This window comes from Hespellia stercorisuis DSM 15480 (assembly GCF_900142165.1).
In the GTDB taxonomy this organism is placed as follows: Bacteria; Bacillota; Clostridia; order Lachnospirales; family Lachnospiraceae; genus Hespellia; species Hespellia stercorisuis.
On record NZ_FQZY01000012.1, the window covers coordinates 57,672 to 99,760 of the forward strand.

Annotated in this window: 36 protein-coding genes and 1 pseudogene (1 of these 37 only partly in view); 30 read left to right on the forward strand and 7 right to left on the reverse strand. The window is 47.7% G+C overall.

The genetic code is table 11. The annotated features are described in order from the left end of the window. Window positions 1–1,455, forward strand: partial view of a pyruvate:ferredoxin (flavodoxin) oxidoreductase gene (gene nifJ / locus BUB85_RS04710; protein WP_073106077.1) — the 3' end only. The gene continues 2,103 nt to the left of window position 1, outside the view; the window shows 1,455 of its 3,558 coding nt (coding positions 2,104–3,558); its start codon lies beyond the left edge, outside the window; the stop codon is at window positions 1,453–1,455. Window positions 1,456–1,647: 192 nt separating this feature from the next. Here the strand turns inward: nifJ and BUB85_RS04715 are convergent, their stop codons facing one another. Next, window positions 1,648–2,667, reverse strand: a complete 1,020-nt coding sequence (locus BUB85_RS04715) for a M42 family metallopeptidase (protein WP_073106082.1) — start codon at window positions 2,665–2,667, stop codon at window positions 1,648–1,650. Between the two features lie 139 nt (window positions 2,668–2,806). On the opposite strand from BUB85_RS04715, the gene BUB85_RS04720 reads away from it, so the two are divergent. From BUB85_RS04720 to BUB85_RS04790, 15 genes are all read left to right on the forward strand, one after another. Beyond that, complete coding sequence (locus tag BUB85_RS04720) at window positions 2,807–3,655, forward strand: MurR/RpiR family transcriptional regulator (RefSeq protein WP_073106089.1); 849 nt, start codon at window positions 2,807–2,809, stop codon at window positions 3,653–3,655. Window positions 3,656–3,879: 224 nt separating this feature from the next. Beyond that, the gene (locus tag BUB85_RS04725) at window positions 3,880–5,574 is read left to right on the forward strand and encodes a peptide ABC transporter substrate-binding protein (RefSeq protein WP_073106094.1); all 1,695 of its coding nucleotides are present in this window, start codon (window positions 3,880–3,882) and stop codon (window positions 5,572–5,574) included. A gap of 18 nt (window positions 5,575–5,592) precedes the next feature. Then, the gene (locus tag BUB85_RS04730) at window positions 5,593–6,522 is read left to right on the forward strand and encodes an ABC transporter permease (RefSeq protein WP_073106099.1); all 930 of its coding nucleotides are present in this window, start codon (window positions 5,593–5,595) and stop codon (window positions 6,520–6,522) included. 10 nt (window positions 6,523–6,532) lie between these two features. Continuing rightward, complete coding sequence (locus BUB85_RS04735; protein WP_073106107.1) at window positions 6,533–7,453, forward strand: ABC transporter permease; 921 nt, start codon at window positions 6,533–6,535, stop codon at window positions 7,451–7,453. Between the two features lie 10 nt (window positions 7,454–7,463). Beyond that, complete coding sequence (locus tag BUB85_RS04740; RefSeq protein WP_073106112.1) at window positions 7,464–8,492, forward strand: ABC transporter ATP-binding protein; 1,029 nt, start codon at window positions 7,464–7,466, stop codon at window positions 8,490–8,492. Next, the gene (locus tag BUB85_RS04745) at window positions 8,485–9,468 is read left to right on the forward strand and encodes an ABC transporter ATP-binding protein (protein WP_073106118.1); all 984 of its coding nucleotides are present in this window, start codon (window positions 8,485–8,487) and stop codon (window positions 9,466–9,468) included. The genes BUB85_RS04740 and BUB85_RS04745 overlap by 8 nt, the downstream gene beginning before the upstream one ends. A 9-nt stretch (window positions 9,469–9,477) precedes the next feature. Further along, on the forward strand, window positions 9,478–10,902 hold the full coding sequence (locus BUB85_RS04750) for a TldD/PmbA family protein (protein WP_073106123.1): 1,425 nt from the start codon (window positions 9,478–9,480) through the stop codon (window positions 10,900–10,902). 1 nt (window position 10,903) lies between these two features. After that, window positions 10,904–12,232 (forward strand): TldD/PmbA family protein, encoded by a 1,329-nt coding sequence (locus tag BUB85_RS04755; RefSeq protein WP_073106128.1) that lies wholly within the window; start codon window positions 10,904–10,906, stop codon window positions 12,230–12,232. A 219-nt stretch (window positions 12,233–12,451) separates the two neighbouring features. Beyond that, window positions 12,452–13,021 carry a glycerol-3-phosphate responsive antiterminator gene (locus tag BUB85_RS04760; RefSeq protein ID WP_073106134.1) on the forward strand — a complete coding sequence of 190 codons (570 nt, stop codon included), beginning with the start codon at window positions 12,452–12,454 and terminating at the stop codon, window positions 13,019–13,021. Window positions 13,022–13,075: 54 nt separating this feature from the next. Beyond that, on the forward strand, window positions 13,076–14,575 hold the full coding sequence (glpK, locus tag BUB85_RS04765) for a glycerol kinase GlpK (RefSeq protein WP_073106141.1): 1,500 nt from the start codon (window positions 13,076–13,078) through the stop codon (window positions 14,573–14,575). A 192-nt stretch (window positions 14,576–14,767) separates the two neighbouring features. Beyond that, window positions 14,768–16,207, forward strand: coding sequence for an NAD(P)/FAD-dependent oxidoreductase (locus BUB85_RS04770; protein WP_073106147.1), 1,440 nt, complete (start codon window positions 14,768–14,770; stop codon window positions 16,205–16,207). Between the two features lie 103 nt (window positions 16,208–16,310). Beyond that, window positions 16,311–17,930 (forward strand): NAD(P)/FAD-dependent oxidoreductase, encoded by a 1,620-nt coding sequence (locus tag BUB85_RS04775; protein ID WP_242945349.1) that lies wholly within the window; start codon window positions 16,311–16,313, stop codon window positions 17,928–17,930. A gap of 2 nt (window positions 17,931–17,932) precedes the next feature. Continuing rightward, the gene (locus BUB85_RS04780) at window positions 17,933–18,313 is read left to right on the forward strand and encodes a DUF1667 domain-containing protein (RefSeq protein ID WP_073106150.1); all 381 of its coding nucleotides are present in this window, start codon (window positions 17,933–17,935) and stop codon (window positions 18,311–18,313) included. A gap of 125 nt (window positions 18,314–18,438) precedes the next feature. Continuing rightward, a complete protein-coding gene (locus tag BUB85_RS04785; RefSeq protein ID WP_073106153.1) occupies window positions 18,439–18,783 on the forward strand; it encodes a GIY-YIG nuclease family protein in 345 nt (114 codons plus the stop codon). A gap of 117 nt (window positions 18,784–18,900) precedes the next feature. Next, window positions 18,901–19,512 carry a helix-turn-helix domain-containing protein gene (locus BUB85_RS04790; RefSeq protein ID WP_073106156.1) on the forward strand — a complete coding sequence of 204 codons (612 nt, stop codon included), beginning with the start codon at window positions 18,901–18,903 and terminating at the stop codon, window positions 19,510–19,512. 242 nt (window positions 19,513–19,754) lie between these two features. Here the strand turns inward: BUB85_RS04790 and BUB85_RS04795 are convergent, their stop codons facing one another. Genes BUB85_RS04795 through BUB85_RS04810 form a run of 4 tightly spaced genes read right to left on the reverse strand, consistent with a single transcriptional unit; the run spans window position 19,755 to window position 21,957 of the window. After that, the gene (locus BUB85_RS04795; protein ID WP_073106158.1) at window positions 19,755–19,949 is read right to left on the reverse strand and encodes a PspC domain-containing protein; all 195 of its coding nucleotides are present in this window, start codon (window positions 19,947–19,949) and stop codon (window positions 19,755–19,757) included. Window positions 19,950–19,995: 46 nt separating this feature from the next. Then, window positions 19,996–20,946, reverse strand: coding sequence for a DUF4097 family beta strand repeat-containing protein (locus BUB85_RS04800; protein WP_073106160.1), 951 nt, complete (start codon window positions 20,944–20,946; stop codon window positions 19,996–19,998). A gap of 1 nt (window position 20,947) precedes the next feature. Beyond that, on the reverse strand, window positions 20,948–21,637 hold the full coding sequence (locus BUB85_RS04805; RefSeq protein WP_073106163.1) for a DUF1700 domain-containing protein: 690 nt from the start codon (window positions 21,635–21,637) through the stop codon (window positions 20,948–20,950). Then, window positions 21,634–21,957 carry a PadR family transcriptional regulator gene (locus BUB85_RS04810; RefSeq protein ID WP_073106165.1) on the reverse strand — a complete coding sequence of 108 codons (324 nt, stop codon included), beginning with the start codon at window positions 21,955–21,957 and terminating at the stop codon, window positions 21,634–21,636. The genes BUB85_RS04805 and BUB85_RS04810 overlap by 4 nt, the downstream gene beginning before the upstream one ends. 480 nt (window positions 21,958–22,437) lie before the next feature. On the opposite strand from BUB85_RS04810, the gene BUB85_RS04820 reads away from it, so the two are divergent. The 13 genes and pseudogenes from BUB85_RS04820 (at window position 22,438) to BUB85_RS04880 (ending at window position 39,313) form a co-directional block, all read left to right on the forward strand. Then, the gene (locus BUB85_RS04820) at window positions 22,438–25,365 is read left to right on the forward strand and encodes an insulinase family protein (RefSeq protein WP_073106170.1); all 2,928 of its coding nucleotides are present in this window, start codon (window positions 22,438–22,440) and stop codon (window positions 25,363–25,365) included. Between the two features lie 78 nt (window positions 25,366–25,443). Continuing rightward, window positions 25,444–26,376, forward strand: a complete 933-nt coding sequence (gene era, locus BUB85_RS04825) for a GTPase Era (protein WP_242945350.1) — start codon at window positions 25,444–25,446, stop codon at window positions 26,374–26,376. 3 nt (window positions 26,377–26,379) lie between these two features. Next, window positions 26,380–27,123, forward strand: a complete 744-nt coding sequence (recO, locus tag BUB85_RS04830; RefSeq protein ID WP_242945351.1) for a DNA repair protein RecO — start codon at window positions 26,380–26,382, stop codon at window positions 27,121–27,123. A gap of 142 nt (window positions 27,124–27,265) precedes the next feature. Further along, window positions 27,266–28,657: a glycine--tRNA ligase gene (locus tag BUB85_RS04835; RefSeq protein ID WP_073106173.1), complete on the forward strand. Its 1,392-nt coding sequence runs from the start codon at window positions 27,266–27,268 to the stop codon at window positions 28,655–28,657. A gap of 393 nt (window positions 28,658–29,050) precedes the next feature. Next, window positions 29,051–30,451: pseudogene (locus BUB85_RS04840) on the forward strand (aminopeptidase); the annotation flags it as partial. A 179-nt stretch (window positions 30,452–30,630) separates the two neighbouring features. Further along, window positions 30,631–33,255 (forward strand): pyruvate, phosphate dikinase, encoded by a 2,625-nt coding sequence (ppdK, locus tag BUB85_RS04845; RefSeq protein ID WP_073106177.1) that lies wholly within the window; start codon window positions 30,631–30,633, stop codon window positions 33,253–33,255. A gap of 881 nt (window positions 33,256–34,136) precedes the next feature. Further along, window positions 34,137–35,441: a bifunctional folylpolyglutamate synthase/dihydrofolate synthase gene (locus tag BUB85_RS04850; protein ID WP_073106181.1), complete on the forward strand. Its 1,305-nt coding sequence runs from the start codon at window positions 34,137–34,139 to the stop codon at window positions 35,439–35,441. Beyond that, window positions 35,428–35,979: a GTP cyclohydrolase I FolE gene (folE, locus tag BUB85_RS04855; protein WP_073106183.1), complete on the forward strand. Its 552-nt coding sequence runs from the start codon at window positions 35,428–35,430 to the stop codon at window positions 35,977–35,979. Before BUB85_RS04850 ends, folE begins: the two co-directional genes overlap by 14 nt. Window positions 35,980–35,996: 17 nt before the next feature. Beyond that, the gene (locus BUB85_RS04860; protein WP_242945354.1) at window positions 35,997–36,617 is read left to right on the forward strand and encodes an HD domain-containing protein; all 621 of its coding nucleotides are present in this window, start codon (window positions 35,997–35,999) and stop codon (window positions 36,615–36,617) included. Next, window positions 36,617–37,450 carry a dihydropteroate synthase gene (folP, locus tag BUB85_RS04865; RefSeq protein ID WP_073106185.1) on the forward strand — a complete coding sequence of 278 codons (834 nt, stop codon included), beginning with the start codon at window positions 36,617–36,619 and terminating at the stop codon, window positions 37,448–37,450. Before BUB85_RS04860 ends, folP begins: the two co-directional genes overlap by 1 nt. Window positions 37,451–37,550: 100 nt before the next feature. After that, the gene (folK, locus tag BUB85_RS04870) at window positions 37,551–38,363 is read left to right on the forward strand and encodes a 2-amino-4-hydroxy-6-hydroxymethyldihydropteridine diphosphokinase (RefSeq protein ID WP_073106188.1); all 813 of its coding nucleotides are present in this window, start codon (window positions 37,551–37,553) and stop codon (window positions 38,361–38,363) included. Window positions 38,364–38,476: 113 nt separating this feature from the next. Continuing rightward, a complete protein-coding gene (locus BUB85_RS04875) occupies window positions 38,477–38,842 on the forward strand; it encodes a DUF6465 family protein (protein ID WP_084533916.1) in 366 nt (121 codons plus the stop codon). Between the two features lie 96 nt (window positions 38,843–38,938). Beyond that, a complete protein-coding gene (locus BUB85_RS04880; protein WP_073106191.1) occupies window positions 38,939–39,313 on the forward strand; it encodes a RidA family protein in 375 nt (124 codons plus the stop codon). Between the two features lie 117 nt (window positions 39,314–39,430). Here the strand turns inward: BUB85_RS04880 and BUB85_RS04885 are convergent, their stop codons facing one another. Continuing rightward, entirely contained in the window at window positions 39,431–40,639 is a 1,209-nt protein-coding gene (locus tag BUB85_RS04885; RefSeq protein ID WP_073106194.1) for a MalY/PatB family protein, read from the reverse strand. Window positions 40,640–40,990: 351 nt separating this feature from the next. Here BUB85_RS04885 and BUB85_RS04890 point away from each other — a divergent pair, with 351 nt between their 5' ends. Further along, window positions 40,991–41,473, forward strand: coding sequence for a MarR family transcriptional regulator (locus BUB85_RS04890; RefSeq protein WP_073106199.1), 483 nt, complete (start codon window positions 40,991–40,993; stop codon window positions 41,471–41,473). Window positions 41,474–41,787: 314 nt separating this feature from the next. Here BUB85_RS04890 and BUB85_RS04895 read toward each other — a convergent pair. Beyond that, a partial coding sequence (locus BUB85_RS04895; RefSeq protein ID WP_143160660.1) for an IS66 family transposase occupies window positions 41,788–42,089 on the reverse strand: 302 nt, incomplete at its 5' end.

Sequence of the window (42,089 nt, forward strand, 5' to 3'; positions counted from 1 at the left end):
TATGTCTGCCCACACGCAGTCATCCGTCCAGTAGCACTGACAGAGGATGAGGCGGCAAAGGTTCCAGAGGGAACACAGCTGAGCGATATGATTGGAATGCCGGGAATGAAGTTTACAATGACAATCTCAGCACTTGACTGTACAGGCTGTGGATCTTGTGCAAATGTCTGCCCAGGCAAAAAAGGCGCTACCGCACTTACAATGCAAAATGCAGCAGCAAACGAAGCAGTTCAGGCAGCTGAGCAGGCTACATTTGACTTCGGAACAGAGATTCCTGTAAAACCTGAAGTTGTTGCTAAATTCAAAGAGGCTACAGTCAAAGGTTCTCAGTTTAAACAGCCACTCCTTGAATTCTCAGGAGCATGTGCAGGTTGTGGTGAGACACCTTACGCAAAATTAATTACACAGTTATTCGGTGACAGAATGTACATTGCCAACGCAACAGGTTGTTCATCAATCTGGGGTAACTCTTCACCGTCTACACCATACACAGTAAATACAAGAGGACAGGGACCGGCATGGGCAAACTCACTGTTCGAAGATAACGCAGAGTTCGGTTATGGTATGTTACTTGCTCAGAAAGCAATCAGAAACAGACTGAAAGCAAAAGTTGAAAAGCTTGCAGATGCGAAGAATGCAGATGTTGCAGCAGCAGCAAAAGAATACCTTGACACATTTAACAGTGGTGTTACAAACGGAGCAGCTACAGACAAATTGGTTGCAGCTGTAGAAGCTTGTGACTGTGACTGCGCAGAAAAGAAAGAACTTCTTTCTCAGAAAGACTTCCTCGCTAAGAAATCCCAGTGGATCTTCGGTGGTGATGGATGGGCTTACGATATCGGATTCGGCGGTGTTGACCACGTTCTCGCAAGTGGACAGGACATCAACATCATGGTTTACGATACAGAAGTTTACTCTAACACAGGCGGACAGTCTTCAAAGGCTACACCGACAGGTGCTACCGCTCAGTTTGCGGCAGCTGGTAAAGAAGTGAAGAAGAAAGACCTTGCAAGCATCGCAATGAGCTACGGTTACGTATACGTTGCACAGATCGCTATGGGTGCTGACTACAATCAGACAGTCAAAGCAATCGCAGAGGCAGAGGCTTATCCGGGACCATCATTGATCATCGCTTACGCTCCATGTATCAACCATGGTATCAAGAAGGGTATGGCAAAAGCCCAGACAGAAGAGCAGTTAGCAGTTGCTTCAGGATACTGGTTCAACTTCCGTTACAATCCAACATTGAAGGCAGAAGGAAAAGCAGCATTCTCATTAGACAGCAAAGCTCCGACAGAGAGTTATCAGGATTTCCTCGACGGAGAAGTTCGTTACAACGCATTAAAGAGAGCGAACCCGGAGAGAGCAGCTCAGCTGTTTGCTAAATCAGAAGCAGAAGCAAAAGAGAGATATGCATATCTGAATAAATTAATCACACTTTACGGCGCTGAGTAATCAACACGTAACAGAGATGATACAGAAAGTGGACGGGATTTTATCCTGTCCACTTTTTTTAGAAGGCAATGCAATTGGGGACATAGCAAAAAGGCAATTGGGGACGTAGCAAAGTTGCAACTTTGCTACGTCCCCAATTAACTCTGGACCTGTCCCTTTTTGCACTTTCCGCCTGAGTTTTACCAAGGATTCTTACCGGGTAATGTACGTTCTCAGAAGACGGAAGGTATTCGCCACTCCGTCCATATGAGAGCGTTCGTAGTTGTGGGAGGCATATACGCCGGGGCCTACAAGGCCGTGGCGGATATCATAACCTGCACGCAGGGTTGCCTCTACGTCGGAAATGTAATGTGGGTAGATGTCGATGGCGAAGTCCAGATTTTGCGATTTAGCAATTTCTGTTAAGGCGGTGATCAGATCATAGTTATACGGGCCGCCGGAATCCTTTGCGCAGATGGAAACCATGTGCTCTGTGCAGCCAAGGTCAGCACCGACGCAGCCCATGTCAACGGAAATCATTTCTCTGGTATCGGCGGGAATCACACATCCGCCGTGTCCGACCTCCTCGTATACCGTAAACAGCAGGGAAACCCGGCGGTTTAGTGAGAGTCCCTCTTCTTTTACGGCTTTGGCGAGACCGAGCAGGATAGCGGCTGAGAGCTTATCATCCAGAAAACGGCTCTTGATATAGCCGCTCTTCGTGATCACGGTGCGTGGATCCATAGCAATGATATCTCCGGTCTGGATGCCGAGAGTCAAGGTCTCTTTTTTGGAAGAAACGTTTTCATCCAGAAGAATCTCCATGTGCTCTTCAGACTGCTCGATCTTCTCATCCGCCACGTGGGAAGACGGTTCGCTGTCTAAAACGACACCAGTGTAAACATGTCCGTCTCTGGTGTGAACGGTACAGTTTTCCCCGTCGGCGGTACGCCACTGGTGCCCGCCCAGAGTTGTCGGACGAAGCCGCCCGTTGTCTTTGATGGAGCGGACCATGGCGCCAAGCGTGTCGATGTGCGCGGCCAGTACCAGTGGATCACCGTCTCCCCCGATGGGGACCAGGACATTTCCTTTAATGGAGAGCTCCGGCTGGAATCCCATATCAGTGAATGTTTTTAACAAATAAGAAGCGGCCTCTTTCGTGAAACCGGACGGGCTTGGAATTGCGGTCAGTGCTCTTAACTGTTCCCCAATATAAGCAGTATAATTGTTCATGTGATGTTCCTCCTAATAAAATATAGTAAATACTATAGTTATTCTAATATGATACGAAGAAAAATACAATACACATTGCAGAAATAATAAAATAATAGTATAATTATAGTAAATGTTAAAGTTAGAGAGAGGAAATCGCATGCAGATATTGGAGAGAATTGAAGAAATATACCCTAAATTGACGAAAAAGCAGAAGCAGATTGCCGATTACATGAAAGACCATGCGGAGGACATGGCCTTTATCACGCTGAAAGAACTGAGTACAGAGGTGGGGATTACGGAAATTACGGTCCTGAATATGTGCAAGGCTCTTGGATATGAGAGCTTTAATGAAGTGAAATATGAATTTCGTAAGTACATCAATGCCAGCAGAGTCACATTTTATCAGGAAAATGACTATTACAATACCAAGGTTCCGGATTATGAGCTGACGGAAAAAGAAAAACTGCTGGTGGATATCTGCCGGGAGGAGCGGGGCCTGATCGAGGAACTGGCGAGAAATTTTGACAGCAGGAGGATGCTTGAAGTGGCACAGCTCTTTTTTGAATATCCGAAAATCGTGCTGTGCGGACGTGGCATTTCTTATCTGATCTGTGAATGCATTGCGACATATCTCTCAGAGGCACAGATTCCCACGATGAAAGTAAATACGGAACTCAATGAAAGTGTCTATTCTGCCTTGCCTATGCTGGATAAGAAGACACTGGTGGTTGCAATCTCTTTCCCGGATTATTACTTTGTGACACAGAAGATGGCAGAGTTTGCAAAAAAGAAAAAGGCGAAGGTCCTCTGTATTACGGATTCGAAGGAGAGCAACATCGCGTGGATCGCGGATGAAGTGCTGACGGTATCCAGCACCACCCGGATGGCGCTCAACACCTTGTCAGCACCCATGGCACTGGCCAATCTGCTGGCGTCGGCGGTGAAAATCGCGTCGGAGCAGAGGCAGAGAAAGGGACATGTGGAAGGGTTTGATAAGCTGTTTTAAAAGGTCTGCAGAGAGGCTTTTGTAGAATTGTCACAAAAATATGGAAAAAGAACTTGAAATTAAGTGAACACTATAAGAAAAAATATGCGTTTTTTACAAAGATGCATATTTTTTTTATATAATATAGCAATTTATTATAGTGCGTGCTATAATATCGATAGAAAATATAAAATACATGCACAAAGAGTCTTTAGGTATAGGGAAAGCGAAAAGGAGGACATATTATGAAAAAGAGAGTATTATCGATCCTGATGGCAGGCGCACTCGCATTGGCGCTGACAGCCTGCGGCGGAGGCGGCTCAGACAGCAAGAATGCGGAGAGCGGAGAGAAAGACAGTGAACAGTACATCAATACATACCTGTATGCAGAGCCCACCACGATGGATCCCAGTCTGCGATCAGATCAGTACTCCAGCGAAATCTTAATCAGCACCATGGAAGGTCTGATCCGTATGGAGCAGAGAGACGGAGAATACGAGGCAGAGCCGGGCGATGCAGAAAGCTGGGAGACAAGCGAGGACGGAAAGGTATGGACGTTTCACCTGGGCGAAGACAGAAAATGGAGCGACGGGGAGCCGGTAACGGCAGATCAGTATGTGTATTCCCTGCGAAGAAGCGCGGATCCGGCAACCGGATGCCCAAACTCCTACTTTGTCACTCCGATTCTCAACTACGATGCGGTCAGCACCGGGGAGATGGCACCGGATCAGCTGGGTGTCAAGGCAGTGGATGAACACACACTGGAGATCACATTGACGAACCCGATGCCAAGCTTCTTAGAGAGCACCGATGCCAGTGTGTTTTACCCGCAGAGAGAAGACATCGTAAAAGAGTATGGTGACCAATACGGAGCGGATGCAGAAAAATTTGTTTACAACGGACCATTTACCATAAGTGAGTGGGTACACAACAGTTCGATGAAGCTTGTGAAAAATGAGCAGTATTGGGACAGCGACAATGTGGATCTGGAGACGGTGAACTATCAGATCATGGCTGATGCAAGTACCATTGCCAATGCATACGACAGCGGTCAGATCGATACGATTGATATAAGCTCCGAGGAAGAACTCCAGAAATACGAGGCAGATGACAGCAACAAGTATACAAAGATTTCCGGCGGATCGATAGTCTTCCAATTCTACAATACGACGGACAAGACATTTTCCAACCAGAATATCCGCAAAGCATTCACACTTGCGATCGATCAGGAGGATATGAATGAGATGGGCTTCGGAAATCTGAGAGAGCCTCTGTACGGATGGATCGCACCGGCATTTTCGGTGGACGGGAAGAGCATGCGTGACGCGGCAGGAGATCCGCTCAAGGACAGGAAGGCTGAGCTTGAAAAAGAGGGAAAAACACCAAAAGATGTGCTGATTGAGGGGATGGAGGAACTGGGACTGGGAAGTGATCCGTCCAAGCTGGATGTGACCTATTCTCTGGCGGGAACGGATGACTGGTACCGTACATTTGGCGAATATCTGCAGCAGGTGTACAAGGATGAACTCGGTGTGAATCTGAAGATAGACTTCACTGAGTGGGGAATCTTCTCGGACAATCTGGCAAATGGAAATTATCAGATCGGTTTCATGTCCTGGGGGGCATACTTCAATGATCCTTACGATATGCTGAGCATCAATATGACAGATTTCAACCAGATTTCAACCAACTGGTCAAATCCAGAATACGACAGGCTCTGTGTGGCAGGTGCAACCGAGATGGATGCGGACAAACGAATGGATGATTATGTGCAGGCAGAAAAGATTCTGATGGAAAACGATGTAATCTGTCCGCTGGCGACAAGTGTTGAACACAAGTTTACGAAATCTTACGTGCATGACAAATATGAAGAATACGGCGAAGAACGTTTGTATTTCATCCATCCGGGCTGGAAGAACGTATATACATCTGGAAGATAATACTAGGAGGAGACCATTGTGGCAAAATATGTGGTAAAAAGAATCTGTTATATGCTGCTTACACTTTTTACAGTTGCATCCATCACATTTTTCCTGATGAGAAGCATTCCGGGAGATCCGCTTGCGAGTATGGCCAAGACCCTTCCGGAGCAGACGAAAGAGAACTTTTATGCAAAATACGGTCTGGATCAGCCGTTATATAAACAGTATTTCAAATATATGGAAGGTCTGGTGCATCTGGATCTCGGGGAGAGCATTCTCTATGCGGGGCGCTCTGTCACATCGGAAATCGCGAGGACATCACCCGTATCTGGAATGGTGGGAGGAACCGCGCTGATCATCGGTACTTTCATCGGCGTATGCCTTGGAATGGTGGCGGCGCTGAAGAAAAACAGGTGGCCCGACTATGTGGTCATGTTTATTGCGATCCTTGGGGCGACCATACCGGTTTTTGTGCTGGCATCGCTGATGCAGTATGTATTTGCGGTCCAGCTCGGATGGCTGCCCGCATCCGGATGGGGAAAGCCGGTACATATGGTCCTTCCGGTGATCGTGCTGGGTTTCGGGTCTGTGGCGACCTATGCCCGGTATATCAAATCCAGCATGCTGGATACCCTGGGGCAGGATTATGTACTGACCGCCCGCGCGAAGGGACTGAGTGAGCGTGCGGTCATTCTAAAGCATGTGCTTCGCAATTCGCTGCTCCCGGCGGTGACTATTTTCTCCAGCAGTATCGTCGGCGTGTTTACGGGGGCCTTTGTGACAGAGAAAATGTTCTCGATACCGGGGATCGGATTGTATTACGTATCCTCCATCAACAACAATGACTATACGATGGTGATGGGAACGACGGTATTCTATGCAGCGTTGTTCATCATCATGCAGCTGGTCGTAGATTTCGTGTATATGATACTGGATCCGCGTATTAGAATCGCATCGGACAGATAGGGAGGAAGATATGCAGAACATACCAATAGAAAAGTTTCAAATCACAGGTCTGAATGAGAATAGCATGGAAGCCGCGTCCAGACCACAGGTCGGATATCTGCGGGACGCATGGATGAGACTCCGTAAAAATAAAGTGGCGACCGCATCCCTGATTCTGCTGTTTGTGATCGTTCTGATGGTCATGATCGGGCCAAAGCTGAGCGGCTACGCCTTTGAACAGATTGACAAGACGGCCAGAAATGCAGCGCCTTGTGCAAAGCACTGGTTTGGGACAGATAAGCTGGGCAGAGACATTTTCGCCAGAGTCTGGATCAGCGGACGTGTATCGCTGACCATCGGCGTCCTCGGTGCATTGATCTGCGCCGTGATCGGGTGTATTTATGGCGGAATTGCCGCGTATTTTGGCGGTGCGGTAGATACGGTCATGATGCGCATCGTGGAGATCCTGATCAGCGTGCCGTATCTGATCGTTGTTATCGTATTTTCGCTTGTACTGCAGAGCAAGGGGATACTGACCTTGATTCTTGCCATGACAATCACCGGGTGGTGTACCATGGCAAGGTTTGTCAGGGCGCAGATGCTGGCGATTAAAAATGAAGAGTACATTCTGGCGGCACAGGCGCTGGGGGTCAGACCGTGGAAAGTCATTTTGCGCCACATGATTCCCAATACGCTGAGCACTGTGATCGTCTCTATCACCTTTGACATTCCGGGGTATATTTTCTCGGAAGCGTTCTTAAGCTATATCGGGCTTGGGATCCAGCCGCCGAACACGAGCTGGGGTGTGATGGCATCCTCCGCGCAGTCTGTGTTTACATTTTATCCGTACCAGTTGTTTTTTCCGGCAGTTATGATAGCACTGACTATGCTGTGCTTCACGCTCCTTGGGGACGGCCTGAGAGATGCGCTGGATCCAAAATTAAGAAAGTAGGTGCGGGAAGATGGAAAAAATATTAGAGGTCAATAATTTACAGGTTTCCTTTCATACATATGCGGGGGATGTGAAGGCGGTCCGTGGTGTGAGCTTTGAGCTGGAAAAGGGAGAGACGCTGGCATTTGTCGGGGAATCCGGATGTGGAAAAACAGTGACGGCGAAGGCGATTATGCGGCTTTTGCAGCCACCGTTTGCTGAGATAAAGAAAGAGTCCAAAATCATGTATCAGGATAAAGACGTTATGAAGATGTCCAAAAAAGAGCTGCAGGCCTATCGGGGAAATGATGTCGGTATGATCTTTCAGGATCCCATGACATCTCTGAACCCGACCATGACGATCGGAAAGCAGATCATGGAAAGTCTGATGCTTCATCGAAAGCTGGACAAAAAACAGGCGAGGGAGGAAGCAATTGAAATGCTCCGGGTGGTGAAGATCTCGGATGCAGAGAAGCGGGTGGACGATTACCCCCATCAGCTTTCCGGCGGGATGCGCCAGAGAGTGATGATTGCGATTGCCCTGTCCTGCAATCCTGCACTTCTGATTGCGGATGAACCGACAACGGCGCTGGACGTGACGATTCAGGCACAGATCATGCGGCTTCTGGGAGATCTGAAAAAAGAGAGAGATACGGCGATTATCCTGGTCACCCATGATCTGGGTGTGGTTGCCAATTTCGCGGACCGGATCCAGGTCATGTACGCGGGCCAGATCATCGAGCGGGGCACGGCGAAAGAAATATTCTACCATGCAAAGCATCCTTATACATGGGCACTGCTGGCTTCGGTACCGAAGCTGGATACGGAGAATAAGGGCGAACTTTACGCTTTAAAAGGGACACCGCCAGATCTGATTTTGGAAATGAACCACTGTCCGTTTGCGGACCGGTGTGAGTACTGTATGGGCATCTGCAGGGAAACGATGCCGGAGGAGACTTTGGTTGACGGAACCCATCGGGTATCCTGTTGGCTGCAGCATCCCAGTGCACCCAGAGTGCAATCCTATTATGAGAAATGCGGGGTGAGAGAACATGAATAATCAGTTAATCGAAGTGAAAGATCTGTGTAAATATTTTCCGGCAGGAAAAGGAAATACACTGAAAGCGGTGGATCATGTCAATCTCACGATCAACCGCGGCGAGACACTGGGGCTAGTGGGCGAGTCCGGGTGCGGGAAGACCACCTGCGGACGCACGATTCTGAAGCTTTACCAGCCCACGGCGGGGCAGGTGATATTTGACGGGAAGGACATCAGCGGGCTGAAAGGGAAAGAGCTGCTGAAGTTCAAGAAACGCGCCCAGATTATTTTTCAGGATCCCTATTCCTCGCTGGATCCACGCATGACGATCGGAGAGATTATTGCGGAGGGGATGGACGTGCACTGCAATTATAATAAGAAGGAAAGGGACGCGAAGGTGGCAGAACTCTTGAACAGCGTGGGAATGAAAGAGGATTATGCAAATCGATTTGCTCATGAGCTCTCGGGCGGGCAGCGGCAGAGAGTCGGAATTGCCCGCGCGCTGGCGGTGGATCCGGATTTTATTGTATGTGATGAACCGATCTCGGCGCTGGATGTGTCTATTCAGGCGCAGGTTGTCAATCTGCTGATCAAGCTTCAGCGGGAGCGTGGACTGACCTATCTGTTTATTTCCCATGACCTTTCCATGGTGCGCCACATATCGGATAGGGTGGGGGTTATGTACCTGGGCAGTCTGGTGGAAATGACGGGGAGCGGAGAGATATTTGCGCATCCGCTGCATCCTTACACAAAGGTACTCATGTCTGCAATCCCGGTGGCGGATCCGGAGGCAAATGGCTCGGAGGAAGAACTGGAGATCAAGGGTGAGGTGCCAAGTCCCGTTCATGCGCCGAGCGGATGCAAATTCCGGACCAGATGTTCTTACGCGACGGACATCTGTGCGCAGGAAGTACCGGAACTTCGGGAAGTGACAGAAGGACATTTTGTGGCGTGCCACCACTGCGGTGAGAGCGGGGAACAGCAAAAAAATGCTTAGGAGGAAAGAATGCTTTCAAAAAGTATGATTGAGGATGTGTTGGACGAAGCATGTCTGCGGGGAGCTGATTTTGCGGAGGTCTATGATGAGAATACATTTCTGCAGGAGACTCAGCTGAACCAGGAGGAGATTGAGCAGAGCCTGACGGGAAGGGAGTGCGGAGTGGGAATCCGGGTATTTAAGGGGGACAGCTGTTACTACGGGTATACCAATGAGAAGTCGGAGGGAGTTATCCAAAGACTTACAAGGGATCTGACAAAATCCATGAAGGATGGTTCCATGACGGGGGATTTTGTGAAAAGTGGTTCTGTACCGGGAAATTTTCGGATGAGGGACGGACTTTTCGAAAAAAAGAATTATACCATGGGGAAAGAGACCGCGCTCGCATCGGCGATGCCCCTTGGCCGGAGACTGGAGCCTGCAAAACTGGCGATTAGAGCCGGTATGGCATATGACGAAGAAATCGTCCGCATGCGGGTGAAGCTCACCGACATGGAGCAGCTGGTGCAGATTGCGAACACGGAAGGGATCTATGTGCAGGATCAGCGGGTCAAGACCAGACTGTATATGACCTCCTTTGCGCAGAGCGGGACAGATCTCCAGAGCGGGTATTATGGCCCGGGCGCAATGAGGGGACATGACTATTATGACCGGATCGATGTGGAGGCGGCGGCGAGAGAAGCCTCCCGGCAGGCAAAGACGATTCTGCATGCCAGGGAATGTCAGGGCGGACAGATGAGCGTCGTTGTGGATAACGGGTTCGGCGGACTTTTGTTTCATGAGGCCTGCGGCCACAGCCTGGAGGCAACCGTGATTGCGCGGGACTCCTCCGAATTTTGCGGGAAACTGGGAACACAGGTGGCCTCGGATGTAGTGACACTTGTGGACGATGGAAGTATCCCAAATGAATGGGGATCGCTCCATGTAGATGATGAGGGAATGCCGACACAGAGGAATGTGCTGATTGAGCAAGGTATTCTGAAAAGCTATCTGGTGGACCAGCTAAACGGGCAGCGTGCGAAGCTTGCTCCCACCGGTTCGGCGAGAAGGCAGAATTATAAATACATTCCGACCGCGCGGATGACTAACACGTACATTGCGCCGGGAGATCACGCGCCGGAGGAAATCATAGGTGCGACGGAGCATGGTCTGTATGTCCGGACGATCAACGGCGGTTCGGTCGATCCTGCGACGGGAGATTTTAACTTCAGCGCGGGAGAATGCTATATGATCGAGCATGGCAGAATCGGTATGCCAGTCCGTGGCGTGACCTTGATCGGAAACGGCGGCAGTGTCCTGAAGAAAGTGGATATGGTGGGAAATGATTTCGACCTGCGCCAGGGCTACTGTTTTGCATCCAGCGGGGCGCTCTTCATAGATGCCGGGCAGCCGACGGTTCGCATCAGCAGCATGACGGTAGGAGGAATTGGATAAGATGACAGGTACATTTATTCGCAGATTTTCAAAAGCGGCCTATGAAAAGGGAATCGAGAGGCTTGAATTTTACGTAGAAAAGGTGCAGCAGGTTTCTGTGGAGGTCTATCAGGGAACAGTACAGAGCAGCCAGCTGAGTGAGGTGACTGCATGCCTTGTGCGGGGGGCGTATCATGGGTTCGCAGGAACTGTCTCGGTGGAATCATTTTCGGAATCGCTTTTTGAGGAAGAACTGGAGACTATCAGAGAATTGGCAGAACTGTCACGCACGGAATTTGTGGCATCCACATTGGTGCCCTGTCAGAATAAAAAAATATATACGCTCACAGAACCTGAAGAGCTGATTCGGAAAATGACGGAAAGTGAGAAAAAGGTAATCGGGGCGTATCCGAAGCTGAAGAAGTTCGGACAATTGGTCTGCGCCGAACAGATCTGTACACGTTCCATTCTGAATGATGAGGGAGTCTGTATGGAGGACAGCAGCAGACATGCGGTTCTGGAGGTGCGGGCGGAGGCAGAAAAAAACGATGTCGTTCAGACCGTGGGCAGCACATATTATGCGGGAGAGGCCGGGCAGATCGACATGGAAGCCATTTTGTCAGAGACCGCCGCAGAGACCTGTGGGATACTGGGAGCAAAGCCGGTCAAAACGGGCCGGTATCCGGTCATCCTGAAAAATAAGATCCTCTGTGAGATGCTGAGTATATTTACCAGTGCGTTCGGGGCGGACAATGTCCATAAAAATCTAAGCAGACTGGCCGGAAAAAAAGGAGAACAGATTGCCGCGGCGATCGTGAATCTGATCGAAGAACCGGATCTTGCCGGAGGAATCAACAACCGTACCTTTGACGATGAAGGGACGGCCACCTCAAAAAAGGAACTTGTAAAAGACGGTGTGATGCAGATGTATCTCTACAACCAGAAGGAGGCCAGAAAAGACGGATGCGCCTCCACCGGAAACGGCTTCAAACTGAATTATAAAAGCGAGCCGGAAATCTATGTCTCCAATCTGAAGTTGGTGGGAGAAGAGAAGACACGAGCCGAACTGATCCGTGAAATGGGCACTGGACTTTTCATCACAGAGTGCGACGGGATGTTCGCGGGAGCAGATGCGGTGACCGGCGATTTCTCCCTGATTTCCAAAGGATATCGGATTGAAGGCGGTGAGATTGCAGGGGGCGTCAATCAGATTACAGTCGCGGGGAATTTCTTTGAGATGATCAAAGAAATCAGCGGCATTTCCAATGATTATCTGATCACCGGGACGGAGCGGGGAGCCTATGTAGCACCGTCGGTATTTGTGAAGCAACTTGTAGTGTCGGGGACATAGCAAAAAGGCAATTGGGGACGTAGCAAAGTTGCAACTTTGCTACGTCCCCAATTGCCCCTGAACCTGTCCCAAAATGAAACTTGTATATTGAACAAAGATGTGGTATCATCAAATCAACGAAATAATGATAGAGCCGGAGAGAGCAGATTATATACAGCAGACATGCTGTCTTATAGTTATGCTCTTTTCGCTTCGCAGGGGAAATAAGGAGAAAGCCGGATGGAACAGAGAATATATGACAGTGTGGCAGAAAACCCGATCATTGCTGCCGTGAAGGATATGGAGGGATTGAACAAATGCATAAAACTGGAAGACGTGAAGATGATCTTCATTCTCTTCGGTGATATCAACACCATCAACAGCATTGTTGAGATGGTCAAGGCATCGGGAAAGCTTGCCATGGTTCACATAGATCTGCTGGTGGGGCTCAGCGCGCAGGAAGTGTCGGTGGATTTTATAAAAATGAATACACAGGCGGACGGCATCATCACGACAAAGCAGAGGCTGGTCAGACGTGGAAAAGAACTGGGACTGTGCACGATTCTCAGAATGTTTATTCTGGATTCGCTTTCCCTGGAAAATGTAAAAAAGCAGGTAAACATTGAAAAGCCTGACATTATAGAGATTCTGCCGGGAGTGATGCCGAAAATCATCAGACGGATCTGCAGCTGTACGAAGATCCCGGTCATTGCGGGCGGTCTTATTGCGGATAAGGAAGACATTGTCGGTGCACTGAATGCCGGGGCAATCGCAGTATCATCCACAAATGAAAACGTATGGGAAATGTAAGGCTGCACTGCTGATTAAACGGGCGAGTCTTGAAATGAACAAGGAGGAAGAGACATGGGACAAAAGTATGTAATGGCATTTGATTCGGGAACCACAAGCAACCGATGCATCTTATTCAACGAGAAGGGTGAGATCTGCGGTCTGGCGCAGAAGGAGTTCACGCAGCATTTTCCGAAACCGGGCTGGGTGGAACACAATGCGGAGGCCATCTGGTCAACCCAGCTGAGCGTGGCCGTGGAGGCCATGGCAAAGATCGGGGTGACGGCCGAAGACATTGCGGCAATCGGAATCACGAACCAGCGTGAGACTACCATCGTCTGGGATAAGAATACAGGAGAGCCGGTCTACCGGGCCATCGTCTGGCAGTGCCGGAGAACCTCAGAGTACTGCGACTCGCTGAAGGAGCAGGGGCTGACCGAGAAATTCCGTGAGAAGACAGGACTCCTGATCGACGCCTATTTCTCAGGAACAAAGATCAAGTGGATCCTGGACAATGTGGAGGGCGCCAGAGAGCGGGCCGAGCGGGGAGAATTGCTGTTCGGAACGGTAGAGACCTGGCTGATCTGGAAACTGACTAAGGGCAGAGTGCATGTGACAGACTATTCCAACGCATCCCGAACGCTGATCTTCAACATAAATACACTGGACTGGGATCAGGAACTGTTGGATATTCTGGATATTCCGCGGTGTATGCTGCCGGAGGTGAAACCGTCAAGCTGTGTGTACGGTGAGGCGGATGCGTCTTATTTCGGAAGACCAATCCCCATCGCGGGAGCGGCTGGCGACCAGCAGGCAGCACTGTTTGGACAGACCTGTTTTAACGCCGGAGAGGCCAAGAATACATATGGAACCGGCTGTTTTCTTTTGATGAATACGGGAGAAAAACCGGTGTTCTCAAAAAATGGGCTGGTGACCACCATCGCCTGGGGTCTGGATGGAAAAGTGAACTATGCGCTGGAGGGCTCCATCTTCGTGGCAGGAGCGGCAATCCAATGGCTCCGTGATGAGATGCGGCTGGTGGATTCGGCGGCGGATACCGATTACATGGCACGCAAGGTTCCGGACACCAACGGATGTTATGTGGTACCTGCATTTACAGGGCTGGGCGCGCCCCACTGGGATCAATACGCGCGGGGGACCATCGTGGGAATCACCCGTGGCGTCAATAAGTATCATATCATCCGCGCTACGCTGGAGTCGCTGGCATTTCAGGTAAATGAAGTGCTGAGGGCTATGGAGACCGATTCCGGAATTCGGCTCAGTGCGTTGAAGGTTGACGGTGGAGCAAGTGCCAATGACTTCCTGATGCAGACGCAGGCTGACATCATCAACGCGCCGGTGAACAGGCCATCCTGTGTGGAGACCACAGCGATGGGTGCCGCTTATCTGGCAGGTCTGGCGGTGGGCTACTGGAATGGAAAAGAGGACGTAATCAAAAACTGGAGCATTGACCGGACATTTGAGCCGTCCATCACGGACGAGGAACGGAAAAAGAGAGTCAAAGGCTGGACAAAGGCAGTGAAATATGCCTATGGCTGGGCAAAAGAAGAATAGAGATTGCGGAGACAGAGAGTTGTGCAATGAGGAGTGTCGAAAGGCACTTTGATTTGTGTGACTCTTTTTCTTTACAAATGATCAGAAAAAAGCAACCCCTGATTTTTTACCTGTTATTTTCAAATAGGATTGCCTGATTTTAACAATAATAGTGTAACATTGAACAGCTATTATGGAAAAAGGAGATAAAATATGTATGATGTAATTATTATTGGAGCCGGTGTATCAGGAAGTGCAGTGGCGAGAGAATTGTCGAGATACAAGGTGAGAGCCTGTGTACTGGAAAAAAATGAGGATGTCTGTACCGGGACATCCAAGGCAAACAGCGGAATCGTTCACGCGGGATATGATGCGGCGGAAGGCAGCCTGATGGCGAAGCTGAATGTCCGCGGAAATGAGAGGATGGAGCAGTTGTCAAAGGATCTCGATTTTCCATTCAAACGGGAAGGATCACTCGTAATCTGCCTCCACGAGGAAGATCGCGAAAAGCTGGAAAAGCTCTATGAACGTGGAATGAAAAATCAGGTTCCGGGACTGCGGATTCTGGAGCGGGAGGAAGTGCTGGCTATGGAGCCGAATGTATCGGACAATGTGGCAGCGGCACTCTTTGCACCGACTGCGGGAATTGTGTGCCCTTTTGGACTGAACATTGCTCTGGCGGAAAATGCCAATGCCAACGGTGTAGAATTTTATTTTGATACTGAGGTGAAAGAAATCAGCCCCATTGAGGGCGGGTATGAGATTCGGACAAATGACAGAATTTATCAGACCAGATATGTGGTCAATGCAGCTGGTGTTTATGCAGATACATTTCACAATATGGTCAGCGAGCACAAGATTCACATTACACCGAGACGAGGGGACTACTGTCTGTTGGACAAGAGTGCCGGAAATCATGTGGGCAGAACGATCTTTGCACTGCCGAATGAGAAGTACGGAAAAGGTGTGCTGGTGACACCGACTACTCACGGGAATCTGCTGGTAGGGCCGACTGCGGTGGACATTGAGGACAGGGAAGGCGTCAACACTACAAGAGAGGGCCTGGATAATCTGATGGAAAAGGCGGGACTGAACGTGAAAAATCTTCCCATGCGTCAGGTAATCACGTCATTTGCGGGACTGCGCGCCCACGAGGATCATCATGAATTTATCATTGAAGAACTGGCAGATGCTCCGCAGTTTATCGACTGTGCGGGAATCGAGTCGCCGGGGCTGAGCAGCTGCCCGGCCATTGGTGAGATGGTGGCGGAAATCCTGCGGGAAAAGATGAAGCTTCAGCCGAATCCCGATTTTGTCGGAACGCGGAAAGGAATTTTAAATCCAGAGACTCTGACAAAAGAAGAGAGAGTACAGTTGATCAAAGAGCAGCCGGCGTATGGCAATATCGTATGCAGATGTGAGATGATCACAGAGGGGGAGATCATCGATGCCATCCGCCGTCCTCTGGGTGCAAAGTCACTGGATGGGGTAAAGCGGAGAACGAGAGCCGGTATGGGACGATGCCAGTCCGGATTCTGTTCCCCGAGGACCATGGAGATCCTTGCAAGAGAACTGTCCGAAAATATTGAGGATATTACCAAATCAGGCGGCAATTCAAAGATTGTGGTCGGCGTGAACAAAGATTCATTTTAGGAAATGATGGTGCCTGCGTAGCTGCAGGATGTTCATGAGCAAGTAGCAGAGCGGATTGCGAATGTCCGCTTTACTCTGCACAATAATCAAGGAGGAAATACAGATGAAAGCATATGATATAATGAGCGCAAGTGAGACACCGTGCTTGCACGAGTGGCGAACAGCGAATGGCGATCATGATAGCTGCAAAGCAGCGTCAAGCACTGAAAGTGCGAATCATGATATAATGAGCGCAAGTGAGACACCGTGCTTGCACGAGTGGCGAACGGCGAATGGCGATCATGATAGCTGCGAAGCAGCGTCAAGCACTGAAAGTGCGAATCATGATATAATGAGCGCAAGTGAGACACCGTGCTTGCACGAGTGGCGAACGGCGAATGGCGATCATGATAGCTGCAAAGCAGCGTCAAGCACTGAAAGTGCGAATTATGATATTGTGATAATCGGCGGAGGACCGGCCGGACTTGCGGCGGCTGTATCCGCGAAGAAAAACGGATGCGAGAGCATTTTAATCTTAGAGAGAGACAGAGAGCTGGGCGGAATCTTAAACCAGTGTATCCACAACGGATTCGGGCTCCATACTTTTAAGGAGGAACTGACGGGACCGGAATACGCAGCGAGATTTATCGAACAGGCGAGGGAACTGGGTATCGAATACAAGTTGAATACAATGGTCATGGACATTTCCCATGAGAAAACAGTCACCGCAATGAACCGTACCGATGGATTGTTTGAGATCCAGGCGAAGGCGGTCATTCTGGCCATGGGCTGCAGAGAGCGTTCCCGCGGGGCACTCAATATTCCGGGCTACAGACCTGCGGGGATCTTTTCCGCGGGAACGGCACAGCGTCTGGTGAACATGGAAGGGTACCTTCCGGGCAGAAAGGTTGTGATCCTGGGTTCCGGTGATATTGGGTTGATCATGGCGAGACGAATGACATTTGAGGGCGCAAAAGTACAGGTCGTAGCGGAGCTGATGCCATTTTCGGGCGGCCTGAAACGAAATATCGTGCAGTGTCTGGACGATTACGATATTCCGCTGAAGCTGAGCCACACCGTGGTGGACATCCGCGGCAGAGAACGTGTGGAGGGTGTGACCATCGCCCAGGTGGATCCTCACGGAAAGCCGATTGCAGGAACAGAAGAAGAGTACGAGTGCGACACGCTGCTGCTGTCCTGCGGACTGATTCCGGAAAATGAGCTGTCAAGCGGTATGGGAATCGATATGAATCCGGTGACTTCAGGACCGAATGTTAACGAAAGCCTGGAGACGAACATCGAGGGGGTGTTTGCCTGTGGAAATGTACTTCATGTACATGATCTGGTCGACTTTGTGTCTGAGGAGGCAACGGCAGCAGGGAAAAATGCGGCGCAGTATGTACAGACAGAAAGTGACCGGAATGCTTGTGCTGCCGAAAAGGCTGAGACGAATCAGAGGAATGCATCAGAACAAATTACCCTGAATCCAATTGACGGAGTGCGCTACACAGTGCCCCACACTATCCGTATAGATCGCATGAGCGATACGCTCACGGTCAGGTTCCGTGTGGGAAATGTTTACAAAAACTGTTACGTAAGTGCATATTTTAATGATGAGAGAGTCATTCACAAGAAACGTCCGGTGATGGCTCCCGGGGAGATGGAAGACATCAAGCTGTCAAGAGAAAAACTGGAGTCATTCCCGAATCTGAAGACGATCACAATTAAAGTGGAGGAGGCCTAGAGATGGAGACAAGAGAATTGATATGTATCGGCTGTCCTATGGGCTGCCAGCTTACGATAGAGATGAATGACACAGAAGTGGTCAGTGTGGCGGGAAACACCTGCCCGCGTGGCGAGACATACGCAAAAAAAGAAGTGACGAATCCAACCAGAATCGTGACCTCCACAGTGCGGGTGGAAGGCGGCGAGATGGACATGGTTTCCGTGAAGACCCGGGAGGATATCCCGAAGGGGAAGATCTTTGACTGCGTGCATGCGCTGAAGAACGTGACGGTGGCTGCACCGGTGAATATCGGGGATGTTGTTCTGAGAAATGCTGCGGGAACGGGAGTCGATATTGTGGCTACCAGAAATGTGGGAGTGCCGAATCAACACGGGAATTAACTGAGAAAGAGAGGCTTGGGCTGTCGGCCGAACCTCTCTTTCTCAGTTAATTCCCGTGCTGGTCTACGAAGCGTAGATTGCTTATTCGGAAAGAGAACGATATACTGCTTAATGAGGTGAAAAAAATGGATACAAAACGAAAAAAGGAGCTTTTACAAGAATGGAAAGACAGACGTCCCGAGATGGGAGTAATTTCGATTCACTGTAATGCAACGGGCGAAACATTTTTGGGGAGCTCGAAAGACACAAGAGCAGATTTTAACAGCAATCGTTTCAAGCTGACACTCGGTGGACACCCAAACAAACATCTGCAAGAACTCTGGAATGTATATGGGGAAAGCAGCTTCGATTTTTCCACTATAAAAATTCTTAAATATGAAAATCCGCAGAAGGATCATACGGAAGAACTGGAAAAAATAAGAGAACAATGTTTGACAGAGGATACGAAAGCGAGGAAAATATGGAAGTGAACAAAGATACCGTGATCGTGACAGAAGGGGATTGTCACATTGACGGATGAAAACCGGATTCGCATTATGTTCTGATTTCAACAGATATGTTATCATAGTTGAAGGGAGGTGAACCATATGGACTGTACGAAAATTGGAAAGCTAATAGCAGATCTGCGGAAAGAAAAAGGAATGACACAGAAAAATATAGCAGACGCACTTGGCGTGCAAAATAAAACGGTGTCAAAATGGGAATGTGGATTAGGCTGCCCGGACTTGGCCTACTGGTCAGACCTTTCAGCGATTTTTGGCGTTGACATGGCACAAATGATGGAAGGAGAAATTACATCAAACAAGCCGGACAATGGAAACATCGATAAAATTCATTTTTATGTCTGTCCGACCTGTGGAAATATATTAGTGAGTACAGGCAGTGCATCTGTTTTCTGCTGTGGCCGGAAATTAGAGTATCTGAGATTGGCGGAAAAGGCAGAGCAGCTTGATCTGTCAGTAGAAGAAAGCGATATCGATTACTATATAACGTTTGATCATCCGATGGAAAAAGCCCATTATATCTCTTTTGCAGCATATGTCAAGAGTGACAGAGTCTTGCTGAACCGGTTGTATCCGGAACAAAGCCCTGCCTTTCGCATTCCGATAAGTGCCGGGGGAAAATTATATTTGTATTGTGTCAATCATGGATTGACGGTGTATTCGAATTTCTGGACAAAGCAGAATTGGAAGATGTGAAAGGGGAGATAAGGATGAGTTTGTAGAAAAAATATGCAGAATCATTCGGGAAAATCCGGATGCCGATGCAGAGGAGATTTTGGTGAAAGTAGAAAAGAGCAGATCAGGAGCGTAAGCTCGATGAACAGGCCGTATCGTATGATAAGTTTACGATTACAAATTACGAATGATTTCCACAGAACAACATGTAAGAGAAACAAAAAGCTGTCCCCACTAACCAGGGGGGACAGCTTTTCACAGGTCTAAAAGGATTCCGGTGCATCCGGGATAATCACTGCGGCGATAAAATAAGCCAGGATTCCGGTTCCCGTGCATGCCAGCAGTATCAGTCCCAGACGGATGAGTGTAGCATCCACACCAAAGTATTCTCCGATTCCCCCACATACACCACAGATCATTTTGTTGTTCCTTGAACGGTATAATTTTTTATCACTCATAGTTTTGTCCTTCTTTCTTTAAAATATAATGTTGAAATGTTGATTTTTATTTCTTAAAAGAAACATCCACATCGCCCATGCCACAGTCGATATCGCAGGTGGCACTCGTATGGTTGTCAATCTTCTTGTGAACACCTATACCAGAGAATTTCTCGTTCCCGAGTTTTACACTTCCGGCTCCGCAGGAGATATTGTAACTATAATCAGACTGCGCGTTGGTGCAGGAAAGTGTCACCTGTCCCATGCCGCATTTGATATCCAAATCCTGAGAGGCAGCTCCGCTCAATGTAATCTGACCGGCACCACAGTCGATGTCAAGCTCCTGTACCTTGAAGCTGCCAACAGTGGCTGTTCCGGCACCGATGTCGATGCTCAGAGAGTTTGCGTTCAGTGTATCAATATCCAGAATACCGCCGTCGATGGAGAAGTCGGCCTCATCGAGAGAGTAGTTTTTCGGAAGATAGATGTACAGCGTTCCTGCATCTACATTCCCCGGGATTTTATGATTGGTTTCAATATATAATTCTCCCCCGTCCTCATCGTTGTCTGCTTCGATGGAGAGTCCCAGTTTGGAGTTTACAGTACTTCCGTCAACGCTGACTTCTTTGCCATCGTAGGTTTCCACGGATACTACAAGGGCGGTGGCGTCGATCTCGATGGAAGAGATATTGGAATAAGTGTTTCCGTGATTGGAAGTGTGGTTCTGGGTCTGAGTGCTGTCGTGTTCATCATCCGAATCATGGGAACTGCCGTCGTTGGAATCATAGGTGCTTTCGCTCGCGAGCCCGGCGTTATCATCCGAATCATCCGCGTCGTCGAGTCCGGTAATCTCTCTGGCCAGTTCCCTGGCATCATAGGTGTTGCGGCTTGTGAAAGAGTAGGTGTTCCACATGGAGACAGGGTTCCCGCCTAACGCCAGTCCGGTCACCAGAAGTGTAATTCCAAGTACTGCGACAACGCCGCAGGAAATCCAGAATATTTTCCAGCCTTTTTTCATATTATAGCACCGCCTTTCCCTTGTGAACAATTTTTCTGAAAATATTTACGAAGAAACGAAACATTGCCGGGTAAACAATAAAGCAAAGCTTTACAGTGCCTACAGTTGCAATCAGTCCGATAACAAAAATCAGGATACCCGTTCCGCAGGTGAAGATGGCGGTCGGAAATGCGACTGCAATTTTGGTCAGCCCCATGATGATGAGAATAAAACCTGCCAATGTAATTGCGGCGGCCCCGCACACGAGACCGATGAAAAGACCGATAATTGCGAATGTAATTCCAATTACGGCGCCCGCGACTCCGGTGAGGACCGGCCATGCGACAGAAGCGACAGCCAGGGCAATCAGAATAATTAAAATAATTTTTATGATCGAGTTGGTCTGTGTATTGCTGCCTTGCGCGCCATCCTGTGTTCTGGCGGCCGGAGCTTCTTTTTCAGCGAATCTCGGGTCAGTGTATCCTGTCTCGCTAAATTCACCGTCCTCGCTGTTGTCGTGATCTCTCAGTCCTGCTTTGATCGTGGCAGCTACTTTTTCCGGACTCACCAGTTCCTTGATGATAGTATCCTCGTTTTCCGGACCGGCATCGTTGAAATACTCCCGGTAATATGTCATTGCTTCATTGCGCTCTTCTGTAGAAATATCCTGCAGCAGCGATTCTAATTTTATCATAAAATCTGTGCGGTTCATGATGTAGTCCCCCCTTCAAATAATTGGCTGATCTTTTCTGAATAGCTTTTCCATTCTGACCTGTATAGATTCAATTGCGCTACACCGCGGTCTGTCACTTTATAGTACCTGCGGTTTCTGCCGTCAAACTGCATATCGTAGACTTCAAGACAGTCATCCTTCTGCAATCTGCGAAGCACAGGGTACAGTGTGGATTCCGATACATCGATGGCCATCCTGACATCCTGGGTAATGCGGTAGCCGTAGGTTCCTTCTTTTTCGCGGGACACAACGGCAAGTACAATCGCATCCAGAAGGGCGGCTCCAGTATTAAATACCATGCAATCACTCCTTTGCTATGAACAATATTGTTTTGTTATTGATATTATATGACGTATAATATTGTTTGTCAATACAATATTGGGAAAAAGAAAAACAATCGCAGTTTCAAGTGAAGTCTCAAACAATGTCTTAATAGAAATCTCAAATGATGTTGTGGAGGATATCTCAAATGCCAGATACGCCAGTCCGCGCAGCGTACACAGATACTGGGCTGTTCAATCCGTATATGAATTTACACAATCAGATATACACCCCATACTTGCATTTTATGGAAAAAAAGGGCATACTTATATTAGCATTGCGTTTTTTGGACGAGTACTCTTGGAAAATATTTTTTATCAATAGTATTGTTGACCGGAAGACGTTGTACTGGCAATTTACGTTGCTCGGAATCCCGATGTGAGAATCGAAGGCGAGGAGACTTGAAATTCTCATATATCCGGGGTGTGCAGCGATGAAAGAACAAGGAGAGGCATAATATGGATTTAACAAAATTGGGGTCATATGACTTAATAAAAGAAGAAGACTTAAAGGATCTGCAGTCAAAAGGGTATCTGCTGAGACATAAAAAAAGCGGTGCACGTCTGGTGCTGATGGAAAATGATGACGAGAACAAGGTGTTCACCATCGGATTCCGTACACCGGCGGCAGACAGCACGGGGGTGGCGCATATACTGGAGCACTCTGTGCTCTGCGGATCCAGAGACTTTCCGGTGAAGGATCCGTTTGTAGAACTGGTGAAGGGGTCACTCAATACATTTCTGAATGCGATGACCTATCCGGACAAGACGGTCTACCCGGTGGCGAGCTGCAACGATAAGGACTTTCAGAATCTGATGCACGTCTACATGGACGCGGTATTTTACCCGGATATCTACCGTCATGAGGAGACCTTCCGTCAGGAGGGGTGGAGCTACAAGCTGGACGACAAGGACGCACCGCTGGAATACAATGGGGTTGTGTACAATGAGATGAAGGGAGCGTTCTCTTCGCCGGAGGGAGTTCTGGATCGTGTGATCCTGAATTCTCTGTTTCCGGATACCACATATGCCAATGAGTCCGGAGGTGATCCGGAGGTGATCCCGGAGCTGAGCTACGAACAGTTCCTGCAGTTTCACAGCAGATATTATCATCCTTCCAACAGTTATATTTATCTCTATGGCAACATGGACATGGAGGAAAAACTGAACTGGCTTGATGAGCAGTATCTGAATGCTTTTGACCGGATTACAGTAGATTCTGAGATCAGAGAGCAGAAGAGTTTCCCGCAGATGCTGGAGCTGGAGAAAGCTTATTCGATCACCAGCGATGAGCCGGAGAAGGATAACACGTATCTTTCCTATAATAAGGTGATTGGGACCAGCCTGGATGAGAAGCTGTATCAGGCCTTTGAGATTCTGGACTATGCACTTCTTTCCGCGCCGGGGGCACCGCTTAAAAAAGCGCTTGTGGAGGCTGGAATCGGAAAAGACATTATGGGCTCTTACGACAATGGAATTTACCAGCCGGTATTCTCTGTCATCGCCAAGAATGCGAACGCAGACCAGAAGCAGGCTTTTGTGGATGTGATCGAGGGAACACTGCGCGCGATCGCGGACAACGGAATCGATAAGAAAGCACTGGAGGCTGGAATCAATTACTTTGAATTTCGCTATCGAGAGGCCGACTTTGGCAATTACCCGAAGGGGCTGATGTACGGGCTTCAGATGTTTGACAGCTGGCTGTACGACGAGACGAATCCTTTCGTTCACCTGCAGGCAATCCCGGTGTTCCGTTTCCTGAAGGAACAGATCGGCAGCGGATACTTTGAAAAACTGATCCGGACCTATCTGCTGGACAACACCCACGGTTCCATCGTGATCGTAAAACCGGAGCGGGGACGCAGCGGCCGTCTGGACAGAGAACTGGAAGAGAAGCTGTCAGCTTACAAGGCAACGCTTTCCGAGGAAGAAATCGAGGATCTGGTAGCCCGCACAAAGGCACTGGCAGAATATCAGGATGCAGAGGATTCCAGAGAAGACCTGGAAAAAATTCCCGTTCTGGAGCGGGCCGACATTACGCCGGAGACCGCACCAATCTACAACGAAGAACGAAAGGTGGGGGACATTCCACTCATTTACCATGAGGTGGAGACGAATGGAATCGGCTACATGAGCCTGATGTTCGATCTGTCAGGTGTTGCGGAGGAAATGCTCCCCTATGTGGGTATACTCCAGTCAGTCCTTGGAATCATCGACACGAATCATTACGGATATGGAGAACTGTTCAACGAGATCAACGTCAGTACCGGAGGGATCGGAACCTCGCTGGAAATGTATCCGAATGCGGAGAAGGTGGCAGAAAAGGAATTTAAGGCCACATTTGAGATCAAAGGAAAGGCACTGTATCCGAAGATGTCGGTTCTCTTTGATATGATGCGGGAGATTCTGATGGAATCGAAGCTGGATGACACCAAGCGGCTGAAAGAAATTCTCTCCATGAGCAAATCCAGACTGCAGATGCGTTTCCAGTCATCCGGTCATACGACGGCGGCACTCCGGGCACTGTCCTATGCGTCTCCGATTGAAAAGTTCAAGGACGACACGGATGGAATCGGCTTTTATGAGGTAGTAAAACAGATCGAAGAGCATTTTGAGGAAGAGAAGGAAATGCTGATCAGTCACCTGAAACGTCTGGCAGGAAATCTGTTCCGCGCAGACAATATGATGGTGAGCTTCACGGCCGCACGGGAAGGGCTGGAGGTGACCGAGAACGGCATCGAAGCGCTTTCAACAAGACTTGGAAAAGAGGCACCGGTGGGAGAAGAGCCTTGTGTGCTCCACTGCACGAAGAAGAACGAGGGCTTTAAGACCTCCTCAAAAGTACAGTATGTGGCGCGTGTAGGAAACTTCATCGATGGAGGAGCAGCCTATAATGGTGCGCTGCAGATATTGAAGGTGATCATGAGTTATGAATACCTGTGGCAGAACATCCGTGTCAAGGGCGGGGCATATGGCTGTATGAGCAGTTTCAACCGCATTGGAGAAGGCTACTTTGTATCCTACCGTGATCCGAACCTGAAAAAAACGATGGAGGTCTATGAGGGAGTCGTGGATTATCTGGAGAACTTCACCGTGGACGAGCGCGATATGACGAAATATATCATCGGTACCATCAGCAACATGGATCGTCCGATGAACCCGTCCGCCAAAGGAGACCGCTCCATGAATCTCTATATGAACCATGTGTCTGCCGCCATGATCCAAAAAGAGCGCGAGCAGGTACTTTCAGCAACACAGGAGGATATCCGGGCGCTGGCAGATGTGGTAAAAGCAGTGCTGGCAGCAGATCAGATCTGCGTGCTCGGCGGAGAAGAACGAATCGAAGAAAACCGCGAGATGTTCCAGGAAGTCAAACAGTTAAATTAAATGTACGAAGGAGGAACCCGCCGGAGGCGGGGGGAACTCTGGTATCTGATAAAAAGAGGAAGAAAAGAAGGAGAATCTATGCAGGAGAATACGCAGGACATGATGCAGGAAGATGCGCAGGACAATTACAAATCAGGCTTCGCGACACTGATCGGAAGACCGAACGTGGGGAAATCCACGCTCATGAATCATCTGATTGGCCAGAAAATCGCGATTACATCCAACAAACCACAGACCACGAGGAACCGGATCCAGACGGTGCTGACCACAGAGGAAGGGCAGATCATCTTTGTGGACACACCGGGGATTCACAAGGCGAAAAACAAGCTGGGTGAATACATGGTCAATGTGGCAGAACGGACACTGAATGAGGTGGATGTCGTGCTCTGGCTGGTGGAGCCCGCCACGTTTATTGGTGCGGGAGAGAAGCACATCATCGAACAGTTGGCGAAGACGAAGACGCCGGTCATCATCGTCATCAACAAGATCGATATGGTGAAAAAGGATGAGGTGCTCCCGTGCATCGCAGCGTACCAGAAGGCATGTGATTTTGCTGAGATCGTGCCGGTATCGGCGAGAAGTGGGGAGAACACGGAGGAACTGATCAAGGTGATCCTGAAGTATCTTCCTTACGGACCACAGTTTTACGATGAGGATACCGTGACCGACCAGCCGGAGCGCCAGATCGTGGCGGAAATCATCCGGGAGAAGGCACTGCATTCCCTGAATGAAGAGATTCCCCACGGGATTGCCGTTGCAATTGACAGCATGAAGATGCAGAAGAAAGTGATGCACATCGATGCTACCATCATCTGTGAGCGGGATTCCCATAAAGGGATCATTATCGGAAAGCAGGGTGCCATGCTGAAGAAAATCGGAAGTACGGCGCGGTTTGAGATCGAGCGGATGCTGGACTGTAAGGTCAATCTGAAGCTATGGGTGAAGGTACAGAAGAACTGGAGAGACAGCGATTTCCTGATGAAAAACTTTGGATATAAGGATGAGGATTAAAACGTGGATCAGATTGTAGTGACGGGGATGGTGCTGTCGTCGGCACCCATAGGTGAATACGACAGACGGGTCGTGCTCCTGACGAAGGAACAGGGGAAGATATCCGCCTTTGCAAAAGGCGCGAGACGTCCCAACAGCGCGCTGGTTGGAGCCATCAATCCCTTTACCTTTGGTGAGTATACACTGTATGCAGGACGAAATTCATTTACCATGCAGTCCGCACATATCACCAATTACTTTGCAGAGCTTCGGGAGGACATGGAAGGTGCATATTATGGCTTTTATTTCCTGGAGCTGGCGAATTATTACGCAAAAGAAGCGAATGATGAGACACAGATGCTTAAGCTCCTTTACGTTACCATGCGTGCACTCGCGAAAAAAAGTATTCCGCGCAGACTGGTTCGCTGTATCTATGAACTCCGTCTGATCTGCATCAACGGGGAAGGACCGCAGGTATTTCAGTGTGTAAACTGCGGGGACAGCACCAGACCGGCCGTGTTCAGTGCAAGAAAAGGCGGGCTGATCTGCAGCGAATGCAGTGGAGATGTGATCGATGGAATGGTCCTGGACAGCTCGACATTATATAGCATGCAATTTATTGAGAGCACAAAAGTCGAGCATTTATATACCTTCACCGTGAAGGAGGAGGTACTGGAACTTCTGGAGCGGATCATGAAGAGATATATGGACGTGTATGTGGAAAAAAGGTTCCATTCACTGGAGATTTTGGAACAGTTAGATTTATAGTTGGTGAAAAAAGTGGCATTATCGTGACATAATTCGATTGCATGCTTTACAAAACGGTACTTTACCGCTATAATATATGAAATTAATGCTTAGGCATTGTTTGTTTAAAATAATAATAAAAAGGAAATGTGAGGACAGTAATATGGTTGAAAAGACAATGGAAAAAATTGTAGCTCTTGCAAAATCCAGAGGTTTTGTATATCCGGGATCTGAGATTTACGGAGGTCTTGCAAATACATGGGATTATGGTAACCTCGGTGTGGAACTGAAAAACAATGTGAAAAAAGCATGGTGGAAAAAGTTCGTACAGGAAAGTCCTTACAATGTAGGTGTGGACTGTGCAATTCTGATGAACCCACAGACTTGGGTTGCATCCGGACATCTCGGCGGATTCTCAGATCCACTTATGGACTGTAAAGACTGTCATGAGAGATTCCGTGCAGACAAGATTATTGAAGACTACTGCGAAGAACACGACATTCCGTTAGAGGGAACTGTGGATTCATGGTCCAAGGAGAAAATGGTAGAGTTCATTGAAGAACATCAGATGCCTTGTCCGACCTGCGGAAGCCATAATTTTACAGATATCAGAGAGTTTAACCTGATGTTCAAGACCTTCCAGGGCGTTACAGAGGATGCGAAGAATATCGTATACCTCAGACCGGAGACAGCACAGGGAATCTTTGTTAACTTTAAAAATGTACAGCGTACCTCAAGAAAGAAAATCCCGTTTGGTATCGGTCAGATTGGTAAATCTTTCAGAAATGAGATTACGCCTGGTAACTTTACATTCCGTACCAGAGAGTTTGAACAGATGGAGTTAGAGTTCTTCTGCGAGCCTGACACCGATTTAGAGTGGTTCAAATATTGGAAAGATTTCTGCCTGAACTGGCTGTATTCTCTGGGACTGAAGGATGACGAGGTTCGTTACCGTGACCACGACAAAGAAGAGTTGTCTTTCTACAGCAAAGCGACGACAGACGTAGAGTTCTTATTCCCATTCGGATGGGGTGAGCTCTGGGGAATTGCTGACAGAACAGATTATGATCTGACACAGCACCAGAATATATCCAAACAGGATATGTCTTATTTTGATGATGAGAAGAAAGAAAAGTATGTCCCATATGTCATTGAGCCGTCACTCGGCGCAGACAGAATGGTACTTGCATTCCTCTGCAGCGCATACGATGAGGAAGAATTAGAAGGCGGAGATACACGTACTGTATTGCATTTCCACCCGACACTTGCACCGGTCAAGATTGGTGTCCTTCCATTATCCAAGAAGCTGAACGAGGGCGCAGAAAAAGTATTTGCAGAATTATCCAAGACCTACAACTGTGAGTTTGATGACAGAGGAAACATCGGTAAACGTTACCGCAGACAGGATGAGATCGGAACACCGTTCTGCGTAACCTACGACTTTGACTCTGAGGAAGACCTGGCTGTTACTGTCCGTGACAGAGATACCATGGAGCAGGAAAGAGTGAAGGTCGCAGATCTGAAAGAATACTTTGAGAAGAAGTTTGCGTTCTAAGAATTGTAATTGAAGATCAATGTCAGATAAGGGGAACAGGCGTAAGCCTGTTCCTTTTGGATTTAATGCCGGGGAAAATCCCTGAACCGGGCCGGATAGAAACAGCAATAAATCTCATACTGTTTTTCTGTGAAAATAATATTTCTGTTATAAATTGAGAAAATGTACTATAATAAATAACATATGCGACGATTCAGAACGACATCAGTTTGTGCGTGTCCGATTTATCCGGTAAATGAAATGTGCAGGCGGTCAAAACAGCAGTTAAGTGGAACCGTTATGCCCGTGTACGCAGAACAGTCAGGTATGTCTAGTACAGCGTACCGCAAGTAATTCGGTCTAGTTATTTCGAGGACGCTGTACTAGTTCTGAATGGTGACTAAAATGTAACAACAGGAGGAAAACAAAATGGAAACAAAAAATCTGTGGGAAGTATATTCCGAGGAGCAGCTCGGAGAACTGGAGGAAGTAAACAACGGGTATCGTCGATTCCTGGATGAGGGAAAGACGGAGAGAGAAAGTGTGGAGGCGACAGTTCGTCTGGCAAAAGAAGCCGGTTATGAGGATCTGCAGGATGTCATCGCGTCCGGTCGAAAACTGGCAGCCGGGGACAAGGTCTACAGTACATGCATGGATAAGACCGTTGTACTGTTCCAGATCGGCACAGAGCCGATGGAAAAGGGAATGCGTATTCTCGGGGCTCATATCGATTCCCCGCGCATTGACCTGAAGCAGAATCCGGTATATGAGGATACCGGTCTGGCATATTTCGACACACATTATTATGGAGGAATCAAGAAATATCAGTGGGTGACCCTGCCCCTTGCCATTCACGGAGTGGTTGCATTCAAGGACGGAACAAAGAAAAATATCATTATCGGTGAGGAGGAGTCGGATCCGGTATTTGTTGTGACAGATCTTCTGATTCATCTGTCGCAGGAGCAGATGGACAAGAAAGCAGACAAAGTGGTAGAGGGAGAAAATCTGGACCTTCTGATCGGCTCCAAACCGCTGGTGGGTGAGGAAAAAGATGCCGTAAAAGCCAATGTCCTGAAGCTTTTGAAGGATAAGTACGGAATCGAGGAGGCTGATTTCCAGTCTGCGGAATTGGAGATTGTACCGGCAGGAAAGGCAAGAAACTGCGGTCTTGACAACAGTATGATCATGGCATACGGACAGGATGACAGAATTTGTGCGTATACGTCTCTGGCAGCGATGCTTGAGAAAAAGGAAGTGAAACAGACCGCGTGTTGTATTCTGGTAGATAAGGAAGAGATCGGGAGTGTGGGTGCGACTGGTATGCATTCCCGCTTCTTTGAAAACGCAGTGGCGGAGGTGATGGAACTGACCGGTCAGTTCTCTGAACTGAAACTGCGCCGTGCCATGGCGAACTCCCAGATGATTTCTTCTGATGTGAGTGCAGCCTATGATCCAATGTACAGTGCGGCCTACACGAAGAGAAGTGCCTCAGAATTTGGAAAAGGTCTGGTGCTCACGAAGTTTACAGGATCAAGAGGAAAATCGGGTTCTAACGATGCCAATGCAGAGTATATAGCAAAACTGAGAAAAATATTCGATGACAGCCAGGTTACCTACCAGATGACAGAGCTTGGCAAGGTTGATCTGGGAGGCGGCGGAACGATTGCCTACATTCTGGCCAATTTCGGCATGGAGGTCATTGACGGCGGAGTGGCTGTTTTATGCATGCATGCACCCTGGGAGGTGGCAAGCAAGGCAGATGTGTATGAGGCGGTGAGAGGATACAGGGTATTTTTGGAAACGGAAACATTATAAAGGAATCTCAACGGGAGTCCGCAAGCTGGTTTTCACACATTGTTTTCACCTAAAAGGCTTGACGAACTATGTAAAAACATATAAAATATGATGTGCGGCCTGGTAATATTTTATACATGTTACACAAGCGGCACATTTTCATTTCATATGGCAAAATAAAATATAGGAGGTCATGAACAATGGCAAAATGGGTTTACTTATTCAAAGAAGGTAATGCAACGATGAAAAACCTTCTCGGTGGAAAAGGCGCTAACTTGGCAGAGATGACAAACCTGGGTCTCCCGGTACCACAGGGATTCACAATTACGACAGAGGCTTGTACACAGTACTATGAAGATGATCAGCAGATTAATGATGAGATCATGGGTCAGATTATGGACGCAATTGTGAAGATGGAAGAGATCACAGGGAAGAAATTCGGTGATACAGAGAATCCGCTTCTGGTATCTGTTCGTTCCGGAGCAAGAGCTTCTATGCCGGGTATGATGGACACAATCCTGAACCTTGGTCTGAATGAAGAGGTTGTTGACGTTATCGCTGCGAAGTCAGGGAATCCTCGCTGGGCCTGGGACTGCTACAGAAGATTCATCCAGATGTATTCTGACGTAGTTATGGAAGTCGGCAAGAAGTACTTTGAAGAACTCATTGATAAGATGAAAGCCGATCGTGGTGTTACACAGGATGTTGAACTTACAGCAGATGATTTAAAAGAATTAGCAAACCAGTTCAAAGCTGAGTACAAAGAAAAACTCGGTCAGGATTTCCCAACAGATCCAAAAGAGCAGCTGATGGGAGCTATCAAAGCTGTATTCCGTTCATGGGACAACCCACGTGCCAACGTTTACCGTCGTGACAACGATATCCCGTATTCATGGGGAACCGCTGTTAATGTTCAGATGATGGCATTCGGTAACATGGGTGAGACATCCGGAACAGGTGTTGCATTTACACGTAACCCGGCTACAGGTGAGAAGAAGCTTATGGGTGAGTTCCTTATGAATGCCCAGGGCGAGGACGTAGTTGCCGGTGTACGTACACCACAGCACATCGATCAGCTGAAGGATGTTATGCCAGAGGTTTATGACCAATTTGTAGAGATCTGCCACACATTGGAAGATCATTATAGAGATATGCAGGATATGGAGTTCACAATTGAGGACAAGCACCTGTATATGTTACAGACACGTAACGGTAAGAGAACAGCAGCAGCAGCTCTGAAGATTGCCTGCGACTTAGTTGACGAAGGCATGATCACAGAGGACAAGGCTGTACTGATGATCGATCCGAGAAACTTAGACTCCCTTCTGCACCCACAGTTTGATGCAAATGCAGTGAAGGCAGCGACACCGATTGCAAGAGCACTTGCAGCAGCACCTGGTGCGGCATCCGGTAAGGTTGTATTTACAGCCGACGATGCAAAAGCGTGGGCAGAGAAAGGCGAGAAGATCGTACTTGTTCGTCTGGAGACTTCTCCGGAAGATATCGAAGGTATGAAGGCGGCACAGGGTATCCTGACAGCCCGCGGCGGTATGACAAGCCATGCAGCTGTAGTTGCGCGTGGTATGGGAACATGCTGTGTATCTGGATGCTCTGATATCGTGATGGATGAGGAGAATAAAGTATTCAAGCTTGGCGGAAAAGAGTATCATGAAGGAGATGTAATCTCATTTGACGGTACTACAGGTAATATCTACGACGGCGCACTGCCGACTGTAGACGCTACCATCGCCGGCGAATTTGGAAGAATCATGGAATGGGCTGATAAGTACAGAACCATGAAAGTAAGAACCAATGCAGATACACCTGAGGATGCGAAGAAAGCTCGTGAGCTCGGTGCAGAAGGTATCGGTCTCTGCCGTACAGAGCATATGTTCTTTGCAGGCGACAGAATCGATGCATTCCGTGAGATGATCTGTGCTGACACACTGGAAGAGAGAGAAGCAGCACTTGCTAAGATCCTTCCGGTACAGCAGGGAGACTTTGAAGCGTTGTATGAGGCTCTTGAGGGTAATCCGGTAACCATCCGTTTCCTGGATCCGCCGCTTCATGAATTTGTTCCTACAGAGGAAGATGATATCAAGAAATTAGCAGATGCCCAGGGCAAGACTGTTGAGAGAATCAAAGAGATCATCGACGGCTTACATGAGTTTAACCCAATGATGGGACACAGAGGACTTCGTCTTGCTGTCACATATCCGGAGATCGCAAAGATGCAGACATCTGCAGTGATCCGCGCAGCCATCAATGTAAAGAAGGCTCATCCGGACTGGACAATCAAACCGGAGATCATGATCCCGCTTGCAGGAGACAAAAAAGAGCTTGCATACGTTAAGAAATTTGTTGTTGAGACAGCAGACGCTGAGATCGCAGCAGCAGGTTCTGATATGGAATACGAAGTAGGTACTATGATCGAGATCCCAAGAGCAGCCCTCACAGCTGACGAGATCGCAAAAGAAGCTGAGTTCTTCTGCTTCGGTACTAACGATCTGACTCAGATGACATACGGCTTCTCACGTGACGATGCAGGTAAGTTCTTAGATGCTTACTATGATGCGAAGATCTTCGAGAGTGATCCGTTCTCAAGACTGGATCAGGATGGTGTCGGCAAACTCATGAAGATGGCAATTGAGCTTGGTAAAAAGACTCGTCCGGAGCTTCACATCGGTATCTGTGGAGAGCATGGTGGAGATCCTACATCGGTAGAGTTCTGCAACACAATAGGATTAGACTACGTTTCATGCAGCCCGTTCCGCGTACCAATCGCAAAATTGGCGGCAGCGCAGGCAGCACTCAATAGTAAGTAGGTGTTCTCTTTCTTGTTAAGATGCAATAGTCGTTAATGTCCAAGTGCAAAAAAGGGACAGTCTTGGAGAGAGAAGACAGAGGAAAGAAGAGAGACCTTGAGATTTAGGAGAGATTCTAGATTTTGAGGTCTTTCTCAAGTTTGCACAAAAGAGATAGTTATGTTATTTGTTCTTAGTCAAACGAAGGTGAGTCATTAGAACCGATTCATGTTCAGGCATCAGAAGGGAATTTGAAAATAAACGGAACTAAGATCATGAAAAAATCCACTGTATTTTTTTCTTAATACAGTGGATTTTTAATGACTAAATCCGTCCATTGGTTTACCCTCCTTATTCATTTGATATCTATCTGAAACTATTATCTCAAATAGTGAAATTCAAAAGTTTTTTAATGATTCGTCTGATTAGTACATTGGCCTTTACCTCTTTCTTTAATAGTATGGATTTTGTAGATTTAGTTGTCCGGTGGTCTGTCCTCTCTTTCTTTTTGTTAAGTTCATGATATCACACAAAGGATGGTTTGTAAAGAAGAAAATAGATAAAAATAAGAAAAAATATAAATAGTCAGACTATTCTGGCGTGGTGGTAGACGCTCGTTTACCGGATACTATTTTCACTAACGACAGAAAAAGAAGAGGATAAAGGCGGAACACTTGATTATTTCGGAAAATTGTCGCATCTGGATTACACGGTGAGACTGACAGATGTAGACGGTGAAACTGACAGAATGGTTGCATAAGAAAGACAAGTGTACTATAATGATAGCAATTATAAAAAAGAAGACACGTGGATGTTTCCGGTCAAGGAGGCGGCGAAGTCAGGAATCATTCATATGGAAAGAATAAAGCGGATTTAGAATATCCGATTTATCGGAGGAAATCATGAATTATCAAGAGTCAAAAGTATATTTGGAAGATATTTCCAAATACGGAAGTGTATTGGGGCTGGAAAATATGAGAGAGATGTTGGAAAGACTGGGAAATCCACAGGATACACTGAAGTTTATCCATATCTCCGGAACAAATGGGAAAGGGTCTTTGCTGGCTTATATCTCGACGGTCTTGAAGGAGGCTGGTTATGTGGTCGGCAGGTACGTATCTCCAACACTATTCAGCTATGAAGAACGGATTCAGGTGAATGAGGCGGAGATTACAAAGGCGGCTCTTTCCCGTTTTGTTACGGTAGTTTCTCATATCATAGAGGAGATGGTCGCGGAGGGAAAGGCACACCCTACTGTTTTTGAAGTGGAGACAGCCATTGGATTTTTATATTTCAAGGAGATGAACTGTGACTATGTGGTGCTGGAAACAGGGCTCGGAGGGCTGGAGGATGCCACCAATATTGTGCGTACAAGCATTTTGGAGGTGATTACCCAGATCAGCAGGGATCATATGGGATTTCTGGGGGATACTCTGGAGGAGATTGCGGGGAACAAAGCCGGAATTATCAAACCAGAGACAACGGTAGTGACGGGATATCAGGAGCCGGAGGCTTTGACGGTGATCCGCAGGGTCTGCAGTCAGAAGCAGTGCAGCTGCCGCATCGTGAAGCCAGAAGCCGTGACGGCGGTCAGCTATGGTTGTGAGAGACAGCAGTTTACATATGGGAACTGGAAGAATATGGAGATTTCGCTTGCGGGAGTTTACCAGATTCCCAATGCGGTGCTGGCACTGGAAACGGTTGAGGCACTGCGCGGTATTGGATTAGAAATACCGGATGAGGCGGTGTACCGCGGGATGAAGAATGCGGTCTGGAGAGGACGCTTTACGGTAATTCAGAAAAATCCTGTGTTTATCATAGACGGAGCGCACAATGAGGCAGCGGCACAGGTGCTTGCGGAATCTGTCAGAACATATTTCCCGGGACGTAAGATTTATTATATTATGGGAGTCTTCCGGGACAAGGAGTATGAAAAAATCATTCGCCTGACAGCGCCCCTGGCGGAGCATGTCATCACGATAGAGACGCCGGAAAATGACCGCGCGATGGATGCAGCGGAGCTTGCGAATGTGTGGAGAAAGTATCATTCTTCGGTGGAGACGGCAGATACATTGGATCAGGCAGTGGATAAAAGTCTGGAACTCGCGGGAGAAGAAGGCGTGACGATTGCATTTGGCTCTCTTTCTTTTTTGGGAGACATCACAAGAATTGTAGAAAACAGAGGTAATAGAAATGGATCAAGATAAGATAAAAGAGGGCGTACGGCTGATTCTGGAGGGAATCGGGGAGGATGTGAACCGGGAAGGGCTTTTGGAAACTCCGGATCGAATTGCACGCATGTACGGAGAAATCGCGGGGGGGATGTCACAGAGTGCAGAGGAGCCTCTCTCAAAGCGGTTTCATGTGGATAACAATGAGATGGTGCTGGAGAAAGACATTGTATTTTATTCCATGTGTGAGCATCATATGCTGCCGTTTTATGGGAAGGCACATGTGGCATACATACCGGACGGAAGTGTAGTGGGACTCAGCAAGATTGCCAGAACTGTGGAGATTTTTGCGAAGAGACTGCAGATACAGGAACAACTTACGGCACAGATTGCAGATGCATTTGTAGAATATCTGAAGCCACAGGGAGTCATGGTGATGATTGAGGCAGAGCATCTGTGCATGACGATGCGGGGCGTAAAGAAACCGGGAGCACAGACGGTGACCTATGTGACGAGAGGCGTGTTCGACGAGAATGAGCAGCTGCAGAACAAATTCTTTCGGTTGGTGAAGTGATCGGAGATGTGGAAGACATGGAAGAAATAAAAAAGATAAAAGCGGCAGACTCGATGGGAGCGTTAAGTGCAGCGGAAAAGAAGAATGCGATAACGAGTATGATAGAAAAAAGAAATTCAGCAGGCCGGGCAGCAGCAACTGTGAAAACTGGGGGAACGGAGATGGAGCGGGTGAATCGAATCCTGCAGAATCGTATTTACCGTTCCTGTTTACAGAAAATCGAGGAGTGCGAGAAGGAACGCATTTTCTGCAGACATGATATGACACATTTCCTGGATGTCGCAAGGTTGGCATATATCCTGAATCTAGAGGAGTCCTGCGGGATAAAAAAAGATTGTATCTATGCGTGTGCGCTGCTGCATGACGTTGGACGGCACATACAGTATACGCAGAATGTTCCGCATGAACAGGCGGGACTTCCTATTGCGAGCGATATTATGCAGGAATGTGGATTCAAGGAGCCGGATCGCGAGATGATCCTGGATGCAATCGCAAACCACAGGAATGCGGAAATAAAAGGTGAGAGGAATCTGAAAGGACTGTTATACCGGGCAGACAAGATGTCCCGGATCTGTTTCGCGTGCAAAGCGCAGGATGAATGCTATAAGGTTGTCGAGAAGAGGAGAATGGAGTTGTGATGAGAATAGGAAATCAGATGTTTGACACAGAACATCATACATATATTATGGGGATTCTGAATGTGACCCCGGATTCATTTTCGGACGGGGGCAGATGGAACAATGAGGCCGGTGCGCTTCGCCATGTGGAAGAGATGATAAAAGAAGGAGCACATATTATTGATGTGGGAGGAGAGTCCACAAGACCCGGTTACACCAGAATTTCTGATGAGGATGAGATAGAAAGAGTGGTTCCGGTGATTCGAAGAATCAAAGAAGAGTTTCAGATTCCTGTATCTGTGGATACCTACAAGAGTACGGTGGCGAGAGCGGCAGCGGAGGCCGGTGCGGATCTGATCAACGACATTTGGGGATTGAAGGCTGACCCGGCGATGGCGGAAGTTATCGCAGATACAAAGACTGCCTGCTGTCTGATGCACAATCGCAGGGAGGCAGTATATCAGGCATTTATGACGGATATGATTGCAGATCTGCGGGAGACGCTGGATATTGCGAAGCAGGCGGGAATTGCCATGGACAAGATCATGCTGGATCCCGGTGTTGGCTTTGCAAAGTCCTATGAGCAGAATCTGGAGGCAATCAATAATCTGGAATTATTACAGGATCTTGGCTGCCCGGTGCTGCTCGGAACGTCGAGAAAATCGGTAGTTGGACTGACTCTGGATCTCCCTGCCACGGAGCGGGTGGAAGGAACTGTGGCGACCACGGTGATTGGAGTGATGAAGGGCGCCTCCTTTGTGCGTGTTCATGATATCCGGGAAAATGCGAGGGCGATTAGGATGACGGAGGCGATTCTCGGGAGCGGCAAAGCTACGGCGGTGAACCGAAAATAAAATGGTATGAAAAGCATGTCTGCAATGGGCAGGCAGGCCGCACAGATCGCACAGCGGTTGGAATAACTAAGGATAAGACATAAAATGGATGGAGAATCAGATGGATCAGATAAAAATACGAGATTTGGAAGTGTTTTGTAATCATGGAGTATTTCAGGAGGAGAATGTACTGGGACAGAAGTTCCTGGTATCGGCTACACTCTTTACAAATACCAGGAAGGCGGGGCTTGAAGATGAGCTTTCCGAATCTATTCACTACGGAGAAGTCAGCCATGTCATTACGGATTTTATGAAGCAGCATACATTTAAGCTGATCGAGACTGTGGCGGAGCAGCTTGCCAGGAAGCTGCTGCTTGAGACCAGGCATCTGGAAAAAATCCAGCTGGAAATAAAAAAACCCTGGGCACCGGTAGGACTTCCGCTGGATTATGTGTCGGTGGAAATTACCAGAGGATGGCATGAGGCCTATATTGCCCTGGGATCTAATATGGGCGATAAGAGAGCTTTTCTCGATCACGCTGTGGAGGCACTTGGAGAAGTGGAGGGCTGCCAGGTGGTCCGTGTCTCGGAGTATATTGAGACGGAACCTTATGGCGGTGTGGAACAGGATACATTTTTAAACGGAGCGCTGAAGCTTCGGACACTTCTTCCGCCGGAGGAACTGCTGCAGTTGCTTCAGCAGATTGAGGCGCAGGCGGGGAGAGAGCGGATTGTCCGCTGGGGACCGCGGACACTGGATCTGGATATTCTGTTTTATGACGATGCGGTCATTTCGACGGAGCTGCTGACGGTTCCGCATGTGGAACTGCAGCTTCGGAGCTTTGTGCTGCAGCCGCTTATGCAGCTTTGTCCATACAAGCGGCATCCGCTTCTGGGAAAGACCGTAGAGGAATTGTGGAATGCCCTGGGATAGTTTTGTCAGAACAATCGCTTGTGATAAGCGCGCAAAAGCGTTATAATATGATAGCGGATTACGAGTGACCTGGTTATGGCATATCGGCAAATGGATGATCAGGAAACGATAAGATGCCCGCGGTTCCCGGAGTTCAGGGGAGCGTGAATAATAGTTTACAGTGGGAGGAAAATATGACAAGAAGTAAGAGAGCAATTAAAAAACAACGGACTATGGAGAGAAGCCAGAGCAGTGTTCCAGCAGCAGTGACAACGGTGGATACAGTGCAGCCTGCAGTGACGAAAGAGACAGTTACGTTTGAATTTGCAGGAAAAAAGGTGAAGATGGATGAGGTGATGCAGCTCGCGAAAGATGCATTCACACAGTCCCATGAGGGAACAGCCATTGAATCTATTGATTTGTATATTGTTGCGGAGGAGAACGCAGCATACTATGTTGTGAATGGTGAAGGCTCTGAAGACTTCAAAATCACATTATAGGTGCAGGAATATCCAAATACCTACTTGCACACGAGGTATAGGAATGGTATAATAACATCGTTTAGATGCTACATCAAAAAAATGGAGGTAGAAAAAATGAAGAATGCAATTGCAACAACAAAGGCTCCGGGAGCTATTGGACCTTATTCACAGGGCATTGATGCAGGAACAGAGGTATACTGCTCAGGTCAGCTTCCAATCGACGCTGCAACAGGTGAGATGGGAAAAGACATCGTGGAGATGACGAAGAACTCTTTGAATAACTTGAAGGCAATTCTTGAGGAAAACGGAATGACCATGGACAACGTGGTAAAGACAACCGTATTCATGACGGATCTGGCTGATTTCGGTGCGATGAACGAAGTATATGCAAGCTATTTTAGTGCGCCGTTCCCGGCAAGAAGCGCAGTTCAGGTTGCAGCACTTCCGAAGGGCGCAGCAATCGAGATCGAGTGCATCGCTAAAAAATAGTTTTTAATGCAGGAAAGTGGAAACTGAAAAGTTTATAGACAAGAAAAAGGTACATATACTCACGGTGAGATATGTACCTTTTTCTGTGACACTGCGGACGCTGAACCAATAGGTGAATTATACGTTAAATACGTATTTATCCAGACGCTCCATCGCTTCTTTTACACGGCTCAGAGGCAGAGCGAAATTGATGCGAATTGCGTATGGGCCATGGAACGGGCGACCGTCCTGCCAGTCAACACCTACATCCCAGGCAGCCTTTAGCAGGTAATCAATATCTTTCCCTGTGGTCCGACACCATTCTTCACAGTCGAGGAACAGCATATACGTTGCTTCAGGCTTACTGAATTTGATGCCTTTGAAGTGTTCTGAAATATAATTGCAGGCGTAATCAATATTTCCGGCAACTGTCTCGCGAAGTTCGTCAACCCATTGTTCACCTTCCGGAGTGTATCCGCCCATGAGCCCATACATGCTCAGAACGTTCATGGAGTTGTAATGGGTTCTTGATCCTGCAGATTCCATCAGATCGCGGAGGAACTTGTTGTAAACGATATGATAAGAACCAATCAGTCCGGCCAGGTTAAAGGTTTTGGACGGCGCATAGAGACCGATTACACGTTCTTTTGCGTCCTCGGCAGCCATCAGTGTCGGCACATGTTTATTCCCGTAAAGGATAATGTCTGACCAGATTTCATCAGAGATTACGATGCACTGGTTTCTCTTGTATACCTCCAGGGCTTTTGCAATCTCCTCCTGCTCCCAGCAGCGTCCGGCAGGATTGTGCGGGTTGCAGAATATGGCAATGTGAATATTGTCTGCCTTGAGCTTGGCATCCATGTCGTCATAATCCATGCGCCATACATTGTTCTCGTCCAATTTTAATGGGCTGTGGACAATCTTACGCCCGCAGTCTTCGATGGCATGTGTGAAACCGATGTATGTGGGACTGTGGACCAGAACAGAATCACCGGGTGTAGTGAAAGCATTCAGTGCTGCGACAACGCCGCCGAGTACTCCGTTTTCATAACCGATCATGTCGGCTGTGAGACCTGTAAATCCGTTACGGGATGTCTGCCAGTTGATAATTGCATCATAATATTCTTTGCGTGGTGAAAAGTATCCATAAGCCGGATGCTTGGTACGCTCGATGATTGCTTCTGGGATAGTGGGGCATGCCGGGAAGTTCATGTCGGCAACCCACATAGGAATCTGATCGAAGCCTTCTTTCGGTTTGGAAGGAGCCATCCCCGGTATATTTGGAAGATCCACTGCGATGGCATCCTTGCCGCTGCGGTCCATTATGGTAGTAAAATCGTATTTCATAATCTGTTATTCTCCTTAACTGTTACTTAAATTGACTGGTATGAAAGCGTTATTTGTTGTCGACGAACAAATAATGTAGCTACTAAACCAAAAGTAGCATACCACTTTTATTGACAGAATGCAAATAAATATCTGGAAATAGGCGAAACATGTATTATGTACACAAGGAAGTTCATATTGTTAATAACGACGAAAAAGTGACCTTATGTGTCAAAATGATTGCGTGATTCGAGGGAAACATGTATAATCCGTTATGAAAATAAGCTTGAAATGATGGTATTGGGCCGAGTGTGTCGACCGAATACAACCAGAAACTGCTGAGTGCAGATGGAAGAAAGCGAAGGGGGAAACATGGCAGAAAATGCAAATACAGATCACTTCGACGAGATAGTAAGGAATATCTATGGAAAGGCGGATTCGCTCTATAAATTCGTGGATTTATACAGTGCCCTGATGGCAAAGAAAAACGATTATGGTGACGGACAGCTGATGACCATGGTGGAAGTGCATCTTTTGACAAAAATCGAGGAGAATCCCGGAATTACAGTGACGGAACTGGCGAAAGTAAATAACCGTACAAAAGGAGCTATTTCGCAGAAATTAAAAAAACTGATAGAGTGGGGATATATTGTAGGGCAGAAGAAAGACGGAAATGCAAAGAGCATCCTGCTGTATGCGACGGAAAAAGGTGTGAAGTGCAGCACAAAGCATAAGCATTATGATTTAATTGACATTATGCAGACGACAAGTCAATTGCTGCAGACCTGTTCGGTTGAGGAACTGGATACTTTTTATAAAGTGATAGCAGAATATACAAAGCTGCTGGAAGAGTAATCATCAAACGCAGATGCTTTTTTATAGCGTTTCATTACACGAAAAAGGGGATTCTGTGACATTTTAAAGAAAAAGAGGCATTTATTTTTTATGATGTATAAGCACGGGGAAACAACTGAAAGATGCAGTGGGAACAATTTTTCTTGTGCGTGTTGCTGCAGACTGCATGACGGAACTCTGAAAGGTGATTTTGGGGTGATATGTACAGGCGGGAGAGGACTGATTTTGCGGAATATTTACTCAGTATAAAAGGACGAAAACGATATTTGCAAAAGCGTTTTTTATATGATATATTGTAACTGTTCAGAACTCCATTAGTTAAAGATGATATCGGAATTCCCTAAAAGGGCTTCTCTGATTGCTGTAAAAGCATTTATTCCATGCTTATGAGCAGTCCCAATATAGCTCATGATTGTAAGATATTCCTGTGCGCCTTCCTCACTGCGAAAACATCCTGAGACCTTGGTTTTAACCTTAATCATGCGCAAATCACGTTCCGCAAGGTTATTATCAAACGGAACACAGAGATTCTTTATAAATAAGCAGACTGATGCCTTGTAATTCACAAGTCTGTCAATTAGATTTAGTACCTTGGTCTTTTTCTTTCGACCACGCT

Coding starts and splice junctions, on each gene's coding strand:
- BUB85_RS04850 (WP_073106181.1), top strand. CDS start 34,137: ATGAATTATCAAGAGTCAAAAGTATATTTGGAAGATATTTCCAAATAC.
- BUB85_RS04780 (WP_073106150.1), top strand. CDS start 17,933: ATGGAGACAAGAGAATTGATATGTATCGGCTGTCCTATGGGCTGCCAG.
- BUB85_RS04750 (WP_073106123.1), top strand. CDS start 9,478: ATGCTTTCAAAAAGTATGATTGAGGATGTGTTGGACGAAGCATGTCTG.
- BUB85_RS04805 (WP_073106163.1), bottom strand. CDS start 21,637: ATGAACCGCACAGATTTTATGATAAAATTAGAATCGCTGCTGCAGGAT.
- BUB85_RS04740 (WP_073106112.1), top strand. CDS start 7,464: ATGGAAAAAATATTAGAGGTCAATAATTTACAGGTTTCCTTTCATACA.
- BUB85_RS04725 (WP_073106094.1), top strand. CDS start 3,880: ATGAAAAAGAGAGTATTATCGATCCTGATGGCAGGCGCACTCGCATTG.
- BUB85_RS04790 (WP_073106156.1), top strand. CDS start 18,901: ATGGACTGTACGAAAATTGGAAAGCTAATAGCAGATCTGCGGAAAGAA.
- BUB85_RS04785 (WP_073106153.1), top strand. CDS start 18,439: ATGGATACAAAACGAAAAAAGGAGCTTTTACAAGAATGGAAAGACAGA.
- BUB85_RS04885 (WP_073106194.1), bottom strand. CDS start 40,639: ATGAAATACGATTTTACTACCATAATGGACCGCAGCGGCAAGGATGCC.
- BUB85_RS04800 (WP_073106160.1), bottom strand. CDS start 20,946: ATGAAAAAAGGCTGGAAAATATTCTGGATTTCCTGCGGCGTTGTCGCA.
- BUB85_RS04860 (WP_242945354.1), top strand. CDS start 35,997: ATGGAAGAAATAAAAAAGATAAAAGCGGCAGACTCGATGGGAGCGTTA.
- BUB85_RS04755 (WP_073106128.1), top strand. CDS start 10,904: ATGACAGGTACATTTATTCGCAGATTTTCAAAAGCGGCCTATGAAAAG.
- BUB85_RS04720 (WP_073106089.1), top strand. CDS start 2,807: ATGCAGATATTGGAGAGAATTGAAGAAATATACCCTAAATTGACGAAA.
- BUB85_RS04760 (WP_073106134.1), top strand. CDS start 12,452: ATGGAACAGAGAATATATGACAGTGTGGCAGAAAACCCGATCATTGCT.
- BUB85_RS04735 (WP_073106107.1), top strand. CDS start 6,533: ATGCAGAACATACCAATAGAAAAGTTTCAAATCACAGGTCTGAATGAG.
- BUB85_RS04875 (WP_084533916.1), top strand. CDS start 38,477: ATGCCCGCGGTTCCCGGAGTTCAGGGGAGCGTGAATAATAGTTTACAG.
- BUB85_RS04770 (WP_073106147.1), top strand. CDS start 14,768: ATGTATGATGTAATTATTATTGGAGCCGGTGTATCAGGAAGTGCAGTG.
- BUB85_RS04745 (WP_073106118.1), top strand. CDS start 8,485: ATGAATAATCAGTTAATCGAAGTGAAAGATCTGTGTAAATATTTTCCG.
- folK (WP_073106188.1), top strand. CDS start 37,551: ATGGATCAGATAAAAATACGAGATTTGGAAGTGTTTTGTAATCATGGA.
- era (WP_242945350.1), top strand. CDS start 25,444: ATGCAGGAGAATACGCAGGACATGATGCAGGAAGATGCGCAGGACAAT.
- BUB85_RS04880 (WP_073106191.1), top strand. CDS start 38,939: ATGAAGAATGCAATTGCAACAACAAAGGCTCCGGGAGCTATTGGACCT.
- folP (WP_073106185.1), top strand. CDS start 36,617: ATGAGAATAGGAAATCAGATGTTTGACACAGAACATCATACATATATT.
- glpK (WP_073106141.1), top strand. CDS start 13,076: ATGGGACAAAAGTATGTAATGGCATTTGATTCGGGAACCACAAGCAAC.
- BUB85_RS04775 (WP_242945349.1), top strand. CDS start 16,311: ATGAAAGCATATGATATAATGAGCGCAAGTGAGACACCGTGCTTGCAC.
- BUB85_RS04795 (WP_073106158.1), bottom strand. CDS start 19,949: ATGAGTGATAAAAAATTATACCGTTCAAGGAACAACAAAATGATCTGT.
- BUB85_RS04820 (WP_073106170.1), top strand. CDS start 22,438: ATGGATTTAACAAAATTGGGGTCATATGACTTAATAAAAGAAGAAGAC.
- folE (WP_073106183.1), top strand. CDS start 35,428: ATGGATCAAGATAAGATAAAAGAGGGCGTACGGCTGATTCTGGAGGGA.
- ppdK (WP_073106177.1), top strand. CDS start 30,631: ATGGCAAAATGGGTTTACTTATTCAAAGAAGGTAATGCAACGATGAAA.
- BUB85_RS04715 (WP_073106082.1), bottom strand. CDS start 2,667: ATGAACAATTATACTGCTTATATTGGGGAACAGTTAAGAGCACTGACC.
- BUB85_RS04835 (WP_073106173.1), top strand. CDS start 27,266: ATGGTTGAAAAGACAATGGAAAAAATTGTAGCTCTTGCAAAATCCAGA.
- BUB85_RS04890 (WP_073106199.1), top strand. CDS start 40,991: ATGGCAGAAAATGCAAATACAGATCACTTCGACGAGATAGTAAGGAAT.
- BUB85_RS04810 (WP_073106165.1), bottom strand. CDS start 21,957: ATGGTATTTAATACTGGAGCCGCCCTTCTGGATGCGATTGTACTTGCC.